The organism is Clostridium swellfunianum (assembly GCF_023656515.1).
In the GTDB taxonomy this organism is placed as follows: domain Bacteria; phylum Bacillota; class Clostridia; order Clostridiales; family Clostridiaceae; genus Clostridium_AT; species Clostridium_AT swellfunianum.
The window spans coordinates 1,010,001-1,067,671 of record NZ_JAMOFV010000006.1 but is presented as its reverse complement, the minus strand read 5'-3'; the positions used below and the strand labels follow the sequence as shown (position 1 = coordinate 1,067,671).

Annotated in this window: 54 protein-coding genes, 3 tRNA genes, 2 rRNA genes and 1 pseudogene (2 of these 60 cut by a window edge); 19 read left to right on the top strand and 41 right to left on the bottom strand. The window is 34.3% G+C overall.

Features of this window, described 5'->3' with window-relative positions:
* Positions 1–760: the 3' portion of an ABC transporter substrate-binding protein gene (locus NBE98_RS04825; RefSeq protein WP_250813143.1), read on the top strand. 200 nt of this gene lie to the left of the window's left edge; only the last 760 of its 960 coding nucleotides appear in the window; the start codon falls outside the window, past its left edge; the stop codon is at positions 758–760.
* Positions 761–884: 124 nt separating this feature from the next.
* On the opposite strand, the gene NBE98_RS04820 is transcribed toward NBE98_RS04825, so the two are convergent.
* The 4 genes from NBE98_RS04820 to sigV form a co-directional block, all read right to left on the bottom strand.
* A complete protein-coding gene (locus tag NBE98_RS04820) occupies positions 885–2,180 on the bottom strand; it encodes an LCP family protein (RefSeq protein ID WP_250813141.1) in 1,296 nt (431 codons plus the stop codon).
* A gap of 118 nt (positions 2,181–2,298) precedes the next feature.
* Positions 2,299–4,122, bottom strand: a complete 1,824-nt coding sequence (locus NBE98_RS04815; protein ID WP_250813139.1) for an acyltransferase family protein — start codon at positions 4,120–4,122, stop codon at positions 2,299–2,301.
* 203 nt (positions 4,123–4,325) lie between these two features.
* A complete protein-coding gene (gene rsiV / locus NBE98_RS04810) occupies positions 4,326–5,228 on the bottom strand; it encodes an anti-sigma-V factor RsiV (RefSeq protein WP_250813137.1) in 903 nt (300 codons plus the stop codon).
* A gap of 1 nt (position 5,229) precedes the next feature.
* Complete coding sequence (gene sigV, locus NBE98_RS04805) at positions 5,230–5,727, bottom strand: RNA polymerase sigma factor SigV (RefSeq protein ID WP_250813134.1); 498 nt, start codon at positions 5,725–5,727, stop codon at positions 5,230–5,232.
* A 175-nt stretch (positions 5,728–5,902) separates the two neighbouring features.
* On the opposite strand from sigV, the gene NBE98_RS04800 reads away from it, so the two are divergent.
* Positions 5,903–6,967 (top strand): 4Fe-4S dicluster domain-containing protein, encoded by a 1,065-nt coding sequence (locus tag NBE98_RS04800; protein ID WP_250813132.1) that lies wholly within the window; start codon positions 5,903–5,905, stop codon positions 6,965–6,967.
* Between the two features lie 124 nt (positions 6,968–7,091).
* Here the strand turns inward: NBE98_RS04800 and NBE98_RS04795 are convergent, their stop codons facing one another.
* From NBE98_RS04795 to NBE98_RS04775, 5 genes are all read right to left on the bottom strand, one after another.
* Positions 7,092–8,459: a DUF6020 family protein gene (locus NBE98_RS04795; RefSeq protein WP_250813130.1), complete on the bottom strand. Its 1,368-nt coding sequence runs from the start codon at positions 8,457–8,459 to the stop codon at positions 7,092–7,094.
* Between the two features lie 32 nt (positions 8,460–8,491).
* Positions 8,492–9,379 carry a GNAT family N-acetyltransferase gene (locus tag NBE98_RS04790; protein ID WP_250813128.1) on the bottom strand — a complete coding sequence of 296 codons (888 nt, stop codon included), beginning with the start codon at positions 9,377–9,379 and terminating at the stop codon, positions 8,492–8,494.
* A 440-nt stretch (positions 9,380–9,819) separates the two neighbouring features.
* Complete coding sequence (locus NBE98_RS04785) at positions 9,820–10,212, bottom strand: bacteriohemerythrin (protein ID WP_250813126.1); 393 nt, start codon at positions 10,210–10,212, stop codon at positions 9,820–9,822.
* A 92-nt stretch (positions 10,213–10,304) separates the two neighbouring features.
* Positions 10,305–10,700, bottom strand: coding sequence for a large-conductance mechanosensitive channel protein MscL (gene mscL / locus NBE98_RS04780; RefSeq protein WP_250813124.1), 396 nt, complete (start codon positions 10,698–10,700; stop codon positions 10,305–10,307).
* Between the two features lie 4 nt (positions 10,701–10,704).
* On the bottom strand, positions 10,705–12,417 hold the full coding sequence (locus NBE98_RS04775) for a proline--tRNA ligase (RefSeq protein ID WP_250813122.1): 1,713 nt from the start codon (positions 12,415–12,417) through the stop codon (positions 10,705–10,707).
* 149 nt (positions 12,418–12,566) lie between these two features.
* On the opposite strand from NBE98_RS04775, the gene NBE98_RS04770 reads away from it, so the two are divergent.
* A complete protein-coding gene (locus NBE98_RS04770) occupies positions 12,567–13,037 on the top strand; it encodes a SpoIIIAH-like family protein (RefSeq protein ID WP_250813119.1) in 471 nt (156 codons plus the stop codon).
* 149 nt (positions 13,038–13,186) lie between these two features.
* Here the strand turns inward: NBE98_RS04770 and NBE98_RS04765 are convergent, their stop codons facing one another.
* Positions 13,187–13,537 carry an arsenate reductase family protein gene (locus NBE98_RS04765; RefSeq protein ID WP_250813116.1) on the bottom strand — a complete coding sequence of 117 codons (351 nt, stop codon included), beginning with the start codon at positions 13,535–13,537 and terminating at the stop codon, positions 13,187–13,189.
* 163 nt (positions 13,538–13,700) lie between these two features.
* Complete coding sequence (locus tag NBE98_RS04760; protein WP_250813115.1) at positions 13,701–15,011, bottom strand: PAS domain-containing sensor histidine kinase; 1,311 nt, start codon at positions 15,009–15,011, stop codon at positions 13,701–13,703.
* Positions 15,012–15,164: 153 nt separating this feature from the next.
* Between NBE98_RS04760 and spo0A the strand changes: the two genes are divergently transcribed.
* On the top strand, positions 15,165–15,968 hold the full coding sequence (spo0A, locus tag NBE98_RS04755; protein WP_250813111.1) for a sporulation transcription factor Spo0A: 804 nt from the start codon (positions 15,165–15,167) through the stop codon (positions 15,966–15,968).
* A gap of 49 nt (positions 15,969–16,017) precedes the next feature.
* On the opposite strand, the gene NBE98_RS04750 is transcribed toward spo0A, so the two are convergent.
* The 14 genes from NBE98_RS04750 to spoIIE all read right to left on the bottom strand — a co-directional run bounded on the left by NBE98_RS04750 (position 16,018) and on the right by spoIIE (position 32,430).
* A complete protein-coding gene (locus NBE98_RS04750) occupies positions 16,018–16,362 on the bottom strand; it encodes a hypothetical protein (protein WP_250813108.1) in 345 nt (114 codons plus the stop codon).
* A 1-nt stretch (position 16,363) separates the two neighbouring features.
* A complete protein-coding gene (locus tag NBE98_RS04745) occupies positions 16,364–17,575 on the bottom strand; it encodes a DUF1576 domain-containing protein (protein ID WP_250813106.1) in 1,212 nt (403 codons plus the stop codon).
* Positions 17,576–17,795: 220 nt separating this feature from the next.
* Positions 17,796–19,481: a glycoside hydrolase family 13 protein gene (locus NBE98_RS04740; protein WP_250813103.1), complete on the bottom strand. Its 1,686-nt coding sequence runs from the start codon at positions 19,479–19,481 to the stop codon at positions 17,796–17,798.
* Between the two features lie 137 nt (positions 19,482–19,618).
* A complete protein-coding gene (gene gloA2, locus NBE98_RS04735) occupies positions 19,619–20,005 on the bottom strand; it encodes an SMU1112c/YaeR family gloxylase I-like metalloprotein (protein WP_250813099.1) in 387 nt (128 codons plus the stop codon).
* Between the two features lie 38 nt (positions 20,006–20,043).
* Positions 20,044–20,247, bottom strand: coding sequence for a DUF4250 domain-containing protein (locus NBE98_RS04730; protein WP_250813094.1), 204 nt, complete (start codon positions 20,245–20,247; stop codon positions 20,044–20,046).
* Positions 20,248–20,379: 132 nt separating this feature from the next.
* The gene (locus NBE98_RS04725) at positions 20,380–20,922 is read right to left on the bottom strand and encodes a GNAT family N-acetyltransferase (RefSeq protein WP_250813092.1); all 543 of its coding nucleotides are present in this window, start codon (positions 20,920–20,922) and stop codon (positions 20,380–20,382) included.
* A 149-nt stretch (positions 20,923–21,071) separates the two neighbouring features.
* Positions 21,072–21,977: a YybI family spore inner coat protein gene (locus tag NBE98_RS04720; protein WP_250813089.1), complete on the bottom strand. Its 906-nt coding sequence runs from the start codon at positions 21,975–21,977 to the stop codon at positions 21,072–21,074.
* A gap of 78 nt (positions 21,978–22,055) precedes the next feature.
* Entirely contained in the window at positions 22,056–23,726 is a 1,671-nt protein-coding gene (locus NBE98_RS04715; RefSeq protein WP_250813087.1) for a formate--tetrahydrofolate ligase, read from the bottom strand.
* A gap of 15 nt (positions 23,727–23,741) precedes the next feature.
* Entirely contained in the window at positions 23,742–24,125 is a 384-nt protein-coding gene (locus tag NBE98_RS04710) for a thioesterase family protein (RefSeq protein ID WP_250817473.1), read from the bottom strand.
* A gap of 150 nt (positions 24,126–24,275) precedes the next feature.
* Complete coding sequence (locus NBE98_RS04705; protein ID WP_250813085.1) at positions 24,276–25,940, bottom strand: glycoside hydrolase family 13 protein; 1,665 nt, start codon at positions 25,938–25,940, stop codon at positions 24,276–24,278.
* Between the two features lie 166 nt (positions 25,941–26,106).
* Positions 26,107–27,924, bottom strand: coding sequence for an ATP-dependent zinc metalloprotease FtsH (ftsH, locus tag NBE98_RS04700; RefSeq protein WP_250813084.1), 1,818 nt, complete (start codon positions 27,922–27,924; stop codon positions 26,107–26,109).
* Positions 27,925–28,007: 83 nt separating this feature from the next.
* Positions 28,008–28,544: a hypoxanthine phosphoribosyltransferase gene (gene hpt, locus NBE98_RS04695; RefSeq protein ID WP_250813082.1), complete on the bottom strand. Its 537-nt coding sequence runs from the start codon at positions 28,542–28,544 to the stop codon at positions 28,008–28,010.
* Position 28,545: 1 nt separating this feature from the next.
* On the bottom strand, positions 28,546–29,940 hold the full coding sequence (tilS, locus tag NBE98_RS04690; RefSeq protein WP_250813081.1) for a tRNA lysidine(34) synthetase TilS: 1,395 nt from the start codon (positions 29,938–29,940) through the stop codon (positions 28,546–28,548).
* 105 nt (positions 29,941–30,045) lie between these two features.
* Positions 30,046–32,430 (bottom strand): stage II sporulation protein E, encoded by a 2,385-nt coding sequence (gene spoIIE / locus NBE98_RS04685; protein ID WP_250813080.1) that lies wholly within the window; start codon positions 32,428–32,430, stop codon positions 30,046–30,048.
* Positions 32,431–32,967: 537 nt separating this feature from the next.
* Between spoIIE and NBE98_RS04680 the strand changes: the two genes are divergently transcribed.
* Positions 32,968–34,068, top strand: a complete 1,101-nt coding sequence (locus tag NBE98_RS04680; protein WP_250813077.1) for a stage II sporulation protein P — start codon at positions 32,968–32,970, stop codon at positions 34,066–34,068.
* 126 nt (positions 34,069–34,194) lie between these two features.
* Entirely contained in the window at positions 34,195–35,562 is a 1,368-nt protein-coding gene (locus NBE98_RS04675) for a CehA/McbA family metallohydrolase (protein WP_250813076.1), read from the top strand.
* A 50-nt stretch (positions 35,563–35,612) separates the two neighbouring features.
* On the opposite strand, the gene NBE98_RS04670 is transcribed toward NBE98_RS04675, so the two are convergent.
* The 3 genes from NBE98_RS04670 to NBE98_RS04660 all read right to left on the bottom strand — a co-directional run bounded on the left by NBE98_RS04670 (position 35,613) and on the right by NBE98_RS04660 (position 36,448).
* A tRNA-Met gene (locus tag NBE98_RS04670) sits at positions 35,613–35,689 on the bottom strand.
* The gene (locus NBE98_RS04665; RefSeq protein ID WP_250813075.1) at positions 35,667–35,930 is read right to left on the bottom strand and encodes an MmcQ/YjbR family DNA-binding protein; all 264 of its coding nucleotides are present in this window, start codon (positions 35,928–35,930) and stop codon (positions 35,667–35,669) included. The genes NBE98_RS04670 and NBE98_RS04665 overlap by 23 nt, the downstream gene beginning before the upstream one ends.
* Positions 35,931–36,256: 326 nt before the next feature.
* Positions 36,257–36,448: a hypothetical protein gene (locus NBE98_RS04660; protein ID WP_250813074.1), complete on the bottom strand. Its 192-nt coding sequence runs from the start codon at positions 36,446–36,448 to the stop codon at positions 36,257–36,259.
* A gap of 636 nt (positions 36,449–37,084) precedes the next feature.
* Between NBE98_RS04660 and NBE98_RS04655 the strand changes: the two genes are divergently transcribed.
* Positions 37,085–37,285 carry an LPXTG cell wall anchor domain-containing protein gene (locus tag NBE98_RS04655; RefSeq protein WP_250813073.1) on the top strand — a complete coding sequence of 67 codons (201 nt, stop codon included), beginning with the start codon at positions 37,085–37,087 and terminating at the stop codon, positions 37,283–37,285.
* A 167-nt stretch (positions 37,286–37,452) separates the two neighbouring features.
* Here the strand turns inward: NBE98_RS04655 and NBE98_RS04650 are convergent, their stop codons facing one another.
* Positions 37,453–37,875 carry a hypothetical protein gene (locus tag NBE98_RS04650; protein ID WP_250813070.1) on the bottom strand — a complete coding sequence of 141 codons (423 nt, stop codon included), beginning with the start codon at positions 37,873–37,875 and terminating at the stop codon, positions 37,453–37,455.
* Between the two features lie 273 nt (positions 37,876–38,148).
* Here NBE98_RS04650 and NBE98_RS04645 point away from each other — a divergent pair.
* The 10 genes and pseudogenes from NBE98_RS04645 to NBE98_RS04600 form a co-directional block, all read left to right on the top strand.
* A pseudogene (locus NBE98_RS04645) lies at positions 38,149–38,250 on the top strand (PhnA domain-containing protein); the annotation flags it as partial.
* A 135-nt stretch (positions 38,251–38,385) separates the two neighbouring features.
* Positions 38,386–39,537, top strand: coding sequence for a DEAD/DEAH box helicase (locus NBE98_RS04640; protein ID WP_250813068.1), 1,152 nt, complete (start codon positions 38,386–38,388; stop codon positions 39,535–39,537).
* A 353-nt stretch (positions 39,538–39,890) separates the two neighbouring features.
* Entirely contained in the window at positions 39,891–40,904 is a 1,014-nt protein-coding gene (locus NBE98_RS04635; RefSeq protein ID WP_250813067.1) for a LacI family DNA-binding transcriptional regulator, read from the top strand.
* Between the two features lie 22 nt (positions 40,905–40,926).
* Complete coding sequence (locus NBE98_RS04630) at positions 40,927–41,688, top strand: HAD family hydrolase (RefSeq protein WP_250813066.1); 762 nt, start codon at positions 40,927–40,929, stop codon at positions 41,686–41,688.
* A gap of 44 nt (positions 41,689–41,732) precedes the next feature.
* Positions 41,733–43,550 (top strand): ABC transporter permease, encoded by a 1,818-nt coding sequence (locus NBE98_RS04625; RefSeq protein WP_250813065.1) that lies wholly within the window; start codon positions 41,733–41,735, stop codon positions 43,548–43,550.
* 2 nt (positions 43,551–43,552) lie between these two features.
* Positions 43,553–44,656: an ABC transporter ATP-binding protein gene (locus NBE98_RS04620; protein WP_250813064.1), complete on the top strand. Its 1,104-nt coding sequence runs from the start codon at positions 43,553–43,555 to the stop codon at positions 44,654–44,656.
* Between the two features lie 26 nt (positions 44,657–44,682).
* A complete protein-coding gene (locus NBE98_RS04615) occupies positions 44,683–45,303 on the top strand; it encodes a type 2 periplasmic-binding domain-containing protein (RefSeq protein WP_250813063.1) in 621 nt (206 codons plus the stop codon).
* The gene (locus NBE98_RS04610; protein ID WP_250813059.1) at positions 45,300–45,896 is read left to right on the top strand and encodes a type 2 periplasmic-binding domain-containing protein; all 597 of its coding nucleotides are present in this window, start codon (positions 45,300–45,302) and stop codon (positions 45,894–45,896) included. The genes NBE98_RS04615 and NBE98_RS04610 overlap by 4 nt, the downstream gene beginning before the upstream one ends.
* 59 nt (positions 45,897–45,955) lie before the next feature.
* Positions 45,956–46,621, top strand: a complete 666-nt coding sequence (locus tag NBE98_RS04605; RefSeq protein ID WP_250813055.1) for an HAD family hydrolase — start codon at positions 45,956–45,958, stop codon at positions 46,619–46,621.
* 38 nt (positions 46,622–46,659) lie between these two features.
* Positions 46,660–47,586, top strand: coding sequence for a sugar phosphate isomerase/epimerase family protein (locus tag NBE98_RS04600; protein ID WP_250813053.1), 927 nt, complete (start codon positions 46,660–46,662; stop codon positions 47,584–47,586).
* 684 nt (positions 47,587–48,270) lie between these two features.
* Here the strand turns inward: NBE98_RS04600 and NBE98_RS04595 are convergent.
* The 3 genes from NBE98_RS04595 to NBE98_RS04585 all read right to left on the bottom strand — a co-directional run bounded on the left by NBE98_RS04595 (position 48,271) and on the right by NBE98_RS04585 (position 51,646).
* Positions 48,271–49,014 carry a peptidylprolyl isomerase gene (locus NBE98_RS04595; RefSeq protein ID WP_250813051.1) on the bottom strand — a complete coding sequence of 248 codons (744 nt, stop codon included), beginning with the start codon at positions 49,012–49,014 and terminating at the stop codon, positions 48,271–48,273.
* Positions 49,015–49,129: 115 nt separating this feature from the next.
* On the bottom strand, positions 49,130–50,698 hold the full coding sequence (locus tag NBE98_RS04590; RefSeq protein WP_250813046.1) for a hypothetical protein: 1,569 nt from the start codon (positions 50,696–50,698) through the stop codon (positions 49,130–49,132).
* Between the two features lie 24 nt (positions 50,699–50,722).
* A complete protein-coding gene (locus NBE98_RS04585; RefSeq protein WP_250813042.1) occupies positions 50,723–51,646 on the bottom strand; it encodes an ABC transporter permease in 924 nt (307 codons plus the stop codon).
* Positions 51,647–51,888: 242 nt separating this feature from the next.
* Between NBE98_RS04585 and NBE98_RS04580 the strand changes: the two genes are divergently transcribed.
* Positions 51,889–52,356, top strand: a complete 468-nt coding sequence (locus tag NBE98_RS04580; RefSeq protein WP_250813040.1) for a peroxiredoxin — start codon at positions 51,889–51,891, stop codon at positions 52,354–52,356.
* Positions 52,357–52,398: 42 nt separating this feature from the next.
* On the opposite strand, the gene NBE98_RS04575 is transcribed toward NBE98_RS04580, so the two are convergent.
* The 3 genes from NBE98_RS04575 to NBE98_RS04565 are packed head-to-tail and all read right to left on the bottom strand — an operon-like array spanning position 52,399 to position 54,017.
* Entirely contained in the window at positions 52,399–52,737 is a 339-nt protein-coding gene (locus NBE98_RS04575; RefSeq protein WP_250813038.1) for an EamA family transporter, read from the bottom strand.
* Complete coding sequence (locus NBE98_RS04570) at positions 52,730–53,080, bottom strand: EamA family transporter (protein ID WP_250813033.1); 351 nt, start codon at positions 53,078–53,080, stop codon at positions 52,730–52,732. The genes NBE98_RS04575 and NBE98_RS04570 overlap by 8 nt, the downstream gene beginning before the upstream one ends.
* A 4-nt stretch (positions 53,081–53,084) precedes the next feature.
* Positions 53,085–54,017, bottom strand: a complete 933-nt coding sequence (locus tag NBE98_RS04565) for a glycosyltransferase family 2 protein (RefSeq protein WP_250813029.1) — start codon at positions 54,015–54,017, stop codon at positions 53,085–53,087.
* A 156-nt stretch (positions 54,018–54,173) separates the two neighbouring features.
* On the opposite strand from NBE98_RS04565, the gene NBE98_RS04560 reads away from it, so the two are divergent.
* The gene (locus tag NBE98_RS04560) at positions 54,174–55,766 is read left to right on the top strand and encodes a DUF6020 family protein (protein ID WP_250813026.1); all 1,593 of its coding nucleotides are present in this window, start codon (positions 54,174–54,176) and stop codon (positions 55,764–55,766) included.
* Positions 55,767–55,910: 144 nt separating this feature from the next.
* On the opposite strand, the gene NBE98_RS22575 is transcribed toward NBE98_RS04560, so the two are convergent.
* The 6 genes from NBE98_RS22575 to NBE98_RS04535 all read right to left on the bottom strand — a co-directional run.
* Positions 55,911–56,069, bottom strand: coding sequence for a DUF5412 family protein (locus NBE98_RS22575; RefSeq protein WP_432432661.1), 159 nt, complete (start codon positions 56,067–56,069; stop codon positions 55,911–55,913).
* 141 nt (positions 56,070–56,210) lie between these two features.
* The gene (locus NBE98_RS04555; protein WP_250813024.1) at positions 56,211–56,660 is read right to left on the bottom strand and encodes an IS1595 family transposase; all 450 of its coding nucleotides are present in this window, start codon (positions 56,658–56,660) and stop codon (positions 56,211–56,213) included.
* Between the two features lie 97 nt (positions 56,661–56,757).
* Positions 56,758–56,833: transfer RNA gene (locus NBE98_RS04550), tRNA-Phe, on the bottom strand.
* Between the two features lie 8 nt (positions 56,834–56,841).
* Positions 56,842–56,958 (bottom strand): 5S ribosomal RNA (gene rrf / locus NBE98_RS04545).
* Positions 56,959–56,962: 4 nt separating this feature from the next.
* Positions 56,963–57,037: transfer RNA gene (locus NBE98_RS04540), tRNA-Asn, on the bottom strand.
* 50 nt (positions 57,038–57,087) lie between these two features.
* Positions 57,088–57,671 (bottom strand): 23S ribosomal RNA (locus tag NBE98_RS04535); it runs 2,322 nt beyond the window's last position.

The window sequence follows — 57,671 nt, the reverse complement described above, 5'->3', positions numbered from 1 at the left end:
AGCCCTTCTTGCTCTTGATGTCAAACCAGTGGGAGCAGCAAAATCCTGGACAGGAAACCCTTGGTATAAGCATATTGAAAAAGAAATGGAAGGCGTTAAGAATGTAGGTGATGAAAGTCAAATTAACATAGAAGCTGTTGCAGCTTTAAACCCAGATTTAATAATTGGAAACAAGATGAGACACGAAAAAATATACGATCAGCTTTCAAAAATTGCACCAACAGTTTACTCAAATACTCTAAGAGGCGAATGGAAGCCAAACTTCGAGTTTTACGCAAAAGTTTTAAACAAGGAAGCTGAAGGAAAGGAAATCCTTAAGAAGTTTGATGACAGAGCTGCCAGCATTGCTAAGCTAGCAGGAGATAAGCTTAAGACAGAAATCTCTATAGTTCGCTTCATGCCAGGAAAAACAAGAATTTATCTTGGCGATACCTTCTCTGGAACAATTCTTAAGCAAATAGGCTTTGCAAGACCTGAAAATCAAAGAAGCAGCGAATTTACTATTGAAATCGGCAAAGAAAGACTTAAGGAAGCAGACGGTCAGGTTATGTTCTACTTCACCTATGAAACCGGAAATGGCGAAGGCTCTGCAAGAGAAAAGGAATGGCTAGAAGACCCAATGTTTAAAAACCTTAGCGCAGTTAAATCTGGCAAGGCTTACAGGGTTGACGACGCTATTTGGAACACAGCTGGAGGAGTTAAGGCTGCTAATTTAATGCTTGATGATATCGAAAAACTTTTAAAGGATAACAAGCTTTAAGCATATGGTATAAAATAAACACCATCAAAGAAGCATTTATTTGTATACTTCTTTGATGGTGCTTTATTTTTGTTATTAGTTAGGTAGAACATCCATCCCATCGCTGCTGGCAGTTATGATTTAGTTACTGTTTTGGCGCTGGTGGTGGTGTCTCTGGATTTGGCGCTGGTGGTGTTGTTGGGTCTGGTTTTGGTGTTGGATTAGGTGTCGGTGTTGGTGTTGGGTCTGGCTTTGGCGTCGGATTAGGTGTCGGTTCTGGGTTTGGGGTTGGTGTTGGTGTTGGATTAGGCGTCGGTGTTGGTGTAGGAGATGGAGTTGGATTTGGTGTCGGTGTTATATTGTTATCTGATTTCCTCTCTCCATTTTCCTTTGGCTCAACAATTACATCCACATTATATACCTTGCTGTTGTTTGCAACAGTAAGATTTTCCGGAACAGTATTATAAATAAATTTAAACAACTCTTTTGCATTATACTTTAACTCTGGAATTAATACAGACATTCCGCTTACTTTGGTGTCTTTAAAATGGTTATCAACAGGTATTCTAAAGCTTTCAGGAGTATAATTGTTCATTTTATAGACTGTATACACAAGCTTAAGCATTGAGTTAAACTCTATATTTGTTCTTATATAAGGAGATATTGTTGAATACAATTTAGGATAGCTGGTAACCTTTGTATCCTTTAGTTTTGCAAGCAACAGTGAAAGTACTCTTCTCTGTCTTTCGGTTCTTTCATAATCATTGTTTCCGACCTTTCTGATTCTGCTATAGGATAAAGCCTGCTGGCCATTTAACTTCTGAAGGCCAGGTCCTTGTAGCAAGGTTGAACTACTGCCATTCACCTCTTCAATATATTTATTTGTTTCATTAACTTCATAATCCTTTATATCAACTTCTATTCCATCCATTATATCAATTAAGTCCTGAAAACCCTTAAAATCAATAGCAGCATACTTATCGATTGAAAGTCCGAAGTTATATTTTATAGTTTTTTTCAAAAGCTCAATACCACCTAATTCAAAGGCTGCGTTTATTTTTCTATAGCCTCTGCCTGGAATTTCTACGTACATATCTCTCATAAGAGAAGCAAGCTTTACTTTATTATTTATAGGATCTACAGTTGCAATAATCATTGAATCTGTTCTTGCATCCTCAAATTCTCCCCTTGTATCTACCCCTACCAAAAGTATATTCACTATGTCTTCTTCCATACCGTAGTCTATCTCTTCTATCTCTTGCACTTCTTTAGGAATCTCGACTTCATCTGGTACCTTTGGAGGTTCTGTAATTACGATATTGCTGTAGGATTGTCTTGCATAAAAATATGCTCCTAATATTGAGCTTGCTACTACAACTGCAGCAGATATGGAAGCAATAATTATTTTTTTCTTTTTAGAAAGTTCTTTTATTTTCCACATAATCCCATGCCTTCCCCATATAAATAATAATATTTCCTATAATTGTAACATAAATAAGCCATAATCTAAAGGTTATATTTTCACAATATTCTTATCTTATGAAAATTTATTTTAAAAGCTATGATATGGGCTTGTTATTCTTTATAGCCTTATCTATAAGCTCAGTTAATGCTATAATCCCCTTTGGTTTTAAATGTACACTGTCCTCTGCAAAATATTCAGGATGATTAATTGCTTCAGAGTACCAATCAATTAAGGTTACATTTTCATATTCTTTAGCCTTTTTCTCTAGAGCTTTATTAACATTGCTTTCCCATTGACGCGGAACACGCACATTTACTAAATAAATATGTGCTTTTGAAAAAGCATTAAGCAAATCATCAATTTGTTGATTTGTAAAATAAGCATTAGTACCCAGTTCAATAATTACTGCTTTGTCAGGAGCATTGAATTTAGAGTAAGATGGTACTAGTTGTAATGCCTGATACACTTGTCTGCCAACCTTTCCGTCTATGGTGATACTACTATATTTGTTTTTTAATGCTGATGAAATGTCCAGCATGATAGAATCTCCAATAGCCAGCAATTCCTTATAGGGAGCAGTATCAGATACAGAATTAGCCGATTCACCCCTATCCTCAGAAAGCTTTTCTTCTTCGCATATTGTTTCAGTCGGCTCTGCTTCAGCCTTTTCTATTTGCTGCTTTCCCTTCAATACACTGGTCATAGTGGCTGTAACTATTAAAAATACTAATATAAGCACTATGACAGGAAATCTTTCAGCGGATATAAAATTCTTACATTTAAATTTATTGCCTAAACGAACTTTTTTAATCCCCTCTTTTAACCCATACTTTCGGAAAGGCTTTTCTATGTAATTATAGGAGAAGTTTGCGATAACAAGTGTAGCCGCTACTTGTATTACTACACGCAAATATGATGGATTTCCTATTTCATAAGCTGGGGTGCTTAAAACAATTACAGGATAGTGCCAGAGATAAATACCATAAGATCTTCTCCCAAGCCACAGCAAAGGCTTCCAGGAAAATAAACGACTCAAATAGCTGCCAGGATGAGAAACACAGGCTATAAGTAAGGCCGCATTTAAGCTAATTAAAAACATGCCACCTCTGTATAGAAAAGCGTTGAATTCATTCACAAAAATTATGCTAAAGCTAAAGATAGCTAAACAAAGTGTACTTGTGATATTCAGCACTAATTTTTTGTTCAAAGAAGCACCTTTTGAATAAAAATTATTTCTATAATTTCTTTTCAATGGATAAACCATAGCCAGCCAGCTTCCTATAAGCAGTTCAAAGGCACGTGTATCTGTGCCAAAATAAATACGGCTAGGATCATGTCCAGGCTTGTACAAAACTCCCATAAACGCAGCTGAGCATAAGGCCCCAATAAAAATCATATTGGCAAGCTTGCTTTTATCTTTAATAAGCTTAAAACCACCTACAATAACAATTGGCCATAAAAAATAAAATTGCTGTTCTATAGCTAATGACCATAAATTTTTTAAAGGCGATGGTGAAGCAAAGCTATCAAAATAGGACTGCTTATGAAAAATAAACCACCAATTGGTTACATGAAAAAAAGAAGCAGTTATATCTCCCATGAGTTTAGTCAATAACTTTCTATTAAATACAGCCGCCCATACAAAGATAGTTATTATCATTGCATAGGCTGCTGGCATCAACCTTCTTGCTCGTCCACGCCAAAATTCTTTAAAATTAAAGCTCCTATCCTTCTCTTGAGAATTAATAATTTTAGAGGTTATTAAGTATCCTGATATAACAAAAAATATATCTACACCCAAAAAACCTCCTCTTGCCCAGCTAAAGCTTAAATGATAGGCTACAACAGCTATTACAGCAAATGCCCTTAAACCATCTAATCCAGTTATGTATTCACTATTTTGCATCTTATTTATCATATGTATTTCCTCCTTTTAACTGGTACTTTAAAATATACAATTTATTAAGTAGTCCTCATAAAAATAAGACGAAATAAAGTGTATTAAAAGTTTCAAGGAAATTCTCTGTTTCGTAATTTATCATCATTTAATATATATTTTTAAAGATAAGCACAATAAAAGAACTCTGGCAATTGCCAGAGTCCTAGTGCATTTTTGTAGCTTTATTTAATATATTCATTGCCAACTAAAATATCTGAAATAATATCTGTTGGTATTGTAAACTCAACCACGCCCATATACCCTGGTGCAACCTCATATTTGTTGAAGGAGATTACTAGCTTTGATTCCGAATTAACATAAAAACTTTGATGTTCTAATATCTTTTCAAACGCATCTATTACCTCTTCGCCACCCTCATAACTAACCCAATAAATTTTATCCGGGTCAGACTTCATCTGCTGAATCATCTGCTTTTTAATGTTATCACTAATAATTTCTATATAGCTCTTATCTTTAAATAAGCTTGGCAGAGTTATTAAAACTTCCTTTTTCTTATCTATAGTATCGTATTTAAAGGTTGTGGAGGAAGATGCTGCGGTGTTTACAACATACCTGCCTACAGATAATATAGTCTCATTATCTGTCTTCACTTCATACCCGCTGTCGATACCTGTATGTCCATCACCCATTTTCTTTAGCTCTTCCATATCTTCAATGAATTCTTCATATAGCTTTTTATTTTCCTCAAGGTACTTCTCGTTAAGGCTCTTTTCTATTTCTTTATTATTCAAGCCTTGTATAGATGGAATTTTAATATTTGCGTTATGATTTTCTTCATTTATAATATACTCTCTAAAGGTCAAAACCTTTACTACATTTCCCATTACAGGTATCTTAGACAATGTTGCAGCAAATACAGGACTGGTGTTAATACCAATAGTAAGTGTGACTGCCAATGCAGCTATGGAAGCAGCTGCTGTGCTTGTTCTTCTAAATAAATATTTTTTCTTTTGGCTATATACTTCGCTGTCTTTAAAGGCTTTTTTAACTACAAAATCCAATTCTTTTGGAATAGGTATATCATCATACTCTTTTTTAAGCTGATGCAAGCTTTTATTTGACATGTTAAGCCTCCTCATAGTCGTTCATATCTATTCGCAGCAACCTAAGCGATTTATATAAACGGGTTTTTATTGTACTGATATTTTCATCTAGAATTTCTGCAATTTCCTCTATTTTTAAATCTTCAAAATACCTTAATATCACTATGGTGCGATGTCCCTCAGGCAAGTTTTCCAATGCTGATTGCAAATCAAAGTTTTCATACTCATCATTTGTTCCGGTATCTAGACTAGCTAAAACCTCGTCTTCAACAACAACTACCCTTCTTTGCTTGCGAAGGAAATCCAGAGAAGTATTTACAACAATTTTATAAAACCAAGTCTTTATATGTTCTATACCTTTCAGTGAATCAATATGTGAAATTGCCTTGTATATGGATTCTTGGATAATATCAAGGGCATCTTCAGCATTTTTCACATAGCTGTATGCTAGCCTGTAATATCTTTCCTTGTTTCTAACAACATAGTCTGCTAGCTGCTTTTCTAAACTGTCCTTATGCATTAGCAATAAACTCTCCTTTGCTTTAGATACGTATCTTAACTGCTTTACATTTAATAGACGCACATACATTAAAAAAAGTTTTAGTTATTTCAAAATATAATATTATCATTATTCTAACGAAATATAAATTTAGGTGTTATAATCATAATAAACAAAACCTACAGGAGAGATGCAAATGAAAAGAATAGACGAAAGAGATACGATGTTTGCAAGAATGAATTATTCAGAGGGCACGCCTCAGTACGAGGATTATTATAGAAGAAATCCTGACAAGAAGGATAGTGACGATGTCATAAGGTCGAAACCTAATCTTTGCAGCGAAGGAACAATGTCTTACGACCCTGTTAATTCTCCTATAGCTGAAGCAGCATTCATGTTTTTATCTGATATAAAACACCTTTCCGAGGGAGAGGTTAACCCAAACAAAGTAGAATTTTCACCTGAAGCTGCAACTAGAAGATTAAAGGGCTTAGCCCTGCAGTATGGCGCAAAGCTTGTTGGGATTACAAAACTTGAAGACTATCACTTTTACAGTCATCGAGGCCGTCATAATGAAAACTATGGAGAAAAGGTAACTAACACTCATAAATATGGAATAGTTTTTGCTGTTGAAATGAAAAAGGAAATGCTTAACCGAGCTCCCATGGTTTCTGAAATTATTGAAACCTCGAAGTGTTATGTTGATGCAGCTGTGATTGGAATGGTATTGTCATACTATTTAAGGCATATAGGCTATGAAGCAAGAAACCATATGGATGCAAATTATCTATTAATTGCTCCATTAGTGGCAAGAGATGCAGGTCTTGGTCAAATCGGAAGGAATGGTGTCCTTACTACTAAAGATTATGGCTCAAGAGTGAGGCTTGGAGTTGTAACCACAAACCTTGAGCTTATAACAGATAAGCCCTTTGATTTTGGGCTTCACGACTTTTGCGAGCTTTGCGGCAACTGTGCTGTTATTTGTCCAGGTAAAGCTATACCTAAGGATTCTATGAAAGAAATAAACGGCTTAAAACGCTGGCAAATAACTCAAGAAAACTGCTACAACCTTTGGCGAAATATAGGCACCGATTGCGGCATATGTTTAGCCGGCTGCCCCTTCAGCCAAGAGGTTGAGACAATGAAGACTGCTGAAAGCTATAAAGATAATCCTGAACTCATCAAACAAGCTGTTGATGAATATAAGTCTAAATATAAAACTCGTCCCTTTATAAAAGATCAGCCTGAATGGCTTAAATAAAATTTAATGAACATTTTTGCTCAACTAGATTTTATATCTGCACAGGTAACTAGAGACACTGAAAGCTGCAGTGTCTCTAGTTACCTGTGCAGATATATTTATTATAAATTTCAACACATTTTAATCATTGATTTACATGTCTTTTGGGTACTGTTTTCCCTCTAAATATTACATTTACAGCTAGAGGTATTAGTACTGCCGCAATTAATACATTAGAATATAAATATCTGTAATCTTGAGCAGGAATTGCAACCAGTAAAGATAGAATATTACCTGCTAGAGGCATTAGAATAACCCATGTTTTTCTACCTAATATTACCGCCGAAATTAACGCACTGATTATTGACAAATACAACCATAGGGCAGGCCTCCAAAACAATATGAAGTATTTACTTCCGTAGGTAAACTCATAAATTTTATTGGCTAAATTGTTTAATTTACTGTTTATGGGTTTTGTTTGCAAACCAAACTGATTTTTATTTATCTCTCTAGTGACTGTATATGTATATGAATCAGCATAAGGTTTTACCTTCCATATAATTGATGTTTGCTTTAAATAAGCTTCTACTGCTATTTGGGGATTTTTCATCACTATAGCTGCCCAATGTTTAACAAAGTCAGATTTATTTTTAGAAACATAGTCTCCATTAAAATCTTTACTAAATTTTATAGGATTTGTACTGTAGGGCAGATATTCTTTATTCCATAGCTCCAAAGGAAGTATTTTGCTTAAAAACTCCTTATCTTTTTCATCAAGCTTCCCATTCTCCCTAACCACAGCAGCCAACTGCTGCATTGGAATTCCTAAAGCTTCCGTTGATGGTGACTTAGCAATATTCATTTTATTAAATACTGGTCCAGTTATAATAAAATATGAAGCTAGAATTATAACACTAATCAATGAAAATATACGTTTATAATTCCTATAAATAATAAAAAGAACAACCATTACAATTAAAAAAACGAGCATACCATTATGTCTAAAAAATACCGCTCCAAGACAACTTATGGTAAAGGAAACAGCATTGACTGGAGTACTTACCCACTCCCCTTCGGTTTTAACAATATTCATCAGGTTTATAGTTATCCATAAAAGCATAATGCTATATGGTATATCCTTCCAAAGAGTTATAACTAAAAAACCATTGATAGGATACAAAGCAAAAATCATCATTGTTAAAAAGCAGATAGCTTTTCCTACACCTAATTTTAGAAGCGTATACATTGCATAGGCATATACGAAAACCAGTGCAATAATCTGAGCCAAAGCTATGCTTGCTGGTGAATACCATACTTTAGTTAATATTAAATTGAGCCATGTATGCACTGCTGGGTGCCAATCATTAAACTTCAAACTAACCATTTGTGACCACTGATCTAAGCTATCTGTACTCATTAATGCTGGAAAATAGGCAGCTAAATAAAGCAAAAAACATATAATCATTAGTACAGCTCCAAAAACTAAAGCTTGAAGCCCTCTTTTATCTCTCATCGCATCATTCTCCTCAGATGGTTTCTCAAAAGCTATTTTATCTCATAGTAATTCATCACTGACTGCTCCTCAAAGCCACAGGATTTATAAAGCTTTAAGGCATTCGTGTTTTCAACAGCTACATCCAAGGCTGCATCATAGATACCTTCACTTCTTAGCCTTCTCAGTATTTCTCTTAGTGTCTGCTTGCCGTAGCCTTTCCCTCTGTATTCAGGCATAATGCCAAAGCCGCTTATGAAAGCAGAATCCATTTCCTTGCTTACCTTTATCTTCCCAATAGTAGTTTCCTTAAGCTCAATCATATATGTAACAGTATTATTTTTCTCCTCATCCTCTGGAAGCATAGGTTCATTGCCTTCACTGCCAAAAAATACTGAGTTTTGTTTATTGATTTCCTGTAAATCTCTATTAACAGCTTTCCTTAAAGCTATTTCTATTTGAAAATCTTCAGAAGCTTCTAAGTTGCTTACTTTCATACCGCACTCAGAAAAAGCATAGCTGCCACCAGTAGACTTAATAAAGCCTAATGCCGAAGTGGACTTTGCATCGCAAAGCAGTAATATTTTATTGAAGTTCCTATCTCTGCTTTCATCAATTGCCAGCTTACAAAGCTTTGTAAAGATACCTTTTCTTCTCCACTCAGGATGAACTACCCCGTTTATTTCACCTAAGTTACTAGCAAAGCTTGATATTCCTATATATCCAACTAGAACTTCATTTATATAATATAAAAACTCGTTGGTTTCATTGAGTGACTTTTCATATTCCCTAGTGCGAAGCAGCTTATAATCAAGCTCTAATTTCAAATTAACTTTATCCTGCTCCTTACAAAGTTCTTCTAATTTATATATCTCTGCATAGTCTTTTTCATCTATATATTTTTTAAGAATAACTTTTTGATTTAATGCAGCCTTTTCCACCTTTTACGCCCCCTTAGATTAATAATATTTCTATGTACATATTCAACAAAATGTATTAATATCCTTTAAGTTATTTTAGCACAAATAAAATATAAAAATTTAAGCCTAAAAAAATTGGTGAGCATCATTATTTCTTTTCACACAGGTATACTTAAATTTATAGTTTCTACAACATGAGTAAATACACCTAAAGCATACAACGCCCCCAAGAGGAATATGGTTTCAATTATCAATCTAACAACTTTTTTCATATTATTTATCTCCTAAAGCTTACTCCTTAAAATATATGATTATTCCAGTAATGTCTAGTACTATTATTGCTACAGCCTTTATTCCATTGCTGAATAATAATATATAGCAAAGCAGCTGGAAGACTAGGTATTGAAATAACTAGTTCTCCAGCTGCTATTATGAAATCATATTAAGATTCTTATGTACTATTAAACTGCAATTATTTGCTTATCCTGCTGCAAAATGTGCTCATCAATCCATTTTACAACAAAACCTAAAAGCTCCATAATATATTCATCCTGATTTTTATCTATTTTGCTTAAGTCTACATTGTTGATAGTTTCAATAAAATCATTGTGATAAACCTTGTGAGATAAAACCTTTCTGTAGCCTATGCTCATCATATAATCTTCTTCTGATTTAAAATGAAACACAGTATAATCCTTTAGCTCACCCAAAATTTCTATAATTGCATCGTATTTATCCGTACGAAACTCATCTTTTAGAAGATTAAAGGCTCTTTCAGCTATTTCAAATAGTTTCTTGTGCTGCTCATCGATAATCTCAATCCCTAATACATAATCTTCTTTCCACTTAATCATAATACTTCCCCCAAATATAAAATCTACTACACTAAACTATATCAATTCGTTAAAACTTTAGCAATATCAATATGGCTCAGAGATTAAAAATATTATGAGTTTTGCTGCTTTAATATATCTCTAATCTCTTCAAGCAACTGTTCTTCTTTTGTAAGAATTGGTTCTACTTTCTCCTCTTTCTCTTCTTTTTCCTGTCTTCTTCTAAGAGAAGTAATACCCTTTACCATCAAGAATACTGAGAAGGATATAATCAAAAAGTCTAAAACCGACTGCATGAACATACCTATTTTAATATCAACTGCGGTGCCTATTATAGGAATAGTTATATCTTTTAAATCTATTCCTCCGGTTAGAAGTCCAATTATAGGCGATATTATATCGCTTACAAGAGAAGTAACAATTTTATTGAAAGCACCTCCCACAATAACACCTACAGCAAGATCTATTACATTACCGCGCATAGCAAATTTTTTAAATTCCTTTAACATATATTTACCTCCATATATTATTTTTCTTTAATTCTTGTTTAACTCTTTCAATTGCTGACTCGATAGCTATAAGCTCTATATCAGGACATTGTCTAAGCTTAAATTCAATGGAGCCTTCATTTATTTTCTTTCCAACAGTAATTCTAATTGGAATTCCAATTAAATCAGCATCCTTAAATTTAACCCCTGCCCTCTCTTCTCTATCATCTAGAAGCACATCTATTCCCAAGAATTTTAAGCTTTCGTAAAGTTCATTAGCTATTTTCATCTGTTGTGCATCCTTTGTTACAGCTGGAATTACTATGACCTTATATGGTGCAACAGAAACTGGCCAAATTATTCCGTTTTCATCATTGTTCTGCTCAATAATAGCTGCCATAGTTCTATTTATTCCAATGCCGTAACAACCCATGATAAGAGGCTTGCTTTCTCCATTTTCATCTATAAAGTTTGCTCCCATAGCCTTTGAGTACTTTGTTCCAAGCTTAAATATATGCCCAACCTCTATTCCTCTAGCTATGGTGATTACCTTGCCGCACTTAGGGCATTTGTCTCCTTCTACAGCCTTTCTAAAATCTCCTACGATCCCCTCAAAGTCTCTGCCATAGTTTGCATTCTCGTAGTGATATCCGGTATCATTTGCTCCAACTATAATATTGTTCATATTGGAAACCTCATTATCTATAAAAAGATAATCAACCTTAATACCTATAGGTCCCGCAAAGCCTACAGCAGCATCAGTAGCAGTAAATACAGCTTCAGCATCAGCCATTTGAAAATCTACAGCACCGCCAACAGCATTTATTACCTTAACCTCGTTAACCTCTCTATCGCCTCTAACCATTACAGCAACAAGCTTTTCATCTACCTTATAAATTAAAGTCTTCGCAAATTTTTTAGAGGTAGTACTAAAGAAAATCACAAGCTCATCAATTGTTCTTATATTAGGAGTTTCTATCTTTCTAAGTTCCTTAAGCTCTTCCTTTTCAAGCATTTCTGCAGCAGCTGGAGCCTTTTCCATGTTTGCTGCATAATCACAAGCTGTGCAAAAAGCTATTTCATCCTCACCGATTTCGGACTTAATCATAAACTCAGCTGAGCCTGAACCTCCCATGGCACCTGAATCAGCTTCAACACACTTAGCTTCAAGCCCACAGCGTTTAAAAATATCATGATAGGCCGTGTACATCTTATTATAGGAAACATCTAAGCCCTCATTATCCTTGTCAAAGCTGTAGGCATCCTTCATAATAAACTCTCTAGACCTCATAACTCCAAAGCGAGGTCTTCTTTCATCTCTGTACTTTGTTTGAATCTGGTACAGGTTTAATGGAAGCTGTTTGTAGGACTTAATCTCATTTCTGGCAATGTCAGTGAAAATTTCCTCATGTGTTGGTCCAAGGCAAAAATCTCTGTCATTTCTGTCCCTAAGTCTGAACATTTCAGGTCCCATAATGTCCCAACGTCCAGATTCCCTCCAAAGCTCAGCAGGAAGCAAAGCCGAACCTAAAAATTCTTGGGCCCCCGCTCTATCCATTTCTTCTCTAACGATTTGTTCAATATTTTTTAAAACCCTTAACCCCATAGGCATAAAGCTATATACCCCTGAAGCAAGCTTTCTCATCATTCCAGCTCTAAGCATAAGCTTATGGCTTTGTATTTCTGCTTCTGCTGGTACTTCTCTTAAAGTACATAGTAACGCATTTGACAGTTTCATATGTATTCTCCCCTTAGTTTCATTAGATATCTTTTTTATATCATATTTTCTATAATTATTCCACGTTTTAAGTAAATTACTAACAACTTCTAGAATACTTTTTGCAAAGGACAAGTATTAATATACAAAAGTAGTTAGAAGGGGGAAATATGAAAATAAAACTACAGTTCAATAAGATTAAAAGTTCTTTAATAATTGTGCTTATAGTTCTCGCATCAGCAAATTTACTGAGCATATATTACATACATCATGTGAAATCAAAGGCAAAAGAAAGTTTCTTTGTTCAGCAAAGGCTTCTTAGGGCTCAGGAATATTCAAAATCCTTTAATACCTATAAAGCTATAATTGATGACAAAAATATTTCACAAGAAAACAGACAAGCGGTACTAGAAAAATACAAGTCGTTAAGTGATGCTGCTGAAGCTGAATTAAAAATTGAGAGTTTGCTTAAATCCAAAGGCTTTACCGACAGCTTTGTTTCAATTGCCCCTAAAAGAGCAGCTTCAGTTGTCATAAGATATGATAATGGCAAGCTAGGAGACAGAGAAATTAAAATAATTAAAGAAACGATGCTTAGATTTACAGATATAAGAGACATTGAAGTTATCCAAAGGGATTAACACTAATAATAAAGAGGCAGTCACAAAATATGTTAGTACAAAAGTAGCTTCAATATATAAAATATTCTGTATGAGCTTAGACTTTCTTGCACAGCGGTCAGCTCATTAAGCATATTTTATATATTGAAGCGGTAATTTTTTGCAAAACCCTATTTTGTGACAGCCTCCCAGCTGGCCCAAATCTCTGGAGCGTATCCAACAGTTGCCTGCCTGCCATTTCTAACTATAGGAGTATTATAAAGCTTTGGATTGTTAAGCAAAAGCTCTTCCTTAACACTTTCGGTCCTAATGCTTCCTATGTTCAACTTAACATACTCTTTTGACTTCTCATGTATTAGAGCCTTTAAGCCTACAGCAGCTTTAACGCTCTGAAGCTCTCCCTTTGATAATGCCTTTTGATTTAAATCCACAAATTGATACTTAATCTTTCTTTCCTTAAAGTACCTTTCTGCCTTTTGTGTGTCAAAGCATTTTTTTACTCCAAAAATCTGTATGTTCATATGTGTATACCTCTCTTTTGTGGAAATTCAATATATAGATTATAGATTATTTTCACATATAATAGAATATCATTTTAGAAATAATATTCTGTGCTGCAAAATATTAAATCGCAAAAATAAACAAGGCACTATTGTCTTAACTACAGTTAGTGCCTTGCTTGTATTAACCATCAGTAAATATATCTGAAAACTCTACCGAAAGCATTTCCCCTCTTGTTTTCCTGAAATTATTTACAGCCTCTTCTTCGTATTCTTTTTCCGAAAGCTTCACTGGAAGCTCAATGATAAATTCACTGCCTTTTTCAAGCTCACTGTTGACCGTAATAGTCCCTTCATGAAGCTCCACTATAGACCTAACAAGCGCCAATCCAATTCCACTCCCTTCAGCCTTTCTTGTAAATGATGAGTCTACTCTAATAAAGGCATTAAAAATCTTTTGCTTCATATCTTCAGGAATTCCAATACCAGTATCTCTTACAGCTATCAATATCTTATTATCTCTATCATGAATACATACCTCTATTCTTCCACCTGAGTCTGTATATTTAATTGCATTAGACAGTAGGTTCAACATAACTCTTTCAATTTTATCAGCATCAAACATAAAAAACTTTTCCTCTATATCCGTATCAAACAATACCTTTATTCCTCTTGCCTTAGCGTAGGAAACTACCGATAAAGTTGTTTCCTCTACAATTTCTACAATATTTCTATTTTCAAGGTTAAGCTTTAGAAAGCCCAGCTCGAATTTGTTGATATCAATAAAGTTATTTACTAGCTTCATCAATCTGTAACAATTTTGTCTTACGGATTTCAAGTTTTTATTAACAAAATCAGAATCAAAATAACTTTGATTTCTAGTATAATGCCTGTCTAGGAGCTGAATACCTCCAAGAATAATATTTAGTGGTGTTCTCAATTCATGAGATAAACTTAAAAATGCTTGTGTAATTAATTTATTGTACTGCTCTGCCTCATCTAACTGCTTTATTTTTCTTTTAACTTCCTTTTGAAGTCTTTCAATCTTTTTACGTTCAGATATATCCCTGTGTATGGAAACTAAATATACATCATCATTATAACTAAAAGAAAAGCCCCCAACCTCGCAATCAATAGTGCTCCCATCTTTTAATATAAGCCTTTCTTCAATAAACTCTACCTGATTTTCACCATCAAGAAGCTTTTTCACTCTATCGTAAACTTCATTCCGCACCTCAGGATCATGCTCTGCTATGTCACCTAAGTCTCTGCCAATCACATCCATCTTAAACATACTATTAGCTGCATCATTTGATAAAACTGCCGTTCTGTTCTTATACATTATAAGTGCATCAGGCCAGGAGCTAATCAGCTTTAAATTTAAATAATATATCTCGTCTTTAGATTCTAAATCATTCTCCAATTGGCTAATATATCCTTCTTTTTCCTGAAGCATGCTAATAAGCTGTTCCTTAGTTTTATTCTCGTAATCCATAGTTTTCTTCCCCTATTATATAAAAATTAGGATTAATTGAAAATTATTATAAATAACTTTAAACAAAGCGTTATTTATATAATATTTTTTAGGTATTATACAAAAAATATGTATTAACTCAATAAAATAAAATAAGAGGAAGTGACATTAGATATGTCTGACTCAAAAATTAGAACCCTAATTGTAGATGACAACATGGAATTTTCGAATATACTTAACGAATATCTTGGCGCTGAAGATGATTTTGAAATTACTGGCATCGCCTCAGATGGTATTCAAGCTTTAGACCTATTCAAAAATAAGTCGCCAGACTTAATGATATTAGATATAATAATGCCTTATCTAGATGGTATAGGTGTATTAGAAAGCATACACAAAGAAAATCTTAAGGGCAAATGTACAATAGTTGTGTTATCTGCAATTGGTCATGATAATATTACGCAAAAGGCAATTCAGCTAGGTGCTGATTACTATATAGTTAAGCCCTTTGATATCAGTGTATTTGCTGGAAGATTAAGGGAGTTATTTTTTGAGGATAATATAGCTAATCTTCAAAGCAGCGAGGCAGGTGTATATGCAAAAAAGGCTACAGGGATAGATGATATTGAGACAGAAGTTTCCTACACTCTGCACGAATTGGGTGTGCCTGCAAACGTAAAAGGCTATCAGTATTTGAGAGATGCTATTCTGATGGTTATAGATAATTTATCTCTAATATCTGCTGTTACAAAGGAACTATATCCTACCATTGCAGAAAAATATAATACAACAGCCTCTAGGGCGGAAAGGGCTATAAGGCATGCTATAGAAGTAGCTTCTGAAAGAGGCAGATCAGATAATCCAAACACCAATACATTGTTTGCAAGCACCTTTACAACAGCCAAAAGCAAACCCTCCAACAGCGAATTTATAGCAATAGTTGCCGACAGTATCCGTCTAAAACTAAAAGATAATTAAGAATAAATAAATCCCAAGAATTTAGATACCTAAATTCTTGGGATATTTTTCATTCCTTATACCGATATAGCGTTATCTTAATGTTTCTTCCCTCATATTGAACCTTTGATTCATCCACCATCATTCCTACAAGGGATAATTCATTTGCTACATCTGAGTCCCCTGCAAGCGCCCAATAATACTCTTCTATTTCTTCTCTTTTATTAGATTTTAATAGCTTAGTTAGTTTTTCAATTTTCTTGGTGGATTCCTCCTCAAAATTACTTGTAAAAACTATCTTAAAATAACCATCATTCTCACAACAATCTATATTAATATTGGTAGCTCCCATATAAAACAAATAATTCATGAGCTCGCCAACCATTTTAGAGATCTTAAGCTTCTCATGCTTCATTTTATTCATCCTTTCTTAAAGCTTCGATAATTGGTATTAAAGTTGCTGCAATTATGCCTCCCGAAAATCCGTTATTGTATAAATTAACTCCCCCATGCAAAAATCCTACATTTAATACCAAGGAAGAATGTAAGAAACCAGCAAGCACACCCCATTTCCAGCCAAAAGCTCCTGCTATTGGAGCTAAAGTTGTTCCAAATAATGCAGCCATTAATATGGTTGGGTCATTAATATTCCAAACCTTTGTCAAGCTTCCTATGCACACCCCCAAAAATATAGGAACCATATTTTTAAGATGCTTTCCAAAGGCACTAAAGCCTACAATTGTTAATATTCCTCCTATAGTTGGTCCATTTAAGTCTCCCTTTGCTATCAATACATATGCAGTTGCAAAAATTCCGTTTATACCCATATTAAATAAGCTTGGTGCAAAGCCTTCTAAAATCATAAAGTCTGATACTAGTCTTCCTGAATACTTAAACAGCTTTCTATATTTTGAAAAGACCTGCTTATCCATAGTATAACTTATAACTAGCATGGATGAAAACAATACAAACATAAATATGCCTAGTATAAGGTTATTTCCAGAGGTCCATATTAATCTAGACTGTATCTCAAAGCCATAGGATTTAAATACTGAAATTGTTATTGTTCCAATAATACCTGCAGTAAAACCAACATTATATAAATTAAAGCCTTGGTGAACTCTCATTAGATAAGCTCCAAGAGGCGGAAGCACAAAACCCGCTAAAAGGCCTACAATAATGCCTAAGCTGATGCTTATTACGCGGGGAAGTCCAGTACCAAACATCACTTGAGTGACTAAAGGAGCAAGGCTGGTTCCAAACATAGCTATAAATACATATCTCGAAAAGTTCTCCTTCTGATATCTGGAATAAAGCCAAACACCAGCTATAATAAACCATATATTAAAAACATTTTTCCCAAAGAGCGAAAACCCAGCCATAAGCCAAATTGCTGAGGTTGCAGCCCCTGTAATGTTAATTTTTAATTTATAGAGTATAAGAAGCGATATTAACGCCACTATCCCACTGTTTACAAAAGTGGCTCCAATTCCTCCAACTCCTATATAATCTGTTATTAGAATATCTGGTTCTTCTATTATTTTAAATATGCCCTTCTTTATATTTTTTATCGAGTCTACTATTAATCCAAAAATAATAAAACTTAAAGAGTAAAATGTGAAGATCAAATATTCCTTTTTTGTCCTTATTGCCCTTTCTTCTATAATAACCACCTCTTTCCTAAAATTAAATGTTCTCACTATTATTATAAAGTAATAAGCTTCATAATATAAATTAAAATTTTTTAAACAATGCCATAAAGCTGTATAAAAAAGCCGTCTTAAAATGATTTTCTATAATCATTCAAGACAGCTTTTCCTCTGCTGATAAAAAATTAAAAACTCACTATTAACTTTCTAATAAATACACTCTAGCCTCATATGGCTTTAGAGTAAATGCTTTTATATTATCTACTTCTACATCTTTGTAGTTTCCAATAATAAATTTCTTACTACTGAACTTTATATTTTCAGGAAGCTTAAATTCAATTAAAGCTTTGCTGAAGCTGCATATAACAAGAAGCTTTTTATCTCCTAAAGTACGTGTGTATGCAAAAATCTCACAGCTCTCTTCAAAAATTAAATCATAAGTTCCATATACTATAATTTCATTTTCTTTTCTAAGTCTTATAAGCTTTTTATAGTAGTTGAAAATAGAATCTTCATCATCAACTTGTGATTTAACATTTATGTTTTTATAGTTTGGATTTACCTTTATCCAAGGAGTTCCTACAGTAAAGCCAGCATTTTCACTATCGTCCCATTGAATTGGGGTACGGGCATTATCTCTTCCTCTTGCATAAATAGCCTTCATTATCTCATCATGATTTTTCCCTTTTATCTTTACAAGCTCCTCGTAGGCATTTATGGTTTCAATGTCTCTATAGTCTTCCAATGCTTCAAAAGCTACATTTGTCATTCCAATTTCTTCACCTTGATATATGTAAGGAGTACCTTGAAGCATGTGCAGGCAAGTTGCAAGCATCTTTGCAGATTCCTTCCAATACTCCTTGTCATCGCCAAACCTGGATACTACTCTCGGCTGATCATGATTATTCCAGTAAAGGCTATTCCAACCTCCATCTTCTAGTCCTTTCTGCCACTTTGATAGAATTCTCTTAAGCTCAACTATATTTACTGGAAGGTTGCTCCACTTTCCCTCTGGCCCATCACCAATAGAAACATGCTCAAATTGGAACAGCATTTGAAGCTCGTTTCTATCTTCTCCAACATACTCCATCGCCTGCTTAGGTGAAACCCCTGGAGTTTCTCCAACAGTCATAATATCATATTTTGATAAGACTTCCCTGTTCATTTCCTTTAAAATCTCGTGGACTCTTGGTCCATTAACGGAATGAGCTGAAAAGTCTCCATATAGGCTGCCTTCTCCTTTAGCCCCATCTGGAAAAGCTTGATCTTTGGATATAAAATTTATAACATCCATTCTAAAGCCGTCTACTCCCTTATCAATCCACCACTTCATCATATCGTAAACTTCATATCTTACTGTTTCATTCTCCCAATTTAAATCTGGCTGTTTTGGGGAAAATAAGTGAAGGTAATACATATCAGTATTTTCATCATACTGCCACGCAGAGCCGCTAAATGCAGAGCCCCAATTATTTGGCTGCTGATTTCTGTGGCCTTTTTTCCATATATAATAATCCCTGTATTTATTATCAGCAGACTTTCTACTTTCAACAAACCATTGATGCTCGTCTGAAGTATGGTTAACTACCAAGTCCATTAATATCTTAAGTCCTCTTTTATGAGCTTCCTGAAGCAATGTATTAAAGTCTTTCATTGTGCCAAACTCAGTCATTATATCTTTATAATCGCTTATATCATAACCATTATCGTCGTTAGGGGATTTATAAACAGGAGACAGCCATATGACATCTATGCCAAGCTCCTTTAAGTAATCCAGTTTTTCAATTATACCATTTAAATCTCCAATTCCATCTCCATTGCTGTCCTTAAAGCTTCTAGGGTATATCTGATAAACTACGCTTTCTTTCCACCAAGCCTTTTCCATGTTTAAAACCTCTCTTCTTTATGGATTAATGCTAGCTTTCCCGTTTATAGGCAAGCTAATTCTAAGCATATATTTTAAGTATAGCCTTGCCTGAAAATCATGTCAAACGTTTGCTCAAGTAAAAAGTAGCATTAAAGCTACTTTTCATAAAGCTCTAAGGGAAGCTTATCTGGGTCAGAGAAAAAAGTGAATTTCTTTCCTGTTATCTCATCAATTCTTACTGCCTCAACTATAACTCCTTTATTTTCAAGCTCCTTAACAGCTTTCTCAATATCCTCCACCTCAAAAGCTAAGTGTCTTAAGCCCCTTGCCTCAGGGTAACTTGGTCTATCAGGTGGATTATCGAAAGAAAAAAGCTCTATTTGTCCATGCTCTCCAACTGCTAAATCAAGTTTATAGGAGTTTCTCTCCTTTCTAAATAATTCATTAATAACCCTAAATCCAAGTATGTTTACATAAAAGTCCTTAGACTTTTCGTAATCAGAACATATTATTGCAACGTGATGTATTTTATTTATGTTCATCAAAATCCTCCTTTAAACAAATAAGTTCTGCTTAATTGTTATTCAGCATCTACAGCTACAAATTGATTTAAGCTTTCCTTATACTTATAGCCTATTTGGTATAGCTTACAATCAATTTGCTGCTTATCAATATCAAAATCTTCACACAAGGTATCCAAGCTATCAAATTCATCTCTAAGTTTCATATTTAATATGCTCAAAAGCATAAAAGAATCCATGTTCAAAAGCTGTTCCCTATTCATTTAATTCACCTGCTTTTCATTTTTATAATACCAATATTATATATTACCTATTACAAAAATCCAAATTTAACTTCTTAAATTGTTATATTCTTATATTCCTATATTTATATATTCATAAAAATAAGGAGTCCATTAAGACTCCTTATTTTCAATCCACTCTTCTCTTAAAATACCCATTGCTATTTCATCGTAATAATGACCATCCCTAAAAAGTTCTTGTCTTAAAATACCTTCAGCCTTAAAGCCGCACTTTTCATAACACTTTTGAGCTCTTTTGTTGAAACCAAATACAAACAGCTTAACTTTATTCATATTCATCTGCTCAAAAACAAACTTCATCAAAACCTTCATAGCATCGGTACCATAACCCTTGCTCCAATAGCTTTTGTCACCTATGAATATACCTACTGTAGCCACACGGCTTAGCCAGTTTGCATTATTTATTCCACAGCCGCCAATATATTTTCCTGTTTCTAAATCTTCTATTGCAAAGTTATAGTTGTCCTTTGCTGTTGCAAGGCTTTCATACCATCTCAGCTCTTGGTCAAAGGTCATAGGAAATGGAACATCGGTTCCTAGATGAGCTTTAAGTTCAGCATCATTCATATACTCACAAGCAAGAGGAACATCCTCTCTTTTATAAGCTCTTAGTTTTACTTTTTCTCCGTAGTACATAATAGCCCCCCTTGTAGTACCTAATTAGGTTAAGAATTATTATTTCTTAATTCCCTAGTAAAATAATTTTAATATAAATTTTACCACAAAACTTACTTTATAACACATTATTTATTAAAAATTTTGAAAAAATAAAACCTGCATCAAAATTAATGATGTTCAGGTTTTAAAAATCTATAAATTAAGCCGCTAACAGGCACTATGCTTTCCATATTCTCTGAGCTTCCAGGCTTTGCATATGGTATAATTTCCAATGATAATAGCTTCAGCTTATTATCATTAAACTTCCACAAGGATTTTGCATAGCCGACTACATCCTTCTCAGAAATTCCTGATAAGCTTTGAATTCCTATAAGCTCATAGGAACCATCCTTATCTATATCAACTGGTCTCAATTCACAGGCTGCTTGTGAAATTCCTGGCTGAGCCTTTAAAAGCTCACCTTTATCATCGTAAATCCCCAAATTGCTATAGGTATCTTTCTTAGTCGACGCATCTATGCTGTAAAATTTATTTAAATCTCTGTTAAATACACTTATTTTATATTCATCTACAAAATCAATGTTAAAAGAAAGCCCTGGAGAGGAATTTTCTCCGCCAAACAGGTACTTGGGCTTATCATTTTTGAAGGATATTAAGCTGTACAAAGGATACGGCTTATTATCTAGTCCTACAAATCTAATAAACATATCTAGTGCCTTATCCCCATTGAAATCTCCTAGAAAGATTTTCCCGAATCCAATCCTGCTATAATTGCCTGACAAAAGCTGAAAATACTTCTTACTACTCCCATTTTGAATTATAAGCGTAATATCTTCACTTTCTATACCACCATTTTGGCTTCCTGCTAATATTATATTGTCCTTAACATTGTCACCAGTTACATCTTCATATTTATAGTCAATTATGAAGGTATTATCCTTCAGGTCTAGCTTTGGCAAATTAATCAAGCTGCCTGTTTTATATTCCTGCTGAATATCCTCAGCTTTAATTTCATAAAAAGGAACTAAAATAAATAATGCCAAAAATATTATAAGGGTTCTTATCTTTTTCATCTTCTATCACTCCCTTTATAATATTTTTAGCATTTTATTGTATAATTATGTTATAAACTTTTTAGAAACTATTTCAAATTAAAATAATCCTACTATAGTTCCATCTTCTAAGATATCCATCTTCTCTGCGGCAGGAACTTTTGGAAGACCTGGCATAACCATTATGTCGCCAGTCAAAGCAACTATAAAGCCGGCTCCATTTGATACTCTTACTTCTCTAACTGTTACCTCAAAGTTTCTTGGCCTTCCAAGCAGGAACTGGTTATCGGATAAAGAGTATTGAGTTTTAGCAACGCATATCGGAAGCTTATCAAGACCAATGCTTTCTAATTCCTTTATTTGTTTTTCGGCATCTTTCGTAAAGTTTACACCATCTGCTCCGTATATTTCCCGAGCAATAATACCCATTTTTTCCTTAATACTTAATTTTTCGTCATATAATACCCTAAAATCACTTTGATTATTCTCCAAAATCTGAAGAACTTTCTCTGCTAGCTTGACACCGCCTTCTCCGCCTTTTGCCCAAACTTCAGTTAAAGCAACTTCAACTCCAAGTTTATTGCAGAAGGTTTCAACAAAATTAAGCTCTTCATCGCTATCAGTAACAAACCTGTTTATAGCTACAACTGGCGAAACTCCATACTTCTTAATGTTTTCTATTTGCTTTTCAAGATTTTCAATTCCCTTAGCAAGAGCTTCAACATTTGGAGTGCTTAGTTCATCCTTCTTAACTCCTCCATGAAGCTTAAGAGCTCTAACTGTTGCAACTATAACAACACATTCAGGCTTTAACTCCCCATACCTGCACTTAATATCAAAGAATTTCTCAGCTCCAAGGTCAGCCCCAAAGCCTGCCTCAGTAACTACATAATCCCCCAGCTTAAGAGCTGTCTTGGTAGCTAAAAGGCTGTTGCAGCCATGTGCAATGTTAGCGAAAGGTCCTCCGTGAATTATTGCTGGAGTATTTTCTAAAGTTTGAACCAAATTAGGTTTTATAGCATCCTTCATCAAAAGAGCCATAGCTCCTTGAATCTTTAGGTCCTTACAGAATACTGGCTGACCGTCTAAATTATAAGCAACCAATATGTTTCCCATTCTTTCTTTCAAATCCATTAAGTCTTTTGATAGGCAAAGAATAGCCATAATTTCAGAGGCAACAGTTATCATAAAACCGTCCTCTCTTAAAAATCCGTTAGCTTTTCCACCCATGCCTACAACTATGTCTCTAAGAGCTCTATCATTCATATCCATAACTCTTCTAAATATAATTCTTCTTGAATCAATTCTAAGAGCATTACCTTGATGGATGTGATTATCTATTGCTGCAGAAAGAAGATTATTTGTAGCTGTAATAGCATGCATATCTCCAGTAAAATGAAGATTAATATCTTCCATAGGAACAACTTGTGCATAACCTCCGCCAGCAGCTCCCCCTTTAACCCCAAATACAGGTCCAAGCGAAGGCTCTCTTAAAGCTATAACAGCATTTTTTTGAAGCCTGCAAAGTGCTTGACCTAGTCCAACAGTAACTGTAGATTTGCCTTCGCCAGCTGCTGTAGGATTTATAGCAGTAACTAATATAAGCTTTCCATTCTCTTTGTTTTCACGTTTCCTTAACACATCCAAGGATATCTTACACTTGTACTTTCCATATAAATCTATATCGTCACCTGTTAGACCAAGTTTCTCCGCTATGGTTACTATAGGCTCCATTTTAGCTTCTTGAGCTATTTGAATATCATTTTTCATTTATAACCCTCCCAACTATTTTAATCTGCTTAGGAATTCTTCTGAATTAACTATGTACCTAACATGAGTTCCTTCTCCTACTTTTCCCTTTTCATCATATGCTTCAACCTTGAAAAATAGTCTTTTTCTATCTATCTTCTCAAGAACCGCTTCAGCTCTAACCTTCATATTTACAGGTGTTGCCTTAATATGTTTAACATTTATTTCTATTCCAACTGTAGTAAAACCTTCAGGAAGCTCATCTTGAACGCAATTCATTGCGGCATTTTCCATTAGGGCAACTAAAGCTGGAGTAGCATAAACCTCAAGGCATCCAGAGCCGTAAAAGCTTGCTGTTTGATTTTTATCAACAGCTATTTCTTTTGAATAGGATAATCCTTCTTTTAAACTATATTCTATAATAACCACTCCATTCTAAATATAATTTGATACTTATATTTTAACCTTAACCTGCAAAATAAGCTATTAAAACTAAACAAAAAAGACAAAACCTATAACCAACTTTTTTGATTATAGGTTTTGTCTTTTTATTGATATACTTAAAGCAATTTATCTTTTCCAATAAACTCTAGTTTCATATGGTTTTAATATAAAGCCCGTAGTATTATTATGAGGCTCTACTTCATAATTGCTGATAACCAGATCATTATAATCTAAATCAATATTCTTATATTCATAAGAAGCTTTTTTATCAGTTAAATTGCATATAATAACTGCCTTTTCATTATCTAAAGTACGTGTATATGCATAAACCTGTTCATCCTCTTCCATGAGCAAATCATAAGTCCCATATATAAATATAGGGTTTTTCTTTTTTACAGAAATCATCTTCTTATAGAAGTTAAGTATCGAGTTAGGATCTTTTTTCTGGGACTCTACATTGATTTCTGGGTAATTAGGATTCATACCAAGCCATGGCTTCCCTGTTGAAAAGCCTGCATTCATAGAACTATTCCACTGCATAGGAGTTCTAGAATTATCTCTTGTAGTTGCCCATATTATTTCCATTAGCTCTTCATGAGAAATTCCTTGCTCTCTCTTAATTCTGTATTGATTTTTAGTACCAACACAATTGTACTCTTCTATTGTATTAAACTTTACATTTGTCATACCTATTTCTTGTCCTTGGTATATAAAAGGTGTACCCTTCATCATAAAATACATAACCGCTAAAGAAGTGGCACTTTCTCTCCAGTATTTTGTATCTTCTCCTAGAGTGGATACAACTCTAGGCAAATCATGATTTTCTATAAATAAAGCATTCCATCCCCTGTTTTCAAGTCCCTTTTGCCATTTAGTCAATACTTTTTTATAAGCTTTGACATCAAAGGCTTTCTTGCCTTCCTTGTTCCACAAGGACAAATGCTCAAATTGGAATATCATATTGAACTTTCCCTCTTCTTCCCCAACCCAAAGAGGTGCTTCTTCAACCTTAACGCCGCTGGCTTCTCCAACTGTCATGATATCGTACTTTTCAAAAGTATTCTTTTTTAAGTCTTCTAGGTACTCTTGAATCCCTTTTACATTCAAATGCCCCTCAAAGCTAGGTACATATTTTAAACCTTTTGGATTAGGCATATCCTGAAGGTTCTCCTCTTTATTCAAATGGCTTATAGCATCAATACGGAACCCATCAATCCCTTTATCAAGCCACCAGTTAATCATATTATATACAGCTTTACGCATGTCTTTATTTTTCCAATTTAAATCCGGCTGCCTTCTTGAGAAAATATGAAGAAAATATTGTTTAGTTTTCTCATCGTACTCCCAAGCAGAGCCGCTAAAAATACTTTCCCAATTGTTTGGCTCTTCTCCATTTTTTCCATCTCTCCAAATATACCAGTCACGCTTATCATTATCCTTTGAAGAACGAGATTCTAAAAACCATGGATGCTCATCACTGGTGTGATTAACTACTAAGTCCATTATAAGCTTCATTCCACGCTTATGGGTTCCCTCTAGCAAAAGGTTAAAGTCCTCCATGGTTCCGAACTCATCCATAATATCCTGATAATCGCTTATATCATATCCATTATCGTCATTTGGAGACTTATACATTGGGCAAACCCAAATTACATCTATGCCGAGTTCTTTTAAATAGTCCAGCTTAGTTATAATACCTTTTATATCACCTATTCCATCACCATTAGAATCCATGAAACTTCTTGGATATATTTGATAAGCTACCGCTTCTTTCCACCATGTCTTTTCCATAAATTGTTTCGCCTCCGTTGCTACATTTACTATTATGATTTATAACTATAACACCTTTTTATACTATAACTAATTGATAAGGTATGGTCAAGCGTTTGCATGTTTTTATAGATAAGAAATTTAAGGTAAGACAATAAAAAGCACTGCCCGAAAGCAGTGCTTTTTATTATAATACTTGTACTGTACTATTAAAGATTGATTCAAATTCCTTAGCATCAATCTTTTCTTTTTCAAGAAGAGCTTGTGCTACTGCATGAAGCTTATCAAGGTTTTCGCTTAACAACCTTTCAGCTTTCTTATATGCTTCATCAATAAGTCTTCTTATTTCGCTATCTATAGTTGCAGCTACTTCTTCACTGAAGTTTCTGCTCTTTCCAAAATCTCTTCCCATGAACACTTCATCATGTCCGCTTCCGAAAGAGATTGGTCCTATTGTATCGCTCATACCAAATTCCATAACCATTTTACGAGCTATATTGGTAGTTCTATCAATATCGTTCTTTGCTCCAGTGCTGATATCACCAATAATAAGCTTTTCAGCTACTCTTCCGCCAAGAAGCATAATCATTTCATCTTCAAGCCAAGACTTAAGCATATGAGTTCTGTCTTCTTCAGGAAGGTGCATAGTATATCCGCCTGCCATACCTCTAGGAATTATACTAACCTCATGTATAGGATCGGTATTAGGCAGAAGCTTACCTATAACTGCGTGACCTGCTTCGTGATAAGCAGTAATTCTTCTATCTTTCTCAATTATAATCCTGCTCTTCTTTTCAGGTCCCATTATAACTCTGTTAACAGCTTCTTTAAGTTCATCCATACCTATAGCTTTTTTATTATTTCTAACTGCCAGCAGTGCAGATTCATTCATTAGGTTTTCAAGGTCAGCTCCAGTAAATCCTGGTGTGCTCTTAGCAAGCACGTCTAGTTTAACCTCTTCTTCTAAAGGTTTATTTCTTGAGTGAACCTTCAATATCTCTTCTCTACCCTTAACATCTGGAGCTCCAACAACAATTTGTCTGTCAAAACGTCCAGGTCTGAGTAATGCTGGGTCTAATATGTCTGGTCTATTTGTAGCTGCTATCATAATAATGCCTTCATTAACTCCAAAGCCATCCATCTCAACAAGCAGCTGGTTTAGAGTTTGCTCTCTTTCATCATGTCCACCACCAAGACCAGCACCTCTTTGTCTACCAACAGCGTCAATTTCATCTATAAATATTATACATGGCGAGTTCTTCTTCGCTTGATCGAAAAGATCCCTAACTCTGGAAGCACCAACACCTACAAACATTTCAACAAAGTCTGAACCGGATATGCTGAAGAATGGTACCCCAGCCTCACCTGCTATAGCCTTTGCAAGAAGTGTCTTACCTGTTCCAGGAGGTCCTACGAGTAAAACTCCCTTAGGAATTCTAGCGCCAAGCTCTATATATCTCTTTGGTTGCTTTAGAAAGTCAACTATTTCAGCTAGTTCAGCTTTCTCTTCATCTGCACCAGCTACGTCATTAAAGGTAACTTTCTTTTTATCGGGAGTAGCCATTTTAGCTCTACTCTTTCCGAAATTCATAACACCCCTGTTACCTCCACCACCTTGTGATTGCTGCATGAACATAAACCAAAATGCCACAAAGAGCAAGATCAGAAGAATTGTAGGCAGATACTGTATCCACAATGGAATTGATGCAGGTTTTGCATAAATCTCCTTTACCTCTCCATTGCTTGGATTTTGCTGAATAAACTGGAACAGTCTCTCAGGCATAACTATTGTTTCATAAGCTGTGCCGTCCTTATACTGACCAGTTACAGTAAGCCTATCTTCATTTACCTTAAAGCTTGCTATATTTTTACTTATCCATTGTTTTTGAAATTGATCAAAATTTATTGTTGAAACATTTTTGCCGGTCTCCATTAAGGCCAGAGCTGCAAAAATAACTATTATAAGAACTACTATCCAGGCCGTAATACTCGAAAACTTCTTCATACTGGCCCCCCTCTCTTTCTGTTAATCTATTATTGTAAAATTGTATCATAAGGTTATTTTGTTTACAAGAAACTTATTATTAATTATCTATAAATTTCTTCCTTTAAAATTCCTATGTAAGGCAGATTTCTATACTTTTCGGCGTAGTCTAGCCCAAAGCCAACCAAGAACTCATCAGGTACTGTAAACCCAATGTATTTAGCCCTAATGTTAGATTTTCTTCTCTCCGGTTTATCAAGCAAACATGCGATTTCTAAGGAATTAGCTTTTCTAGCATTTAAGTATTCAACTAAATATGCTAAAGTTACTCCACTGTCAATTATATCTTCAACAACCAGCACATCCTTGCCTTCAATTTCAAAATCCAAGTCCTTCAAAATTCTAACTATGCCGGAGCTTGTAGTTGAGTTTCCATAGCTTGAAACAGCCATAAAGTCCATACTGCATGGTATTGTTATCTTCTTTAAAAGATCAGACATAAACATAACTGAACCTTTTAGAACACCTATAAGCACCAAATCACGTCCAGCATAATCTCTGCTTATATCATTCCCTAATTCACTTATTTTCTGCGCTAATTGTTCTTCAGTTAATAAAATCTCTTTAATATCCTCTCTCACACTAGTCCTCCCTCGTATTTTCAATAGATACTTTAAGTATACTTTTAGTAGTTTTATCAATCTTGTAACTATCACTAATTCTATAGCCAACTATCCAAGCTATATCTTCCCCAAAGCAAATAAGCGGTATTCCATCTCTTTCTTCTTGCGGTATCTTTAAGTCCATGAAAAAGTCCTTAAGCTTTTTACTGCCCTTCATTCCAAAGGGAGTGAATCGGTCTCCGTTTTTCCTTGTCCTTACTGTTATACTTCCTTTTACCTTATCAAAATCAAAGTATTTTATATGTTTATCCTCTTTAAAATTTATTTTCCCATTAGTACTTATTACTTTTGTAAAAACTTTTAGATCGAACGCTTCCAGGTTGTTTTCTTCATTTATATTTAAAGTATATTCCCTTTCCCCTTCATTATTTACATTAGTTTTTGTTATGGACAACTCAATATTTTCATAATTGTTGTATCCAACTACATTATTAGGAAGATTAATTTTCTTGCCAGTGCCACTCTTTTGAAGATTGATTAAATCATAAATATGTACTTTTTCTACATTATATAGATTGCCTCTAAGCTCACCTAAAGCCTGCCTTATTATTCTTGTTATAATTGCTTCATGCTCCTTAAAAGCTTCTTTGTTTATTATAACCTTTTCACCTTTTCTTTCACAATAGCTTTTATATTTTTCTTTGGTTATATTTTCTAAATATTCATTATCTCGAGCTATTGTATCAGCAAGCCTGTTTAATGTTGAAATAATATCACCATTGAAGTTTTCCTTAATATAAGGAATAAGCTCAAGACGAATTTTATTTCTAGTATAAATGCTTTCCAAGTTTGTCTTGTCTATTCGAGGAAGCAGAATATTATCTTCACAATACTTTTCGATACTTTCTCTTTTAATATTTATTAGCGGCCTAATAAATATATTCTCCCTAACTGCCTTTATCCCTATAATTCCTTCCATACCAGTGCCTCGGATAATTCTCATAAGCACAGTTTCAGCCTGATCGTTAGCATTGTGAGCAAGAGCAATTTTCTGAGCACCCAAACTATTATAAAGCTCATCAAAAAAATCATATCTTGCTTCTCTTGCTACACTTTCAGTTGACATGTTCCTTTCCCCTGAAAGCTTGTTAATATCTACTCTTCTGCTGAAACATTCAACTCCCAAGCTTTTGCAAAACTGTTTGACATATTCCTCATCTTTATCAGCTTCCTCACCTCTTAGGCAGTGATTTACATGAGCTGCATATAAGATTAAATTAAGCTCCTCTTTCATTTTACTTAATATATGTAAAAGGCATATGGAATCCGGCCCTCCGGAAACAGCAACTATAATTTTGTCGCCTTTATTAATCATGTTGTGTTCTTTAATTGTAGCTAAGACTTCATGTATCAAATTAACACCTCATTGCTGAATTTCCTTATATTATATCATAAATAAAGAAATGAAGAACTCATTCCTCATTTCTTTATTTAAACCGCTCTTGATTCTTTAATTTTTTTAATACAGAGAGTACACTTTATTAACTACCACAGTCATGTCGTCCTTAACTTTTCCTCCGCTTAGCTCCTTGGCCTTCTCTATAAGCTCATCAGCCAAATCCTTTGGGTTGCTGCAGCTTGTATTCTGAAGATAATCCACAACCCAATCTACCCTTCCTGCTGCTTCGTTGTTGTAATCAAGTATGCCGTCGGTTACCATAACAACCAAATCTCCATTTTTAACCTTCTTTTTTATTATATCAATATCCACTTTATCCAATACACCCATAGGCAGTGTTCTTGATTTTATAACTTCCACCCTGCTTCCGCTTTTTATAAAGCTTGCTACTGCACCAACCTTCATAAATTCCGCTTCACCATTATAAAGATCTATGCTGCTAAAATCCACAGTTGAGAATTTTTCATCAGCAGAAAATTTTAAAGTCATTATAGAATTAACTGTATTTATTGCAGTTATTTTATTAAAGCCTGTATGCGCAAACTTTTCAATAAGCTCAACAGCTGCATTACTCTCCTGCTCTGCTTGCGGACCTGAACCCATACCATCACTTAGTATAGTCATATAGGTTCCATCGCTTAGCTTTCCAAAGCTGTAGCTGTCACCACTGTAGCTTTCTCCATCCTTACAGAGCCTTCTTGCATGTGAACCTACGTGGAATCTTGGAGCCTCCTCGAAGGTAACTGTACAGTTATTATCCTTGATGTCAATATTGCAACCTTCATCACTTACACACATGTTCTTGTGCAGTACCTCGCTTACTAAAGGAAGTACTTCCTTAACACAGGTTTGTCTTCCGCTGCAAGCTTCCATTTTAAGCTTGACTACAAGCCTACCGTTTTTATTATCTAAACAAAATACATCCGTGTACTTAATTCTGTTTCTATCTAAAATTCTTCTTATATTATTCTCAGCTTCAACATTAATCTTAATATTTGCATTAAAATCATCTATAATTTCGGAAACTGATGAAGCCATATTGCTTATTTGACTTGATAGAAGCTCTCTACCCTCACTTAATCTCTTTCTCCACATTTCACTTATTATATAATTGTTAACTATTTCTTCAGTGTTTTTCATAAGAGCTGTTCTCTTAATACACTTTCTTTCAAGCTCATCAGGCATTCCTGGTTTCTTTTCCTGATAATTTTGAATAAGCTCTCCAAAAGCGTTATAGGTATAATAATTTTCTCTTTTCCAGCACATAGAATTCATATTGCAGTTGCTGCATACTCTATCTGCTAGATTCTCAATCAATGCTGCACTTTTACTTTTCATGACTAGTTTGTCATTTTCAGCCAAATTCTCAAGTATGCTTGACATATTATTAAGCACATCTGAAAAGCTGTCTAATCTGTTTACAAGTATCCCTTTAATCTTGTCCACATAATTTGAGCTTATATTATCCTGCTTTCTAAAGAAGTCTAGTTCAAGCATCAATCTTCCATATAATTTATTAGGCAATACATAAAACACCACAGCTGTTATAATTATCTCTATGACTTTAAACTGACCAGGGATATTTGAGTATATAGTTACGATAAAGAAAGCAGCTATATATGAAAAGCCTGTTAATACTTTTCCACTTTCTTTAAATATACCGGCTATAAGCCCGCAAAAACCATATACGCTTACAAACAGCGGGAGATTGGTTGAACAAATTCCAATTATAACTCCCATAGAAACACCACTGGCAGCACCTACTGTACTTCCTTTAACATAGCTAATTATAAGAACAAACGACAAGGCAAGAATATTTCTTAAAGAAACCCCATATATAGCAGCCCCCCAAGTTCCTGATATAACTAAGGACACAGTAACTGCCATGCTTATAACTTCTTCGTTAGTAAAAAGGTGTTTAGTTTTTATATCTTTAAAGCATATAATAGAATAATTTATAATAAAATATAGTGAGAAGATGCATACCGCTTCAAAAAAGGCTGTAAAAGCCGCTACCCCTATTGTTAACTTTGAAATAAAAAGCTTATAGGCTGCAACTTCAAGCATTAAAGTGGCAAAAATTATTAAAAGCTGCTTTTTCCTTCCAAGATTTTTTGTTACATAACCAATAAGTGTTATGAGAGCTACAAGCATTATATAGGAAGGCATATCCTTTAAATTGCTGTATAAGCTTGCATAACCAATTAAGGAACCACAAGCTGTAACAAGTGGGATCTTGTCTCTTCCATATATAACCACAGCTATCAGAAAAGCTACCCCAAATGGCGCTATATAGTTTACCAAAAGCACTCTGCTTATTAGCATAGAACTTACAAAATATATAAGCAGTTTAATCACAAGTCTTCCATCTACTGTTTTTTTCTCTTCTTTCTTGTTAATATTCAGTGTTCTTTTATAAGCAGACAAATCCGCACCGTACTGCATATTATACCCCCTTGTATTTCTTATGAGCACATGATAATTATTAATTATCATGCCCCTTGTATTTCTTATGAGCACATGATAATTATCAATTATTATACCCATTTGTATTTCTCATAAGTGCATAATAATTATCAGTTGTTATACACCATGTATTCCTTTGAATCATATAACATATCCACTAACTGTTATATTATTCCAATATCTCTTGAACTAAATTATAGCAAAGTGCTTTGGAAATAATTGTCACATGGTGTGCATATATTCTAATTTTATTAGGACAAAGTTCCCTAGGGTTTTCCATATAATTGACAATAAGAAGGAATATTTTATTTTCAAGGCTCATATAATATTTGTTTTTAAACTATGGCACATAAAGCTCTCATCCTAACTTTCCCATTAACAGAGCAAAATTAAGAACTTAATATTTTATGCGATTAAAACTAAAAATATGTCGTCAGAAATAATTTTATCAAATAAATTTATAAGTAATATTAACAGCCTGCCATTCATATATTTTTTTGTATGGAGGGGATATAAGTGTTTAAAAATAAATTTACTAAAGGAAAAATATATGCCTCACTTTCATTAGCGCTGATCCTTACCCTATCTACTCCAGCAATTAGTAGAGCTGAAGCAGCAGAGTCAGCATCACCTGAAAAAAGCGCTTTTTATGTTAGATTAATAAATTATGCAATGCCCATTGTTAAGTCTGTTACTGTAAGTGAAGATGATTTAGCGGAATATGATTTTTCTGTATCACAAAAGTTTCTAGAATTTTTAGGCCTGGATGTATCAAATCCTCTCTCTGTAATCGGAAGAGAGGTTAGCTTGTTAACTCCAACAAAAGTACAAGCCGAAGGCAAAGAAGAAAGGCCTTCTTTCTCCATAAATCCCTTTAAGCTTGGAGAAAAAAGCATCAATAAGGCTGATACCCCCAGCAATAATTCAGATAACGGTACAACTCCACCTGCTGTGAATGTTGCTAAAGTGCATGATCCATCTTTAAAAAAGACCTTAAACGCTTCAAAACCAGAGGTTCTTATATATCATACTCATACAACAGAAACCTATAGTCCCTACGGAATATATGATTTAGATGAAAATAAAAATATGGTTTCTGTAGGCGAAGCAATTGCTAAAGACCTTGAAAATAATTATGGTATCGCGACGATCCATGATAAAACTGTATATAATGCGCAAAGGCAGCTTGATGCCTATGCAAAATCTGGAAAGTCTCTTGATACCTATCTAGGCAAGTATAAAGACTTAAAGCTCATAATCGATTTACATAGAGATTCAGTAGATAATAAGGCTGCTATGACAGCTAAAATGAATAATGATAGCTTAGCTAAGTTCATGTTTGTTATAGGAATTGGTAATCCAAACAAAGATAAGAATATAGCGGTGAGCAAAAAACTTTCAAGCATATCTCAATCCTTATTTCCAGGTCTTATCAAGCCTGGAAATGGTGCAGATATGGGACTTTACTATCATCGCAAAGGTACAAGATTTAATCAGCACAAGAACGGCAATATTGTACTTATAGAAGTAGGCTCACAGGTTAATACTCTTGACGAAGCAAAAACAACAGGCATATATCTTTCAAGAATCATAGCAGAATATATTAATAAAAAATAATACTATTAAGTCATCAGTCATTGGGCTGATGACTTTTATTTTTTGGAATAATACAGCGAAGCAATTTAATAAGTCTATGAATACTATATATTTAGGAAAAAGATTTATAGGAAGGTGAGTTAGACTTTGAAGGATAAATATTATGAAATAATAAAAGAATTGAAGCTTGAAGCCCTGCGCTGCAGTGAATATAGACTTAGTAATACAAATGTTAGTGTACGCTTTTACTTTTCTCCAGGAAACCTTACTGCAACCTCAAACAGACAGCCTGTTATTTGTGCTTTTTTAAAAGAGGGAAAAGAGCTTTTAGACTTCTCCAGTGCACAGCTTCTCATTGATGATGAAGAGGTGAACTTTAACTTGGATGCTAATAGTTTAACATATTATCCTAAAACACCTTTAAGCTATGGAACGCATACAGGTAAAATTAAAATAAATACCCTTAACCAAGTAGTTGAGGAGTTTAACTGGAGTTTTATTGTTGAAGATGAATTAAAAAATTACTGCTTCAGTTATGGTATCCCACACTCTCACACCTCCTACTCTGATGGGGTTGGAACTCCTACAGAAGCCTATGAAAAAGCAAGACAAAATGGTTTGAATTTTTTAGTTGTTACAGATCATCAAGGAAAACTTGTGAGTACCAAAATAAACCATGATAAATCTATATTTATCTCCGGAAGCAGCCACCCTAAGTGGGAAATGCTCAAGCTTGAAGCTTCACATATAAATTCAAAACACAAAAACTTTATTGCTCTTTCAGGCTTTGAGTTAAGCACAAGGTTTTGGGGACATATCAACATTATCAACAGCCAAGGTATAATAGAAAAGAGGCCCGCCAGCTTAGATGAGCTTTATGACTGGCTTTGTACTGAAGAAAATCTGCTTTTATCCATAAATCATCCCTATCGATCACCTAAGACTCTCCCCTTTTCTCATAACTTTGATAATTTTGTTAACTTGTATGAGGTAGGTAATGGTTCAACAACTCGGGAATACAACCGTGCAGAACAAAATTACTATGAGACTCTTGATTCAGGCTGGCATATAGCAGCTATTAACGGTCAGGACAATCATATTGACGATTGGGGTGACTCAAGCAATGTAACCGCAGTAATATCAAGAGAGCTTTCAGTGGAGGCCTTAATAGCTGCAATTAAGCTAAGAAGAATTTATTCAACAGAGTCTAAAAGTTTAAAGCTTGTTGTAAAAGGAAACAATCAGTGGATGGGTAGTATTATAAATTTGAGTAAGAATGATATTCTTCATCTTCATATATTAGCAGAAGATAAAAATAGTCCTATAGATAAAATCCAAATAGTATCAAACGGTGGAAAAATAATTAAAGAGAAACTTTGCGGCAATCTAGAAAATTGTGAGTGGAATTTAGAATTGAGTATAGATAGTTCTTACTCCTGGTATGTAGCAAAAGTAATACATTCCGATGAAAAGATTGCTATATCTTCTGCTATATTCGTACAAGATTTACAATAACCTTAGATATCTAAGCAAACAAAACCCCTACAGAATTCTGTAGGGGTTACTGGTAGCGGAAATAGGACTTGAACCTACGACACATCGGGTATGAACCGATTGCTCTAGCCAGCTGAGCTATTCCGCCGTATTACTNAATGGGTTTTGTTCATGTGGTAGCCGGGCTTTATGGAGCTGTATTCTTTTCTTAAATCCTGGGACATGAAAGGATCGCATTTTAGGTTAACTTCAAGAATTGGATTGTTTATATTTGTTAAGGCAAACATTTTTGAGCCAACCTTAAGCACCAAGGTTTCCTCATCAAAGGGAAAGGCTTCGGTTACTCCTTTTTTGCTCAGGCAATAGCTTTTGAATTGCTTTAAATCCATAATATAACCCCCATAAAATTATTCTTTCATATTATTTATTATAACATCATTGGGAAAAGCTAGTATGAATTATTTGGCAATGTTTAATAGTGTTGAAGTAAGCATGTTATTTGTTCTCGTAGAAAACATTGAGCGAACATCAATAAGACTGGACTTCTTTTATGTAATTCTGCGTTAAGAAATTTTTACTGTTTGAGAGAAGCGAGTTTGATAATTTTAGCAGAGTTATATAAAAGAAGTCGTAGTCTTATATGTGCAGCGAAGGCTTTCCTAGAGAACAAATAACATGCATAATTTCAACATTACTATTAAACCTAGCCAATTATTTAAATACTCTCTTGTTTTGAGAAAATAAATTCATAATAATGCCTTATAGCTGCATCTACAATAGTATTCATATAAACATTCACATCTGGGTGCACTGCCTTTATTTCATTGAGCATTCTTGCGGTAGATTCTCTCAGCTTGTAGGTTCTTTTTATATCAAAGCCTTCACCGTCAATTAAAGGAGTAGGCACATTGACAGTGAGTCTAAACCTCCTGTATTAATATTTAAGCTTATTTTATCCATAAATGGCTAAATGTTTATATGGTTAACCATATAAATGGCACCTATAAATTAAATATGCATGTCTTTAAATATTTTTTAGTTATAGGCGGATTTATTTCTGAAGTGCAAGAACACAAACTAAAATATTTTACTAATATTAGTTTGAGATTTTGTATCTCTCTCGATATTTAATTAATATAACTCGTTGTGCTATTCTAAAAACTACGTTAGTTACTAGAAAAAAAACAAAAAAATACCACTAAAGGCAATGAAATTGTCTTTCAAAAAATTATTATAAAACTTAAAAAGTATCTTCAGCCAATTTTTTAGTTACTTCGTATCCTAGAGAATTTAGTATTTTTGTTGAATGTTTAAGAATAGCTTTTTCATTTAGTTTACTAAAATAATTAGATTCAAGTTCCTCGTAAGGCTTTTTATATTTTATGATATTATAAGCTATTATCAGTATAGTGTGAGCAAGTGATATGCATGCTTTATTATGCCCTCTTCGAGCTGAGATTCAATAATATTGAGCGCGAAGATATGTATTTTTGTATGAGTAGAAGAAGCGGTAAAAAAGGTCCAGAAGCAGAGAGTGTTGAAGTTGGAATTGTTAATGGGCAAGCTTATGCTTTTAGTTGCTAATGAAGTTAGTGGTACTGTTGGAATCTTTAGTTTAGATTACAAGATCGAAAATCCTAAAACAGGAGATAATTCAAATATTGGTCTTCAAGTATTTCTTATGTTAGCATCAGCAGGAGCCTTAGTTTTTGGCAGTAAAAAACTTGGCGTTAATAACAAATAAAATATAAAAGCAATGAACCTCTGTTAATTAATAGATAAATTTATAAAATCGAAGGCAATATTAATAATGCCTTCGATTTATTTCGTTATCGTGGTTCTGCTAAAAGTACACCAATAACTTTGCGCCATATTAAGTAATGCTTTTAAAACTTCATCCAAGTTCGTGTTTTAAAAGCATTGGAAACTTCTTATATCTCTTAGGTCCATTCCAAAATATACCCATCTATTTCTTTCCCAGCGGAAACCGGAAATAGATCTTCTTCCTACAAAGGTAAGCCATGCCCAAAAGCCATTTCCTCTCCTCGGCCAAATATATACAAATCTAAAGAGACAAGGTTGAATTGCGCCAGGGTCTATAGCAAAAGTTTCAGCACCAAACTGCTGCGCCTGAGGTTCCTGCGGTGTAAAGCTTGGAGGTGCACTAGGTGGCCCACCCTGAGAACCTTGTGGTCCTTGAGGAAATCCTGGAGGCGGAACCATTTGTCTGTATGGACAATATAAAGGCAAATCATAGGTTTCCAATTCATAGATATTGTTGGAATCATAGGAGGTGCTATCATCATATGGATATCTGAAGTCATCTGTATACATAAAATAAACTCCTTTAAAGTATTACAATATATTTTATGTAATTTGTGGGCTTTTGCTACAAATAGAATTGAGAAAATGAGTGTGAAATCTTTAGGACCTTTGTGCTGAAAAATGGTTCTGTTGTTCCTAAATTTGATAATCAGAAGAGAGTATGGTATTATGTAACTTTGTAAATAAAAAAATATATATTTATTATAAATTTTAAGTTTTCAATTGCTATTCTTGTGGAGTGGTAAATAGTTGATAAGAACGAACGGAGGAAATGAATTAATAGTAAAAAATATACGTTTAGTTGATGGAGATCATAATATTGATTGCAAGATTGATGGATTTGGAGCTATGAGTTTAAAATCTGAATTCGTTAAAAAGATATAAATATGTTTTTATGCTTTGACTTTTCTAATTTAAACCCCTTAAATAGTTAACCTATTTAAGGGGGTTTTAACTTCTTAATATAAGAGTTTTGATTAATTAAAATTATAAATTTAAAAATCCTTAGGAGGATGAAAAATGTTATTTGAAAATTTAGATATAAATAAAGCGATTTTGAAGTCCATAAAAGAAATGGGATATGCTAAACCAACTCCAATACAGGAAAAAGCTATTCCTTATATATTAGAGGGTAAGGACTTGATAGGTTGTGCCCAGACCGGTACAGGAAAAACTGCAGCTTTTGCTGTTCCTATATTACAAAACATTGTTAGTGGGAAAAAGTTAGAAAAAGGACCTAGAACTATTAGGGCATTAATATTAGCTCCTACTAGAGAATTAGCTATACAGATAGGAGACAGCTTTACTAGCTATGGGAAATACTTAGCTGTTAAAAACCTGGTTATCTTTGGTGGAGTGTCACAACATCCTCAAACAAAGGCACTAAAGTCAGGGGTAGATATACTGATTGCTACTCCAGGAAGATTACTTGATCTAATTGACCAAAGATTTATTGATTTAAAAAATGTAGAATGCTTTGTGCTTGATGAAGCCGATCGTATGCTGGATATGGGTATGATTAATGATGTGAAAAAGATTATAGTAAAGCTTCCTAAGGTTAGGCAAAATATGTTATTCTCAGCAACTATGCCAAAGGAAATTTTAAACCTTACAAATTCTATTTTGAGAAATCCTGTAAAGGTGGAAGTTACACCTGTTTCATCTACCGTAGATACAATTACACAAGGTTTATATTTTGTTAATAGAAAAAGCAAAAAACAATTACTTATAAATTTACTTAAAGATAAAGCTCTATCCTCTGTTTTAGTTTTTTCAAGAACAAAACATGGAGCAAATATAATTACAAAAGAGTTAAATAAAGCCCGCATAGATGCTCAAGCTATCCATGGTAATAAATCACAAAGTGCAAGACAACTAGCCTTAAATAGTTTTAAGGAAGGTAAAATTAGAGTTTTAGTTGCAACTGATATAGCTGCAAGAGGTATTGATGTAGATGAGCTTCCCTATGTAATTAATTTTGACTTGCCTGAAGTTCCTGAAACCTATGTTCATAGAATTGGACGTACTGGAAGAGCAGGGCAAAAGGGGACAGCACTTTCCTTCTGTGATGTGGAAGAAAAGGATTATCTTAAGGGCATTGAGAAACTTATAGGTAAGAAAATAACCTTAATAGAAGATTATACCTCTAAAGATATTGTTGCCCGTTTATAAAGCACTAAGACACAGGGTTTAGCACCGAAGTTTAGGTACTGGTGCTTTTGAGAGCTCAGGTAGGTTTGATTTGCAAAATCTATCTGAGCTCCCTTAGCAAGTGAGGACTTTGCAAATCCAGTGATGAATTGATGTCTTCTTATCTTAGGATAGGAAGATTTTTTATTGAAAACATAAATCCTTTCAGGCTGTAAATTATTTAAGTTTTAGGTTATATCAAGGGAATACTGAGAGATTTATATTCATATTATTTACTAAGATGCTTATTACGGTATATATACTTTTGCTTTTGCTACTTACACGGTTAAGTAGCAAAAAATTAAGTAACTTAAGCGATTAAGTGAGGTGATGACTTGAAAATAACAATTAAGCACATAGGAGAAATGGCAGGAGTTTCTGCAGCTGCTGTATCTAAAGCGCTTAATGGCCACAGTGATATCAGCGAGGAGACAAAAACAAGAATTCTTGAAATATGCAAGCAGGTAGGATATACCCGAAATGAGATAGCAAGGAATTTGGCAAAGGGCAAGAGTAATATGATAGGACTGCTTATTCCGGATATCTCATCACCTATATACTCTGAAGTATTTAAAGGATTAGATATACAGGCTCGGGAACATGGTTATTGTTTATTTTTATGTGATACCAACAGAGATATTGAGCTGGAAAAGAAGTATGTTAGAACACTTATGGAAAAGAGAGTCAGTGGTATTATAGTTGCACCTGTATCAAACAGCGTAGACCACATTGAGGAAATTACAAGAAACAGCATACCTATTGTTTATATTGGTGGAAAAGTAAACGACAATATGGGCAACTACGTAACAGTAGATAATTTCTATGGTTCAAAAACTGCAGTAGACTACCTTATAAAGCTGGGGCATAGAGAAATCTATATGGTTTGCGACAGGGATAACACAAAGACTATGGCCGATAGGATAAAGGGCTATGAAACAGTTATGCAGGAGAATAACTGTAATCCTGTTGTTTACGTTGATGGAGCTGGAAGAAAGTGGCGTGAAAGTGGATATTTTCAGACAAAACACATACTTTCCTTGGGCAAAATTCCATCAGCTATCTTTTGCAGCAGTGACATGGTAGCAATAGGGGTTATGGAAGCAGTGCTGGAAAAGGGACTTAGGGTGCCTGAAGACATCTCTATTGTTGGTTATGATGATGCAGCTTTTGCATCTCTACCTACTATTAACCTGACAACAATAGCGCAGCCTAAATTTGAAATGGGAAAGAAAACGTTTAATTTACTGTATAAAATTATAAAAAGCCATAATTCGGATTATAAAAATAGGGAAATTGTTAAGCCGGAGCTTGTAATAAGAGGGACATGCATACAGCTTAAAGGAAATTAATTATAAAGAAGCAGGTGATTTTATGAAGATTGATACTATTTTATTTGATATGGGCGGCACGCTAGAGGATGTAACTTATAACAGGGACGTTAGACTAGAGGGAACAAGGCATATTCTAAACTGCCTTAAGGATAAAAATATTTGTATTGACGAAGAACCTGAGGCATTTTTAGACATTCTGCAAAAGAGAAATTCAGAATATAAGACTTGGTGCGAAAAGTCCCTTATAGAGTCTTCTCCACTTGAAATTTGGTATAAGTGGCATTTAAAGGACTTTAATATTGAAGAAGGAAAGCTGGCAGACATTTGTGAAGAACTAGCATATATTTGGGAAACAAAATTTTATAAAAGAAGCCTTAGGGAAGATGTTCCTTCCGTATTGGATGAGCTTAAAAGAAAAGGTTATAAGCTTGGAATTATAAGCAATACTTCAAGCCATACACAGGTATTTAGAACCTTGAAAGGCTACGGAATAGACAATTATTTTGAGTGTGTGTATCTGTCAAGTATCGAAGGCATGAGGAAGCCTAGAGTAGATATATTTTATAGAGCAGTTGAAAAACTAAATTCAAAGCCGGAAAAAGCTGCTTATGTAGGAGATACCATTTCGAGGGATGTAATCGGTTCTAAAAATGCCGGCTACGCTGCTGCAATACAAATAGCTTCTTTTCTTACTGGAACTGCTGATTCAAAGGTGGGAGAACAGACTTATAAACCTGACTATGTAATAAGCAATATGGCGGAGATTTTAGACATATTAGATAGAATCAATTGCGATGAGTAGCTTCTTTTGGGAATAAATTTTATTGTTTTTGGGGGGTGCATATAGTGACAGAAGTGAAAGCGCATAAGATAAATAAATACAAAAATATAGTGAAAAATGCTGTAACCAATCCTTATTATGTTATCAGTATTGTTTCTATAATCTTGCTTACCTATCTAATACTAGTACCGCTATGGGAAATGATCAGCACTACAGTGAAGTGGCAGCCGCAGGATGCAAAGACAGTGAAAGGGGCTGTGGCTGGAGCCTTAACACTGAACTACTGGAAAACTACCTTAGGCAGCATGATTAGCAAAAACTTATTTTATAAGCCTTTGTTAAATTCAATTATTATTGCTTCTTTAGTATCTATATTTTCCATTATTTTAGGGGGAACCTTAGCTTGGCTTTTAACACGAACTGACTTGCCCTGCAAGAAGGTTCTTGCATTCTTGACTGTAGTTCCTTATATGCTGCCTTCCTGGTCAAAGGCTATGGCATGGACAGTTGTATTTAAAAATAACAGGATAGGGGGATATCCAGGGTTCTTTCAATCGGTTTTTAAGGTTAGCCCACCAGATTGGTTTTCCTATGGTCCTGTACCTATTATTATAACATTGACTCTTCATTACTATGTTTTTACTTATTTACTAATGTCTTCAGCACTTCATTCAATCGGCGGTGATTTAGAGGAAATGGCCGAAATCACTGGAGCCAGCAGGTTTACAATACTAAGAAAAATTACTTTTCCTATTGTGCTGCCTGCGATAATGTCTTCTTTTATACTGACTTTTTCCAAGGCTATAGGAGCCTTTGGAGTTCCGGCATTCCTTGGACTTAAGGTGAACTATTACACTCTATCCACAATGATTTACTCCAGCATAAGAAATAGAAATACAGTTAGAGCCTATGTTCTTGGCATCGTGCTAATACTGGTTGCATGCTTAACGGTATACCTAAATCAAAGAGCAATTGGTAGAAGGAAGAGCTATACAACTATAGGAGGCAAAGGCACGAGAAAGAATTTGGTACCACTAAGAAAATGGAAGCTTCCAATTTTAATAACCTTATTCGCATTTATCTTTGTTGCTGTAATTCTTCCGCTTGCGGTAATGGTGGTGCAGAGCTTTATGCTTAAAGATGGTGTTTACAGCCTTAAGAATTTTACTACCCATTTCTGGATAGGTAGTCCTACACCCGGTATTGCAGATGGGGAGGCGGGGGTATTTAAAAATAAACTGCTGTGGTCCTCCATACTAAATACATTGAAGCTCGTACTGGTTGTATCTGTTACAGCAACACTAATAGGGCTTATTTTAGGATATATAGTTTCAAGGGGAAGAAAAAAGTTGTCTGGCAGAATAATAGATCAATTATCCTTTACCCCATATATAATTCCTTCAATTGCTTTTGGTGCAATATATCTGTCAATGTTTTCAAAGCCTAAGCTGTTTTTGCCCACTCTATACGGAACCTTTGGCATATTAGTCTTAATTAGTGTGGTTAAATATCTGCCTTTCTCAGTAAGGTCCGGTACAAGTAATATGCTGCAAATAGGCTATGAATTAGAAGAAGCGGCTATTATAGAGGGGAGCTCATGGATTAAAAGATTTAGAAAAATAATGCTGCCTTTATCTAAAAAAGGACTGCTCAGTGGTTTTCTTCTTATATTCATAAGCGCAATGAAGGAGCTTGATTTGCTTGTGCTGCTGGTTACACCTAAAACTGGAACCCTTACAACACTCACATACTCCTATGCAGAGTCAGGATTCCAGCAATTTTCTAACGTTATCATGACTTTGATAGTGTTCATAATAATAGTTGTATACTACATTTCTTTAAAAATTGGAGATGCAGATATTACGTCGGGTATAGGGGGATAAGAATGAGCAGTATAGTACTAAAAGGGATAAACAAATATTATGACAAAGTACATGTTTTAAAAAATTTAAGCCTTACCATAGACGAAGGAGATTTTATGACCCTTCTAGGGCCGTCGGGATGCGGAAAGACAACAACCTTAAGAGTTATCGCAGGCCTTGAAAATCCTCAGAGCGGCACTATAACTATGGATGGCAGTATTGTGACAAATGCAGAGGAAAGCTATTTTGCACCTTCCTCTAAAAGAGGGCTGAACCTTGTGTTTCAAAGCTATGCCCTTTGGCCTCATATGACGGTTTTTGAAAATGTTGCTTTTGGCCTGAATGTTAAAAAGGTGCCAAAGGAGGAGGTAAAGGAAAGAGTTACAAATGCTCTTGTAAGGATGAAAATAGATGATTATGCTGAGCGCTATCCTTCAGAGCTATCAGGGGGACAGCAGCAAAGAGTTGCAATTGCCAGGGCAATAGTTTCTGAGCCTAAGATTCTTCTTTTGGATGAGCCCCTTTCAAATTTGGACGCCAAGCTAAGAATTGAGATGAGGGCAGAACTTAAAAGGCTTCACAGGGATTTAAAAACAACTATAGTTTATGTAACTCATGATCAGGTCGAGGCACTTACCATGTCAACAAAAATAGCCATATTTTTCGAGGGTGAATTAGTTCAGGTGGATACGCCGAAAAATATATACAACAATCCTGTGAGTATGAAGGTGGCTGATTTTATAGGCAATCCAAAGATTAACTTTATAGAAGGCGCCTGCAGCTCTGGAAAGGGAAAGCTGCTAGTAAAAAGCGCTTTGGGTGAGGTAATCTTTGAGGAGCCTGAAAATAAGACTTATGATAAGGAGATTATACTTGCATTAAGACCTGAGGACATTTGCATTCATAGGGAAGAAGCAGAACAAACCGTTGAGGGCAGAATTTATTCCGTACTGCCTGCAGGCTCTGAAACATTAATACAGCTGATGGTTAACGGAGCATTCATTATGGCTAAAATGATTGGACAAATTGAGTATGATTCTGACGAGAGAGTCTGGATTTCTTTTGCTAAGGAAAAAATAAATGTATTTGAGAAAGGCACAGGAAGGGATATTTTCAGACTGAATTAAAAATTAATTATTTTGGGGGGTATTCAATGAAAAAATTAAATAAAATCTTGTCAGGCATTTTGGTTTCAATAATGGCTTTGACACTTGCAGCATGCGGGAAAAATTCAAATGTAAAAGAGCCTTCAAATCAGGCTTCAAGCCAAACTACAGCTCCAACTGAAACTAAGGGCAGCTCCTGGCTTAAAAAAGCAGCTCTTGATGCTGAAGACAGTACAGATAAGCTTTATGAAGAGGCGAAGAAAGAGGGGAAAGTTGTTGTTTACTCCATGTCCAGTAGAATAAAGGATATTAAGGCTAGCTTTGAAAAGAAGTATCCAGGCGTAGAACTTGAAGGCTACGACATGAGAATGGCAGAAATATTTGAAAAGGTTCAAAGGGAAAATGAAGCGGGAATATATAATGCGGATTTAGTTTTTGTAAAGGACTCTGACGGAGCAGTGTATAATGAGTTTATGAAAACTGGTATCCTCCACAACTATATTCCAAAGGACATAGGGGACAAAATAAAACAAAAGGCTTTCAAGGACCCGCAATTCTCAGCTTTCTTTGAAATGAAGCAAATATTTTATAACAATGAAGTTAATAAAACTAGCCCTATAGACAGCTGGTGGGATCTTACAAGGCGAGAGTATAAGGAAGAGTTATGATAGCAAATCCTGCATCAACTGCAGAAAATATGGGATTGTTTTTAGCTATGATACAAAATGCAAATGAGATGGCAGCAGCCTACAAGGAAGAGTTTGGAGAGGATATAAAATTAGACGGCACTGAAAATGCAGGCTATGAGTTTATAAAAAGACTTGTTGCAAACGACTTAATTCTTACTACCTCTGACGGCGACATCATAAAGGCCATAGGAGCAAAAGGCCAGACAAATCCACCTGTGGGAATAGCAACTTCAAGTAAAATTAGAGAGAGGAAAAATGGTCTTTATATTGATGTAGTTAAAAATCTAAAGCCTAGAGATGGTGTTATGGCTCCAGCTATGACTCTTATAGTAGATCGGGCACCTCATGTGAATGCTGCTAAACTTCTTATTAGATTTATGGCAGCGGAAGCAGACGGAAAGGGAGAAGGCTTTGATCCTTTCAAAGTTGAAGGTTCTTGGCCTACAAGATCTGATATGACTCCAGTTGGTTCTCAAACACTAGATTCATTGAAACTATGGAATCTTGACCTTGATTTTGACTACAATAACAAAACTAAGCTTAATAATTTCTGGTTGTCTATTCAAAAATAATTATTGAAAAGGGGCAGGCGGAGCACCGGCTGCCCCTTTTTTATAGGAGGAATATATATATGATAAAGGCAATATCCTTTGACGGTAACGGAGTTTTGTATTATAGAAGCAAGGATGTTTCAGATTCTGTGCTGGAATATATAAAGACTAATTATAAAAGCAATTTGGAAGTGGATGAAAACAGGAAGAAATTCAGAGAACTTTTAGAAAGGTCCTTCAGTCATGAATTCAGCAAATTAGAAATGCTTGAAAGATACCTTGACTATGCAGGCATAACTGATTTAAATCATCGCAAGGACATTATTGACAAGGAAATGGAGTTCAGCAGAACTGTAGAGCTATACCCTACTGAGAGCGAAACTATACTTGAGCTTAATAAAAGAGGCTACAAGCTGGGGATGATAACAAATACTTATCAATCAGCAGCAGAAAAGGCAGACTGGTTTTTAAGACTTGGCCTGGGCTGTGTGGTTGAGGAGGTTGTATCTTCTATAGAAATAGGCATAGCTAAGCCTAATGTTGGAATTTATCAGGAATTCCTTAGAAGAGTAGGATATGAACCTAGGGAAGTAGCCTATGTGGCTCATGACGAAGAGGAGTTAATTGGGGCCCATAACGCTGGAATGGTGACCATATCCTTTAATTATGAGGGGAATTTTAAAGCTGATTACCACCTTGAGGTTTTTAAGGATATTTTGGATATACCTGAGTTGTATAAATTTTAGTGACCGCTTGTTAATCTTTTCGGGCAAGGAGGGTTTTTATGAGACACCAGTTTTCACTTTCAACCTCCTGGAATATATCCAGGTATGAAAACATAGAAGACTTTTTAAGAGAGCTTGAGGACATGGATTTTGATAAAATTGAAGTAAATTATGAGGTTTCTCAAAGGTTTGTTGATGATATTGCACCCTATGTGGAAAGAGGTAGAGTAAAGGTAACAAGTGTGCATAACATATGCCCAACTCCCAAAGGCTATAAAAATCTGGATTCTACTCTTGCACTTTCTCATACTAACGAGGAAACAAGAAAACTTGCTGTGAGCCTTTCGAAAAACACACTGGATATTGCCCATAGGTTTAATGCAAAGGCAGTAGTTCTCCACACTGGAGAAGTAGGTGGTATTTTTCAATTAAATGATGCCCTGAGAGATATGCTCAGCAAGGGAGAAGCGAGGACAGTTAGATTTAGTGAAATAAGGAATAAGATAATTCAGGAAAGAAAAGAAAGAAGTTTGCCTTATATCATGGCTGCAGAAAAGAGCATTTGCGAACTATCTGATTATATATGTGAAAAGGGCTATGACGTGAAGCTGGGATTAGAAAACAGAGACAGGTACCACCAAATACCTGTCAGGGAGGAATATGATCTGTGGTTTGATAAGTTAAAACAGTATCCAATTGGCTTGTGGTATGATATAGGTCATGGGGAGGTTCACAATAATATTCTTTCAGAAAGCTGTATTCCTTTGCTTGAAAAATACAAGGAAAGGCTTCTAGGATTTCATATACATGATACGGATGGAATTAACGACCACTATGCTCCAGGAATGAAAAAGACAAGATTTGAGCTTCTTAAAGACTATTTAAACTTGGAGGTTATTAAAGTGCTTGAGCTTAAGCCTTTTGTTTCCAAACAGGATGTGTGCAATGGGGTAGAATTTTTAAAGAAAAAGCTAAGTAATCCATAAGAGGAGCTTTGTTTTTATTGATATCTTCTTATCTTAGGGTAAGAAGATTTTTTATTGCTTAAAAAACTAAAATAAATTGAAAAGAGAGGGATAAGTAATGAATACTACGCACCAAGCCAGCAGCAGAGGACCTATCCCTTCTCCACTGCAAGCTTTTCACTCTTCTTAAGACTTTTAAAAACCAAGTCATAGGATAAATCAATTAAAAATAGCAATTTATCTTCTGGTACAGTTCCATCAACGGTTACGGTGTTCCAATGTNTTTAAGCTCATCGCTTACTTATTTTTAGAAGTTTTTCAACTTCAAAAGAATTGCTGGTCATTTACCTTTATATTCTCTGTTTAATTTTCAAAGACCAATTCATACTGTTGTATAACAAATCTTCAGTACATCAATTATTATATAACACATTTAGACATTTGTCAACAACTTTTTTAACTTTTTTTTGTTTGTTTGAAGCATCTTCGCTTCAAACAACAGATATTAATATATCAGGTGTTACAAAAACTCACAATAAGATTATTAGCAAAAATCAAGACTTATATTCATTTATCTTTAAAATTCTATATATTTCTCAATAATAATTATAATGACACTCTTGGTACTGTTTAACATGGTTCACTATAAAATATAAGAGGATACCCTTTGGCATCCCCCTATAATTTTATACTAACATCACTAGATTACTTTAAAACAACATCATACTTGCTCTTTAATCCCTCAGTAAACTGCATATATTTAAAGCTTTCTCTCTCATTTAATATTTCTCTTTGTATCGTTGGATAAACTTCTTCTAAAGGTTTTACTGTACCTTCATTTTTTTCCTCTACCTTTATTAAATGGTATCCAAATTGTGTTTGGACTGGTTCACTTAACTCTCCAACTTCTAACTCAAAAGCTGCCTGCTCAAATTCTGGAACCATTCTACCTCTAGTAAAACTTCCAAGACTTCCGCCTTGTTCCTTCGATGGACATGATGAATATTGAAGTGCGGCCATTTCAAAGTTCATTCCGTCATCAATCTTCTTTTTAATTTCTTGAGCTTCGTCTAAAGAGTCTACTAGTATATGTCTAGCAGTAACGCTTTCCTCACTGTTAAAGTACTGTTGATTTGCTTCATAATAATCTTTTACTTCATCATCAGTTACTTTTACATCAGCAAGTATATTGTTAATAGCAGTTTGAGTTAATATTTCTTTCTTAGCAGCTTCCACCTGTGAAATATATGCTGGATCTTTTTCTATTCCATTATCTTTAGCATAACTATAAATAAGTTCAAAGGATATTATCTGGTTTAAAAGTTGTTTCTTCCCTTCTTCACCCATAAAGTATCCTTGTCTTTCCCTTGGAAATCTTGAAATAGCATTTTCTAAATCTCTCTGAGTTATTTCTCTACCCTCAACTGTAGCTAATACTTTGTTATCCATCATTAGTCTCCTTTTAGGTTATTTATTAAAGTCTACTTATTTATAATAACATAGTGTAATGTTAATTCCAAAGCAAAAGCATTAATACTTATAAATTAATATACCCTAAGATAGTTTATTTAATAAATGGTACAAATAAAAATAAAGTATACCATGAATCAATTATAAACATTGTGGAAAAACTAACTGCTATTGTATTCTTATGTAGATCAGAAGAATACTTTTTATAGCAGTAAATACAACATAAAATACTTATTATCAATATTGCCCCTAGTCCTATAGCAGGAGTCAAATAGCTTGGCAAATAATATCTAAATTTTTTGAATACAATAGTATAGATAAAGTGAATTTTGAAAACTAACGCAATTGAATAAGCACAAATAAATAGAATTTTTCTTTTAGTATCATCAAATCTATGCTCTATTAAGGACAATATAGATACAGTACAGAAAGATGGAATAATCCAAAGTGCGCCAAAAACTACTAAGTATACAAACGTAAACAATATCCCTTGGACTGTGTCTACAAAAGCCAAAGAATATTCATAACTTCTATTAGTGTTATTAGCTTTCTTAAAATCATCTCTGTATGAAGACATATATAAATTGCTATGATCAATTCCAATAACATCACAAAAAACTGCAGTATCCCCATATACCGAAGGAAATCCAGATAGTGCTCTTGTTCTTGAAATAGGAGTGCTATTTGCAATTACGCTATCCCTGGCTTCTAATTCCAATACATCTTTATATAATTGCTTTTTTCCTAAGGCCCTATATCCACCTGCTAAAAATTTTATTCCTTTTTCATTAGGGTCATTATCAGTAAATGAAGTAGCATTAAAAATAGATATTACCCTATCTTTATTTGCAGTTTCCCTTACATAATGCTTTCCTCCATCAAGATCAAACACTAACATTTTTGAACCACCAAAGTCACTCTGAAATTTATATTCTGCAAGTATGTATCCTTTATTATCCTCTACTGCTATAGCTGCATTATAATAAGAAACACGAGTAGTACCACCTAACATACCAATTTCTTTAGGCTTAGTTACTACTCCATTTTTAACTAAAAAGTAACAAAAATTATTTTCATTGTTTAAATATGCAACCACATAATTATCTCCTGTCTTAGTGCCACAAATCATACTATTTAATGGTGCTTCAAACTCAGAACTTTTTCCACTTCTATAATCTACTAGCCTAATCGTGTTTTTAAATCCTATAACCAGAAGATCATTTCCCACTTGTTTTAAGTCTTCAACATCTTTTATTTTACTTCTATCTATAACATCAAATTTCTTATTTAGAATCAAACTATATATACTTTTCATTTCTTTATCACTTGTAATCCAACTTACATTAAGCTTTTCACCATCAGTTACAACATGAATACTTCTAGCTATGTCTCCTTCAACTTTAAAGCTCTTCTCAATTATTTTTTTCCCTAAATTATCAACAGCCATTATATATATAGTTTCTCCATCGGTATAAGCTACCACATATTTTTCATTATATTTTATAAGCTGAGGATAGTCTACTATATTTCCTGAAGCAAGCAACACTTCCTTTGACCATTTATTTGATGGTGGCTCTCTTCTTAATTTGAGATTTTCACTGTACTGCATGAAAGTTATACTTGCAAAAACTATAATAAATAAACTTATTAAAAATTTTCTCAATTACATCACCCCTTATACACTAGATTAGTTTAACTTAGGATCTAAAGCATCTGCTAATGCATCGCCAACAATATTGAAGCAAATCAAAGTTAAACTTATTATTGTGTATGGGATATATACTTGATAAGGATATACGATAAGTGCTGCTCCAAGATCTTTGCCTACAGTTCCCCAGGTCATAGCGCTACCAGCATCAATAAGCATAGCAAACGTAAGCATCATTTCTGTCGATATTACACTAGGAATCTCCAATGTAATAGTTACTATTGTTATGCCGATAATATTAGATACAAGATGCTTTGATATAATCCTTGAAGAACTAGCTCCAAGTGCTTCTGCAGCTAATATATACTCTTGACGCTTAATCTGCATAATCTGACCTCGAATGATTCTTGTTACCCCACACCAACCTGTTATACTCATCGCTGCAATTATATTCAGTAACCCTGATCCAAGTATTATACTCATTAAGATTATCATCATCATGTTTGGTATACTCATAACAATCTCTACTATTCTCATGATTACTTCATCAACCAAACCACCGAAGTACCCACATATACTCCCATAAATAACTCCTATCCCTATATTTATAAAAGCTACTGTAAAACCAATAAAAAGAGAGCCTCTAGCCCCCATCCACATCCTTGCAAATATATCTCTTCCCTTGCCATCAGTACCAAACCAATGCTCTCTTGATGGCGCTGCATTTCTTAATACACTCTTATAAACTTCCTGATTAAACTTATATTTTGTCAAATGCGGACCAATAATAGTCATAAGGATTATTAATAGAATAAACAGCAAACATATTATTGCTCCCTTATTTTCCAAGAATCGTTTCCGTGCTTTTTGCCAATAGGTAATACTGTATCTTTCTAAAGAATCAAAATTCTGATTCTCCTCACACCCAGTAACAATAAATTTTTCTCTTGTTAATTCCCCCATAGAATATTGCCCCCCTAAGAATATTTATCAATTGCTAAATATTATTTTTTATCACTTTACTATAAATCTTTTACTATGTATAATAGTGCACATAATAATATTATATATCTTTGTTACCATTTATCAAACAATTATGGCTATCTTTTTATTATAAGGATATAATTATATAAAACGTATATTATACACTAAGCACAATTACTAGAACTAATAACTTAGTGCTGTTATCTAAAAGGAGGAATAACATGACTTTAGCAGAGCTTAAAGAAGGAGTAAAAGCTCCAGATTTTAAACTAATTGGCTCAGATGATAAAGAACATAGTCTAATTGACTATTTAGGAAAGCAGGTTGTACTATTCTTTTATCCAAAGGATAATACCCCTGGATGAACAAATGAAGCTGTAAGCTTTAGAGATAGTTTATCTCAAATTGAAGATTTAAACGCTGTTGTAATTGGAATAAGTAGAGATTCAATTACTTCACATAAGAAGTTTATTGATAAGCATCAACTGCCTTTTATACTGTTATCAGATTCAGAAGAGTTAGTATGTAATCTTTATGGTGTACTAAAAGAAAAAAATATGTATGGTAAAAAATCCATAGGAATAGAAAGAAGTACTTTTGTTATAGATGAGAATGGATTAGTGAAAAAGACTTTTAGAAAAGTCAAAGTAGATGGACATATAGGGGAAGTTATAAATGCCTTAAAATAGACTGTACAGAAAAAACCTGCAGATTTGTGCAGGTTTTTTCTACTAAGAATATAATCCTAAAATAATAGCGCCAATCAAAATCATGGCAATTCCAAATAGTTTTTTAATGGTTATTTTTTCTTTTAATATGAAGTAAGATATTATTATTGTCCACACATAAGTAATTGAGGTTAGGGGCAAGACAATCGTGTATTTTAACTCTTTGAGAACAACTATATTAAGTACTGCTCCAATAACATACAGAATTCCACCTATATACAGATATGGACTTAATACTGTTTTTATTATGTTTGTTGAACTCGTAGCTGCCTTTTTAAAGAAAAGCCCTCCAAAGGCGCCTGCAAGAGTAAAAATCAAACATAGTAATATATACCTATACATCTCCGCCTCCTATAAGAACAACACCGCACATTATTATAATTATTGCTAAGTACTGAATACTAGTAATATGTTCTTTTAATACAAAATTTCCTAAAAATATTGCAAAGATATAGCCAAAACTTAGCATGGGATGAAGAACAGAAAGACTTCCAAATCTAAAGGCTATTATCATCAATACTGCCCCAATTCCATAACATAAAAAACCCAATATAAGCCACTTTAAATTTGAACCATTAGATATCTTCCATAACATTTGACCAATTGATGTTAATAGAGCCGCTGCTATTATTATTAAAATTCCTTTTAAGTTTTTCTTAATGGAGGATATTATATCTACTTTCATAAACTTACCTCTTATTTAAGTTTGATCTTATATTGTTCAACATCAATTCATACATTTGTCTATGCTGCTTTACTATAGTATCCAAAATTACTCCACATGTGAAAGACATAGTGGATAGAACTATTAAACCAACTGCAAGTATAGCAGATGGCACTTTTGTTATAAATCTAGTTTTTATAAATTCAATAATAACAGGTAAGCCAACTATAAGTCCTAGGCCTAAGAATATTGCAGTCAAAACACCAAAAAACATCAATGGCTTATAATCTTTATATAACATAAATATAGTCTTCATAACTTTAATACCATCACTCACAGTATTAAGCTTTGAAACACTTCCCTCTGGTCTATCTCTATAATCAATTGGTATCTCTTTAATTAAGAACTTTTTATCTAATGCATGTATGCTCATTTCCGTTTCAATTTCAAATCCTGGACTTAGTACAGGCATTCCTTTAACAAACTCTCTATCAAAAGCCCTATATCCAGTCATTATATCTCTCAAGTTGCTCTTGAATAGTTTGTTTATTAAATTTCTTACCATATCATTACCTAAATTATGAAAAGCCCTTTTATTCTCGCTTCTATATGTTCCATTGGATAATCTATCTCCTATAACCATATTAGCCTCCCCCTTGGCTATAGGTTCAATAAGTCTGTGTACAAACTCTGATGGATATGTATCATCTCCATCTATCATTATGTAACAATCTGCATCTATATCCCTAAACATAGAGCGAACTACATGTCCTTTACCCTGCCTGTATTCTTTTTTTACTATTGCACCACGCTCTCTTGCGATTTCTGAAGTTTTGTCCTTTGAATTGTTATCATATACATAAATATCAGCTTCAGGAAGTTCCCTTCTAAAATCATCAATAACCTTTCCAATTGTTAATTCTTCATTATAACAAGGGATCAATACTGCTATCTTCAATTATGATTCTCCTTTCTACTTCTCTTCTGAATTACAGTGTAAACTTTTTAAAGTTGTAACATATGTTGACAATTTATTTTATTTTCACAATAATTATTACATAAGTTAATATAATTAACAACTACAAAAATTAAATATACCAAAGGAGATTTAATAATGATAAAAAACTTATTAAAGCAACGGCTTAATAAAAGTAATCACTCTTTAACATTTTTATTGCTGCTACTATTTTCTCTAGTGCTACCGGGAAGTCTCTTGATTATTCCTGAATCAAAATCAAAGCAAGGTTCTTTTCTAACAAATTCCTTATTTGTCTATGCAATAGAAGTGATTGTCATATTACTTTTTTTGTTTTTGCTGTTTAAATTTCTAGAAAGTATATATATAAGCACAAATAAGCCTAGTATAAACAAGCTATATATCTTCTACTATGCTCTTCCTTCAATAGCAGTAGGATTTTATTATTTAATAGCACTATATCCTGGGATTATGACCAACGACTCTTTTAATCAATGGATGCAGGTTCATACACATTCACTTTATGATTGGCATCCAGTACCTCATACAATATTTATTTATTTTGTTACTAAACTATGGGATTCACCAGCTGCAATTGCAATAGCTCATATGACATTACAGAGTTTAGTTCTAGGATACATTCTTTATATCTTTAATAAATTAGGCGTAAATAAAAAACTGCTATATTTAATAGCAATTCTAGGTTCACTCTATCCATCAAATGCTGTAATGAGTATAGCAATATGGAAAGACATACCATATAATGCTTCCTTATCGCTATTAACCATATTTATACTTAATATACTAATTACAAAAGGTAAATGGCTGGATAATCATTTAAATAATGTCGCATTTATATGTTGTTCAGTTATAGTTGTACTTTTTAGACATAATGGTTTATTGAGTTTTATTGGCACTATGTTTCTAGGGTTGTTACTTTTAAGATACAAACGTAAAACTATTGGATTAATATTAGTTTCTGTCCTGTCAGTTTATATCCTTGTTAAAGGTCCTATTTATTCTTACTTAAACGTAAAACCTGGAACTTCAAATGAAGCCTTTGGTATCCCAACCCAACAAATTGCTGCTGTTGTAAAAAACAACGGATATCTAACTCCCCAACAGAAGGAAAAAATAAATTATATAATGCCCCTAGATGTTATGGCTGAAACATATCACCCATATTCAGTGGATCTGATTAAATTTCATGACGAATTTGACAGGAATGCAATTGTAAATGATAAAGTTGGCTTTTTAAAATTATGGTTTGATATTTGCATACAAAACCCAGCAATAGTTACTAAAGCTTTTCTCGATCAGACCTCACTAGTATGGCAAATTAAAGAACCATTAGGAAGAGGCTATACATTTACTGCAAATAGGGAAGTTGTTCGAAATGATTATAACATTAAAAATAAAATTATTAGTGAACCGATAACAAGTTCGGTATATAAAATATTAGACTTTACAGAGAAAAAAGAGAATATATGGCTATTTTGGCGGCCAGCTCTTCTATTATTCATAATACTTTTTGCTGGGCTCCTTTGTATACGTAAAAATGATATAACTTTTTTATTATTAGTTTCACCAGTACTACTTAACAACCTTAGTATTTTAGCCGCTATACCTGCGCAAGACTATAGATATCTTCATGCAAATAACCTTATATCTATAATCATAGTACTAGCATCATTTATTAAGCTCAATAGTAATATCTCAAAAGAATTTTAATGCATAACTCTAACTGCTGGTATTATAAGATACTAGCAGTTTTTTATTTTGGCTTTGTTTAAGAATAGTGTTGATAATATACTATTTTTTAGGGAATTTTTTTACAAGTTCCCTAAAAAATACAGGTTGAGCTTCATTACATTATTATTTACTTCTTCTAAAGTCAAAAGTGTCCTTTAGTACATCCAACTTATGACTATTGATAATAACAGTGTTATCATCTACCCATTTAATATTTGCAGTATTTTCATGGTAATTCCAGTATATGTTTTTAGGCTTTTTATTCTTTGTATTAAAGATCAATTTATTTAATTATATATGAAACAAATACATAATTACAAATATTTGTATTGAATTATATATAGATTGGCTTTCTTTGCCTAAAATCTTTCAATTTTGTATCTGAATGAGAGGTGTGTGATTGAACTAATAAATTTTTGCTCTTTATAGTATCATTTTCTGTGTTAAAGATTTCAAGCCATTAAAACAATACATATAGTTAGCAAGATATTTAGTTGCAACACCATTAAACCTATCAATCCACTTCTTGAGTTTGCTATGGAAAGCATTAATATGATGTATGTGATATACATCTTTTTTATGGTTAGCACGCTTAATTTGCTGAAGTTCTACACCTAAATTTTGTGCAAACTGAATATAACTCTTGTGTGACTCGGTACAAAGGATGGCTTCATCCTCAATTCTACCAGTAAAGAGCCTTTCTAAATCTGTATGCTTCATTCTTCCTTTGCATATAAGTTCAGCAATAAGGTTCCCCGCTCTGTCCATAGCACATAAAACGCAAACCTGCTCATTTGAGATACCTCTTTTTCTCTTTTCAGCCTTACTACTTAAACTACCTTTAGCGCCTCTTTTATGGGATTTACGAGGCATAGTAAAGTTCGTACTTTTCTTATGGTTACCTTAACAAAGCCTTTATTTTAATTTATTAAACAAAAATAAGAGTTCGTACATTACGAACTCTTATTTTTGGTGGCTAGACCAGGAATCGAACCAGGGACACGAGGATTTTCAGTCCTCTGCTCTACCGACTGAGCTATCTAGCCATATGTAGACCTGGCAACGTCCTACTCTTCCACTCAGTCTCCCGAGCAGTACCATCGGCGCTGAGAAGCTTAACCATCGTGTTCGGTATGGGAACGGGTGTAACCTTCTCGCCATCATCACCAGATAAATGGCTCCGTGGAGAGGACTCGAACCTCCAACCCTTCGGTTAACAGCCGAATGCTCCGCCATTGAGCTACCACGGAATATGTAGAAAGAATTTTGTTCTTTCAAAATTGCACAGATTAAAATATATTTGGTCAAGCCCTCGACCTATTAGTATCAGTCAGCTAAATATGTTACCACACTTACACCTCTGACCTATCAACCTTGTGTTCTTCAAGGGGTCTTACTAGCTTACGCTATGAGAAGTCTTATCTTGAGGTGGGCTTCACGCTTAGATGCTTTCAGCGTTTATCCCGTCCTAACATAGCTACCCAGCCGTGCCACTGGCGTGACAACTGGTGCACCAGAGGTTAGTCCATCCCGGTCCTCTCGTACTAAGGACAGCTCCTCTCAAACTTCTTGCGCCCGCGACGGATAGGGACCGAACTGTCTCACGACGTTCTGAACCCAGCTCGCGTGCCGCTTTAATGGGCGAACAGCCCAACCCTTGGGACCTACTTCAGCCCCAGGATGCGACGAGCCGACATCGAGGTGCCAAACCTCCCCGTCGATGTGGACTCTTGGGGGAGATCAGCCTGTTATCCCCGAGGTAGCTTTTATCCGTTGAGCGATGGCCCTCCCACGAGGAACCACCGGATCACTAAGTCCTACTTTCGTACCTGCTCCACTTGTAAGTGTCGCAGTCAGGCTCCCTTCTGCCTTTACACTCTTCGA

What these genes read in the sequence shown, in the direction of transcription:
- NBE98_RS04770 (WP_250813119.1), top strand. Translation starts at nt 12,567, where the DNA reads ATGAAAATAAAACTACAGTTCAATAAGATTAAAAGTTCTTTAATAATT.
- NBE98_RS04585 (WP_250813042.1), bottom strand. Translation starts at nt 51,646, where the DNA reads ATGGGGGAATTAACAAGAGAAAAATTTATTGTTACTGGGTGTGAGGAG.
- NBE98_RS04640 (WP_250813068.1), top strand. Translation starts at nt 38,386, where the DNA reads ATGTTATTTGAAAATTTAGATATAAATAAAGCGATTTTGAAGTCCATA.
- NBE98_RS04555 (WP_250813024.1), bottom strand. Translation starts at nt 56,660, where the DNA reads ATGCCTCGTAAATCCCATAAAAGAGGCGCTAAAGGTAGTTTAAGTAGT.
- NBE98_RS04610 (WP_250813059.1), top strand. Translation starts at nt 45,300, where the DNA reads ATGATAGCAAATCCTGCATCAACTGCAGAAAATATGGGATTGTTTTTA.
- NBE98_RS04815 (WP_250813139.1), bottom strand. Translation starts at nt 4,122, where the DNA reads ATGATAAATAAGATGCAAAATAGTGAATACATAACTGGATTAGATGGT.
- NBE98_RS04800 (WP_250813132.1), top strand. Translation starts at nt 5,903, where the DNA reads ATGAAAAGAATAGACGAAAGAGATACGATGTTTGCAAGAATGAATTAT.
- NBE98_RS04765 (WP_250813116.1), bottom strand. Translation starts at nt 13,537, where the DNA reads ATGAACATACAGATTTTTGGAGTAAAAAAATGCTTTGACACACAAAAG.
- spo0A (WP_250813111.1), top strand. Translation starts at nt 15,165, where the DNA reads ATGTCTGACTCAAAAATTAGAACCCTAATTGTAGATGACAACATGGAA.
- rsiV (WP_250813137.1), bottom strand. Translation starts at nt 5,228, where the DNA reads ATGTCAAATAAAAGCTTGCATCAGCTTAAAAAAGAGTATGATGATATA.
- NBE98_RS04620 (WP_250813064.1), top strand. Translation starts at nt 43,553, where the DNA reads ATGAGCAGTATAGTACTAAAAGGGATAAACAAATATTATGACAAAGTA.
- NBE98_RS04600 (WP_250813053.1), top strand. Translation starts at nt 46,660, where the DNA reads ATGAGACACCAGTTTTCACTTTCAACCTCCTGGAATATATCCAGGTAT.
- NBE98_RS04575 (WP_250813038.1), bottom strand. Translation starts at nt 52,737, where the DNA reads ATGTATAGGTATATATTACTATGTTTGATTTTTACTCTTGCAGGCGCC.
- spoIIE (WP_250813080.1), bottom strand. Translation starts at nt 32,430, where the DNA reads ATGCAGTACGGTGCGGATTTGTCTGCTTATAAAAGAACACTGAATATT.
- NBE98_RS04595 (WP_250813051.1), bottom strand. Translation starts at nt 49,014, where the DNA reads ATGGATAACAAAGTATTAGCTACAGTTGAGGGTAGAGAAATAACTCAG.
- NBE98_RS04605 (WP_250813055.1), top strand. Translation starts at nt 45,956, where the DNA reads ATGATAAAGGCAATATCCTTTGACGGTAACGGAGTTTTGTATTATAGA.
- NBE98_RS04820 (WP_250813141.1), bottom strand. Translation starts at nt 2,180, where the DNA reads ATGTGGAAAATAAAAGAACTTTCTAAAAAGAAAAAAATAATTATTGCT.
- NBE98_RS04785 (WP_250813126.1), bottom strand. Translation starts at nt 10,212, where the DNA reads ATGATTAAGTGGAAAGAAGATTATGTATTAGGGATTGAGATTATCGAT.
- NBE98_RS04615 (WP_250813063.1), top strand. Translation starts at nt 44,683, where the DNA reads ATGAAAAAATTAAATAAAATCTTGTCAGGCATTTTGGTTTCAATAATG.
- NBE98_RS04775 (WP_250813122.1), bottom strand. Translation starts at nt 12,417, where the DNA reads ATGAAACTGTCAAATGCGTTACTATGTACTTTAAGAGAAGTACCAGCA.
- NBE98_RS04560 (WP_250813026.1), top strand. Translation starts at nt 54,174, where the DNA reads ATGATAAAAAACTTATTAAAGCAACGGCTTAATAAAAGTAATCACTCT.
- NBE98_RS04795 (WP_250813130.1), bottom strand. Translation starts at nt 8,459, where the DNA reads ATGAGAGATAAAAGAGGGCTTCAAGCTTTAGTTTTTGGAGCTGTACTA.
- NBE98_RS04630 (WP_250813066.1), top strand. Translation starts at nt 40,927, where the DNA reads ATGAAGATTGATACTATTTTATTTGATATGGGCGGCACGCTAGAGGAT.
- gloA2 (WP_250813099.1), bottom strand. Translation starts at nt 20,005, where the DNA reads ATGAACATAAATAAAATACATCACGTTGCAATAATATGTTCTGATTAC.
- NBE98_RS04715 (WP_250813087.1), bottom strand. Translation starts at nt 23,726, where the DNA reads ATGAAAAATGATATTCAAATAGCTCAAGAAGCTAAAATGGAGCCTATA.
- NBE98_RS04725 (WP_250813092.1), bottom strand. Translation starts at nt 20,922, where the DNA reads ATGTACTACGGAGAAAAAGTAAAACTAAGAGCTTATAAAAGAGAGGAT.
- NBE98_RS04720 (WP_250813089.1), bottom strand. Translation starts at nt 21,977, where the DNA reads ATGAAAAAGATAAGAACCCTTATAATATTTTTGGCATTATTTATTTTA.
- NBE98_RS04650 (WP_250813070.1), bottom strand. Translation starts at nt 37,875, where the DNA reads ATGTATACAGATGACTTCAGATATCCATATGATGATAGCACCTCCTAT.
- mscL (WP_250813124.1), bottom strand. Translation starts at nt 10,700, where the DNA reads ATGTTAAAGGAATTTAAAAAATTTGCTATGCGCGGTAATGTAATAGAT.
- sigV (WP_250813134.1), bottom strand. Translation starts at nt 5,727, where the DNA reads ATGCATAAGGACAGTTTAGAAAAGCAGCTAGCAGACTATGTTGTTAGA.
- NBE98_RS04705 (WP_250813085.1), bottom strand. Translation starts at nt 25,940, where the DNA reads ATGGAAAAGACATGGTGGAAAGAAGCGGTAGCTTATCAAATATATCCA.
- NBE98_RS04750 (WP_250813108.1), bottom strand. Translation starts at nt 16,362, where the DNA reads ATGAAGCATGAGAAGCTTAAGATCTCTAAAATGGTTGGCGAGCTCATG.
- NBE98_RS04570 (WP_250813033.1), bottom strand. Translation starts at nt 53,080, where the DNA reads ATGAAAGTAGATATAATATCCTCCATTAAGAAAAACTTAAAAGGAATT.
- NBE98_RS04760 (WP_250813115.1), bottom strand. Translation starts at nt 15,011, where the DNA reads ATGGATTACGAGAATAAAACTAAGGAACAGCTTATTAGCATGCTTCAG.
- ftsH (WP_250813084.1), bottom strand. Translation starts at nt 27,924, where the DNA reads ATGAAGAAGTTTTCGAGTATTACGGCCTGGATAGTAGTTCTTATAATA.
- NBE98_RS04740 (WP_250813103.1), bottom strand. Translation starts at nt 19,481, where the DNA reads ATGGAAAAGGCTTGGTGGAAAGAAAGCGTAGTTTATCAGATATACCCT.
- NBE98_RS04730 (WP_250813094.1), bottom strand. Translation starts at nt 20,247, where the DNA reads ATGAATAGGGAACAGCTTTTGAACATGGATTCTTTTATGCTTTTGAGC.